Raw genomic sequence first — 52,819 nt, 5'->3', positions numbered from 1 at the left:
AGTTGGTCCAGCGTCACCATCTCCAGTTCGGTCTGAGCGGTGGCGGCGGCAGGCTTGAGCATGCCGAGATTATAAAAAAACCAAGCCCCCGACGGGTGGGGGCTTGGGGCTTTGTCAGCAGTCTGAAGGCCGCCCCTCGGGGCGGCCTTGTTGCTTCGTGGCGCCGGGCCGGGTGGCTCAGCGCTCGTCAAAGCTCACCAGCAGGCGCTTGCTGGTGGCGCGGGCCTGGCAGCTGAGCACGAAGCCCTGGGCGACCTCGGGGGCCTCGAGGGTGAAGTTCTTGTCCATCACCACGGTGCCGTCGAGCACCTTGGCGCGGCAGGTGCAGCACACACCGGCCTTGCACGAGAACGGCAGGTCGAGGCCGGCGTTGAGGGCCGCATCCAGCACGTGTTCGTCGGGGCCGATGGCGAGCTCGTGCTCCTTGCCGTCGAGCACCACCGTGAGGCTGATGTCCTTCTCGGCCTGGGCCGCAACGGCCGCGCTGGTGCCGGTGCCCACCGGGTTGGCGCCGGCCGGCAGGCCGACGGTGAAGCGCTCGGTGCGGATGCGGTCGGCGGGCACGCCGGCCTGCAGCAGGGCGTCCTCGGTGGCGCTGATCATGGCGTCGGGACCGCAGATGAAGACCTCGTCCATGCTCGCCACGGGCAGCAGGGCGTGGATGATCTCGCGCACCTTGTCGCCGTCGATGCGGCCCTGGAGCAGGTCCACTTCCTGGGCCTGGCGGGACAGCACGTGGATCAGCGTGAGGCGGTCGCGGTAGCGGTCCTTGAGGTCCTGCAGGGCTTCGTTGAACATCACCGTCGACATGCGGCGGTTGCCATAGACCAGGGTGAACTTGGACTCGGGCTGCTCCTCGAGGGTGGAGGCGGCGATCGACAAAATCGGCGTGATGCCCGACCCGGCGGCAAAGCCGACGCGGTGGATCGCGCGCTTCTTCTTGACGACGAAGCGACCGTCCGGCGGCATCACCTGGATGGTGTCGCCGGCCTTGATGGACTGGGCGGCCCAGTTGGAGAACAGGCCGTTCTCGACCGGGCGGATGCCGATCTCCAGCTCGCCCCGGGCGGCGAGGCGGCTGCGCGGGCTGCTGATGGAATAGCTGCGGCGCACGTCCTGGCCATTGACGGTGGCGCGCAAGGTGAGGAACTGGCCGGGCTCGAAGGCGAAGCTGTCCTTCGCCTCGTCGGGGATGGCCAGGGTGATCGCCACCGCGCCGGCCGCCTCGGGGCTGACGCGCTTGACGGTGAGATCGTGGAATCGGAGAGCTGACATGGGTGGGCTCCGGGTAAGCCTAGTAGGGCTTGAAGTAATCGAAGGGCTCCTGGCAGTCGAGGCACTTGTAGAGCGCCTTGCAGGCCGTCGAGCCGAACTGGGAGGTGACGACGGTGTTGGCCGATCCGCAGTGCGGGCAGCCCACCGGGTCGGCCACGGGGCGCTTGATGAAGCGCATCACCGAGACGTCCGGCGCCGGCCGGGTGTGGGGCGGAGCGATGCCGTAGGCGTGGAGCTTGGCCTTGGCCTCGTCGCTCATCCAGTCGGTGGTCCAGGGGGGCGACAGGCGGGTGGTGACCCGCGCCGCGACGCCCAGCTCGGCGAGCTTGGCGCGCACGTCGTCCTCGATCTGGCCCATGGCCGGACAGCCGCTGTAGGTGGGCGTGATGACCACCTCGAGGCCGTCCGGACCGTCGTTCACCTCCCGCAGGATGCCGAGTTCGCGCAGGGTGACCACCGGAATCTCCGGATCGGTCAGGGCTTCCATCGCGGCCCACACCCTTTCGGTGGTGGTGCTCATGGTGTCACCAGCGGCCGTCGGGGTGAGCCCGGGCGAGGCTCTGCATCTCGGCGAGGAGATAGCCCAGGTGCTCGGAGTGCAGGCCGATCTTGCCCTCGGTGACGTAGCCGTGGAAGTTCGGGCGGGTCAGCGTGGCTTCGGCCAGCGCGTCATTCACGATGGCATCCCAGGCCGGGCGCAGGGACCACACGTCGATCGCCACATGGGCCGCCACGGCGGCGCCTTCGGCCGGGCTGGTGGTCCAGAACTCCTCGGTGTAGGGCATCAGGTGATCCACCGCCGCCTGGACGCGGGCATGGGATTCCTCGGTGCCGTCGCCCAGCCGCACCAGCCAGTCGCGGGCGTGGTGCAGGTGGTAGCTGGCCTCCTTGACCGACTTGGCGGCGATGGCCGCCAGGCCGGCGTCGGCGGAGTTCTGCAGGCCGTCCCACACCAGCACCATCAGCGCGGAATACAGGAAGTTGCGCACGATGGTGGTGGCGTAGTCCCGGTCGGCCGCCGCGTAGCCCACCAGCGGGCCGTGGTGCGGGAGCTCCAGCAGCGTGTAGTTGCGAAACTCGTGGGCGTCGCGGAAGTAGGCGAGCCTGTCCTCGGTGGCGTCGCCGCCCTGCAGCTCGGCCACGCGCTGGTAGAGCAGCCGGGCTTGGCCGATGAGGTCGAGGCTGACGTTGGCCAGCGCCAGGTCTTCTTCGAGGATCGGGCCGTGGCCGCACCATTCGGCGTTGCGCTGGCCCAGCACCACGGCGTTGTCGGCCAGGTGCAGCAGGTAGTCGATGGGCGTGCTCATTACATGTGCCCCACTTCTTCCGGGATCTCGTAGAAGGTCGGGTGGCGGTAGATCTTGTCGGCCGCCGGGTCGAACAGCTCGCCCTTATCGTCGGGGTTGCTGGCGGTGATCGAGGCGGACGGCACGACCCAGATGCTCACGCCTTCCTGGCGGCGGGTGTAGACGTCGCGGGCCATGTGCAGAGCCTGGGAGGCGTCGGCGGCGTGCAGGCTGCCGCAGTGCTTGTGCTCGAGGCCCTGCTTGCTGCGGACGAAGACTTCCCAGAGGGGCCATTCCTTGAGTGCGGGGGTGTTCATGCTGCCTCCTTTTGTGCGCGTTGTTGTTGTTTGCGGGTGTAGGCCAGGGCGGCGTCACGAACCCACTGGCCGTCGTTGTGGGCCTTGACCCGGGTGGACAGGCGCTCCTTGTTGCAGGGGCCGTTGCCTTCGACGGTGTTCCAGAACTCGGCCCAGTCGATCTGGCCGTAGTCGTAGTGCTGGCGCGCCTCGTTCCACTTGAGGTCGGGGTCGGGCAGCGTCACGCCGAGCACCTGGGCCTGGGGCACGGTGGCGTCGACGAACTTCTGGCGCAGGTCGTCGTTGCTGATGCGCTTGATGCCCCAGCGCATGCCCTGGGCGCTGTTGGGGCTGTCGGCGTCCGGCGGCCCGAACATGGCCAGGCACTTCCACCACCAGCGGTTGACCGCGTCCTGCACCATGGCCTTCTGGGCCTCGGTGCCCTGCATCATCACCAGCAGGGCCTCGTAGCCCTGGCGCTGGTGGAAGGACTCCTCCTTGCAGACGCGCACCATGGCCCGGGCGTAGGGGCCGTAGGAGCAGCGGCACAGGGGGATCTGGTTCATGATCGCGGCGCCGTCCACCAGCCAGCCGATCACGCCCACGTCGGCCCAGGTGAGGGTCGGGTAGTTGAAGATCGAGCTGTACTTGGCGCGGCCGCTGTGCAGGCCTTCGAGCATCTGGTCGCGGCTGGTGCCGAGGGTCTCCGCGGCGGAATACAGGTAAAGCCCGTGGCCACCCTCGTCCTGCACCTTGGCGATCAGGATGGCCTTGCGCTTGAGGGTGGGCGCGCGGGAAATCCAGTTGCCCTCGGGCAGCATGCCGACGATCTCGCTGTGGGCGTGCTGGCTGATCTGGCGCACGAGGGTCTTGCGGTAGGCCTCGGGCATCCAGTCCTGGGGTTCGATGCGGCCATCGGCGTCGATGCGGGCATCGAAGCGGGCCATTTCCTCGGGGTTCTCGGTGGAAAGCGTCACGGCAGGCTTGCTGCCGGGGGCATCCGCTACGCTGAACGACTGGGTGTACATGGATCGTCTCCTCTGGGTTGAGTCTGCGGGGGCTCAGGCGAGCCAGGCAGGCGGGCGTTTGTCGAGAAAGGCGGCGATACCGTCCTTGGCTTCGGCGGTGGCCCGGCGGCGGGCGATGCGGCGGGCGGTCTCCTCGCTCACCGCGTCGTCGATGGGCCGGCCGTCGACGGCGGCGATGAGATCCTTGGCGGCCTTCTGGGCGTCGGGGGCACAGCTGACCAGCTGCTCCGTAAGACGGGCGACGGCGGCGTCGAGTTCGGCCGCCGGCACCACCTCGCCCACCAGGCCCATCGCCAGGGCGCGGGCGGCGTCGATGCGCTCGGCGCTCTGGAAGATGCGCAGCGCGTGGCGCGGGCCGACGGCGCGCAGCACGAAGGGGCTGATCACCGCCGGGATGATTCCGAACCTGACCTCGGAGGTGGAAAACTGCGCGTCGTCGGCGGCGATCGCCATGTCGCAGGCGGCGGTGAGGCCGGTGCCGCCACCGAGGGCGGCGCCCTGCACGCGGGCGATGGTCGGCTTGCTCATCTCCGACAGGGCCCGCAGCATGCCGGCGAAGCGGCGCGCGTCGGCGAGGTTCTCGGCTTCGCCGAAGGCGGCGGCGCGGCGCATCCAGTTGAGGTCGGCACCGGCCGAGAAGTGCTTGCCGCGGCCGGCCAGGACCACCACGCGGACGCTGCGGTCGGCGTCGAGTTCGCGGCAGGCGGCGTGCAGCTCGTCGATGAGCTGCTCGTCGAAGGCGTTGAAGACCGCCGGGCGGTTCATCCAGATCGTGGCGACCCGCCCGCTGCGTTCGATCTCGAGGGTTTCAAAGCTGTGTGCCATGGTGTGCTCCGGCGGGGGCGGGGCCTGACCGCGCCCGGCCCCGCGCCTGTGGGTCGCTTACTGGGTGATGGTCCAGTCGCCGCCCTTGACTTCGAGCATGCGGAAGGAACTGAGGTCGAGGCCCATGTGGTCGGTGGCCGACATGGTCACCTTGCCGCTGGTGCCGACGTAGCCCTTGGTGGCCTCGATGGCATCGCGGACCTTGGCCTTGTCGGTGCTGCCGGCGCGCTTGATGGCATCGACGGCGATCATCAGGCCATCGTAGGCATAGCCGCCGAAGGTGGACACGTCCTGCTTGTAGCGCTCCTTGTAGGCCTTGTCGTAGGCGGTCACGACGGGCTTCTGCGGGTCACTGGCGGGCAGCTTCTCAGGGATCAGCTGGGCGGGCGACGGCAGGCGGACGCCTTCGGCGGCCGGGCCGGCGAGCTTCAGGAACTCGTCGGAGGCCACGCCGTGGGACTGGTACAGCGGCAGGGTGATGCCGAGCTGCCGGTAGTTCTTGGTGACGATGGCCGGGCCCTGGCCGAGGCCGAACACGAAGACGGCCTGCACGCCGGCGGTGTTCTTGATCTTGGTGAGCTGCGGGCTCATGTCGGTGTCCTTGGGCCCGTAGGTCTCGTTGGCCACCAGGGTGATACCGTACTTGCCGGCGACGGCCTCGGTTTCCTTCTTGCCGGACTGGCCGAAACCGCTGGTCTCGGAGAACAGCGCCACCTTGGTGATGCCGCGCTTCTTCATGTCCTCGAACACCTTCTCGGCGGCCATGCGGTCGGTGTGGGGGGTCTTGAAGACCCACTTCTTGACCGGCTCGATGATCACCACGGCGCCGGCCAGGGAGATGAAGGGCACGCCGGCCCGCTCGACCAGCGGCACGGTGGACATCGTGGAGCCGGTGGTGGTGCCACCGACGATGAGGTCGACCTTGTCGTCGTCGATCAGGCGCTTGGCAAAGCCGTTGGCCTTGTTGGCGTCACTGCCGTCGTCGTAGTGCACCAGCTGGAGCTGGCGCCCGAGCACGCCGCCCTTCTTGTTGATGTCTTCCACGTAGAGCTGGAGGGTCTTGAGTTCCGGGTCGCCGAGGAAGGCGGCCGGGCCGGTGACCGACAGGATCGAGCCGATCTTGATCGGGTCGGCGGCGATGGCGGTGAGGCTGCTCAGGCTGCCGAGGGCCAGCGCGGCGCCGGCCAGGAGGGTCTTGAAGGTTTTTTTCATGGTCTCTTGTCTCCTTTGGTGGTGTTGCTCAAACGCGCTCGATGATCATCGCGATGCCCTGCCCCACGCCGATGCACATGGTGCACAGCGCGTAGCGGCCGCCGCGGCGGTGCAGCTCGTACATGGCCGTGGTGACCAGCCGGGCGCCGCTCATGCCCAGCGGGTGGCCCATGGCGATGGCGCCGCCGTTGGGATTCACCCGCGCCTCGTCGTCGGCCAGGCCGAGGTCGCGCAGCACCGCGAGGCCCTGGGCGGCGAAGGCTTCGTTGAGCTCGATGACGTCCATCTGGTCGAGGGTGAGGCCGGTCTTGGCGAGCACTTTCCTGACCGCCGGGGCCGGGCCGAAGCCCATGATCCGCGGCAGCAGGCCGGCGGTGGCCATCGCCACCACGCGGGCCTTGGGCGTCAGGCCGTAATGGCCGGCGACGGCTTCGGAGGCCAGCAGCAGCGCACAGGCGCCGTCATTCACCCCCGAGGCGTTGCCCGCGGTCACCGACAGCTCGGGGCCGTTGACGCCCTTCAGCTTGGCCAGCATCTCGAGGGTGGTCTCGGGGCGCGGGTGCTCGTCGGTATTGAAGACGATGGGGTCGCCCTTCTTGCGGGGGATCTCCACCGGCACCAGCTCGTCGGCGAAGCGGCCGGCGGCGTGGGCGGCGGCCCAGCGCTGCTGGGAACGCAGCGCGAAGGCGTCCTGGTCGGCGCGCGAGACGCTGAACTCCTCGGCCACGTTGTCGGCGGTCTGGGGCATCGAGTGGGTCTCGTAGAGCTTCTTCATCAGCGGGTTGACGAAGCGCCAGCCGATGGTGGTGTCGTAGATCGCCGCGCTGCGCGAGAAGGCGGATTCGGCCTTGCCCATCACGAACGGGGCGCGGGACATGCTCTCGACGCCACCGGCGATCATCAGCCCGGTCTCGCCGGACTTGATGGAGCGGGCGGCGAGGCCCACCGCGTCCATGCCCGAACCGCACAGGCGGTTGACGGTGGTGCCCGGCACGTCGACGGGCAGGCCGGCCAGCAGGCCCGACATGCGGGCGACGTTGCGGTTGTCCTCGCCGGCCTGGTTGGCGCAGCCGTAGACGATGTCCTCGACGGCCGCCCAGTCCACCTGCGGGTTGCGGGCCATCAGGGCCTTGAGGGGCACGGCGCCGAGGTCGTCGGCGCGCACGCTGGCGAGGGTACCGCCGTAGCGCCCGATGGGCGTGCGGATGGCGTCGCAGATAAACGCTTCGGTCATGGCGGGGTCCTCAGAGTTGCTTCGGGCGCTCGTCGATGACACGGCGGGCCTTGCCGGTCTGGGTGCGCGGAATGGTGTCGAAATCCATCACCTTGATCCGGGTGGAGATGCCGATGATGGTCTTGATGTGGTACTGCAGGCTGCGGCTGATCTCTTCGACGTTGGCGCGGCTGAGCTTGCCGGAGAGCTCGCGCTGGACTTCGCAGCGCACCTCGACATTGTCCAGGTGGCCCTCGCGGGTCAGCACGATCTGGTAGTTGCCGGTGAGGCGCGGGTCGCGCAGGATCTGCTCCTCGATCTGGGTCGGGAACACATTGACGCCACGCACGATCAGCATGTCGTCGGAGCGGCCGGTGATCTTGCCGAAGCGGCGGAACGACCGGGAGGTGGGCGGCAGCAGGCGCGTGAGGTCGCGGGTGCGGTAGCGGATGACCGGGAAGGCCTCCTTGGTGAGGGAGGTGAACACCAGCTCGCCGTCCTCGCCGTCGGGCAGCACCTCGCCGGTCTCGGGGTCGATGATCTCGGGGTAGAAGTGGTCTTCCCAGATCACCGGGCCGTCCTTGGATTCGATGCACTCGCAGGCCACGCCGGGGCCCATCACCTCGGTGAGGCCGTAGATGTCGATGGCGTCGATGCCGAGCTTCTTCTCGATCTCGGCGCGCATGCCCTCGCCCCATGGCTCGGCGCCGAAGATGCCGACCTTCAGCGAGATCTCGTCGGGCTTGATGCCCAGGCGCTCGAACTCCTCGGCGATCACCAGCGAGTAGGAGGGGGTGACCATGATGATCTCGGGCTTGAAGTCCATGATCTGCTGGACCTGCTTCTCGGTCTGGCCGCCGGACATCGGCACCACGGTGCAGCCCAGGCGCTCGGCGCCGCCGTGGGCGCCCAGGCCGCCGGTGAACATGCCGTAGCCGTAGGCGATGTGCACCATGTCGCCGGCGCGGCCGCCCGCGGCGCGGATCGAACGGGCCACCAGGTTGGCCCAGTTGTCGAGGTCGTTCCTGGTGTAACCGACCACCACCGGCTTGCCGGTGGTGCCGCTCGAGGCGTGCAGGCGGGCCACCTTGTTGCGCGGCACGGCGAACAGACCGAAGGGGTAGTGATCCCGCAGGTCGGTCTTGGTCATGAACGGGAACTTGGCCAGATCGGAGAGCTGCTGGAGGTCGTCCGGGTGGACGCCCTTCTCCTGGCAGCGCTTGCGGTAGGGCTCGACGTTGTCGTAGGTGTGGCGGACCGACCACTTGAGGCGTTCGAGCTGCAGGGCCGAGATTTCGTCGCGGCTGGCCGTCTCGATGGCTTCGAGGTCGCCGGGCTGGGGGCGCTTGACGGGCATGGGTGTCTCCTCTCTGATTTTTGTGGGGTTCAGGCAGCGGGCGCGGCGGCCAGGCCGGCGATGACCTCGCCGTTGATCCGGTAGCTCTTGCCGCGGAACAGGGCGATCGTCTTGCCGGTCTGCCGGCTCTTCACGGTGACGTCATAGACGCCGGTGCGGCCGGACTGGGAGCGCTCGACGGCTTCCGCGTCGAGGGTGTCGTTCTCCATGCCCGGGGCCAGGAAGTCGATGTGGCAGGCCGAGGCCACGGTGTTCCTGTTGTAGCTGTTGCAGGCGTAGGCGAAGGCGGTATCGGCCAGCGAGAAGATCAGGCCGCCGTGGCAGATGTGGTGGCCATTGACCATGTCGCCGCGCACCGGCATCGACAGGTGCGACACGCCGGGGCCGACGCTCTCGATCTTGATGCCCAGCGCGTTGGCGGCGCGGTCGCGGGCCCACATGGCGTCGGCGACGGCTTCGGCGAGGGCCTGGGCCTCGGCGGCGTTGGGATGCTTAGTGGACATGGATGCCCTTTCCGGCAAAGACTGCCTGCTGGATCAGCGGCGAGACGCGGTAGCGGTCTTCGCCGTAGAAGGCGCCGAGATGGCGCAGCACCTGGCAGATCACCCGGACGCCGACGGCGTCGGCCCAGGCGAGCGGCCCCTTGGGGTAATTGACGCCGAGCTGCATCGCCGCGTCGGCGCCCTTGGCGTCGCAGACGCCCTGGTTCACCGCGTCGGCGGCCTCGTTGGCGAGGGTGGCCAGGGTGCGCATCACCGCCAGCCCGGGCACGTCGGCAAAGCGCGAAACGGCAAAGCCGGCGGCCTGCAGCAGGCCCACCGCGGCGGCGGCGGCCGGCGCGAAGCAGGTGTGGGCGACGCTCACCGCCAGGCGGGTGGCCGTGGTGTAGTCGAGGGCGAGGTCGATCAGCACCATGTTGGCGATGCCGGTTTCGGCGGCGCGCTGGGTGGCGGTGCGGCCGTCGGTCTGGAAGACCACCGCGTCGCCGACCTCGGCGATCCGCCCGTCGGTGCTTTCGCCCCAGGTGTAGGCCACGCCCCGCTCGTAGAGCCGGTCGGCGATGGCCTCGACGGCCGGCGAATGGCCGTGCAGGACGATCGCCTCGGGCACCGGCTGGGCGACGGCCGACCTGGGCTGCGGGCGCTCGGCGCCCTCGCGGTAATCGTAAAAACCCCGCCCGCTCTTGCGGCCGTAGAAGCCGGCGTCCACCAGCTCCTGCTGGATCAGCGAGGGCAGGAAGCGCGGGTCGTTGAAGTAGGCGTTCCACACCGAGCGGCTGACGGCGAAGTTGACGTCGTGGCCGATCATGTCGGTGAGCTCGAAGGGGCCCATCTTGAAGCCGCCGGCCTCGCGCATCACCGCGTCGAGGGTGGCGACGTCAGCGGCGCCCTCGCCCAGCAGGCGCATCGCCTCGCCGTAGTACGAGCGGGCGACCCGGTTGACGATGAAGCCCGGCGTCGAGCGGGTATGCACCGGCGTCTTGCCCCAGGCGGCGGCGGTGTCGAAGAGGGTCGCGGCCACCGCCGGGTCAGTGGCGAGGCCGGACACCACCTCGACCAGCGCCATCAGCGGCGCCGGGTTGAAGAAGTGCAGGCCGGCCAGGCGCTCGGGGCGCTGCAGGGCCGAGCCGATGGCAGTGACGGAGATCGACGAGGTGTTGGTGCCGAAGATGCAGCCGGCGCCGACGATATCTTCGAGATCGCGGTAGAGCCTCTGCTTGGCCTCGAGGCTCTCGACGATGGCCTCGACGACGAGGGCCGCGTCGGCCAGGTCGGCGAGCTGCTCGACGGCCTGCAGGCGCTCGCTGGCCGCGGCGGCGGCCTCGGCGCCCATGCGCCCCTTGTCGGCCAGCTTGGCGAACTGGGCGCGGATGCCGGCGACGGCCTTGGCGGCGGCCTCGGGGCGGTTGTCGAGGAGCTTGACCACGTGGCCGGCCGCGGCGGCGACCTGGGCGATGCCGGCACCCATGGCGCCGGTACCGACCACCGCGACGATGGCGGAGGAGTTGAGGGCCTGGCTCACGCTCATTCTCCGGTGAACTTGGGGGCGCGCTTTTCCATGAAGGCCGCGACGCCTTCGGCGTAGTCGGCGCTCCAGCCCAGCTCGCGCATGAAGCTGCCCTCGAAGGAGAGCTGCTGCTCGAGGGTGTGGCCCGGCGCGGCGTGCATCGCCTGGCGGGTGCGCACCAGCGCCTTGGTGGGCATCGCGGCGAGCTGGGCGGCCAGCGCATCGATGCGGGCGCCAAAGGCGTCGTCGGCGACGGCTTCCCAGATCAGGCCCCACTCGGCGGCCTTCTCGGCGGGCAGCTTGTCGGCCAGCAGGGCCAGACCCATCGCCCGGGCCATGCCGACCCGCTGGGGCAGGAACCAGGTGCCGCCGGTGTCCGGGACGAGGCCGATCTTGCTGAAGGCCTGCAGGAAGGAGGCCGACTTGCTGGCCACCACCAGGTCACAGGCCAGCGCCACGCTGGCGCCCGCGCCGGCGGCGATGCCGTTGACCGCCGCGATGGTCGGCACGCGCAGGTTCTGCAGGCGCAGGATCAGCGGCTTGTAGTTGGCTTCGACCACGTTGCCGATGTCCGGCATCCTGCCGCCGACCTGCTGCATGTCCGGGTCGGCCAGATCCTGGCCGGCGCAGAAGGCGCGGCCCGCGCCGGTGAGCACCAGCACGCGGATGGTCTTGTCGGCCTGGACGGCGTCGAGGGCGGCGCGCAGCTCGGCGTGCATCTCGCCGGTGAAGCTGTTGAGCTTGTCCGGGCGGTTGAGGGTCAGGCGGGCGACGCCGTCGGCCACCGCAAAAAGGATGTTCTTGAATTCCATCTCAGTCTCCTGAACTCGTGCAGAAATCGTGGCGTGCCCGTCAGGCCGGCCCGGGCAGCGCCGCCGTACGGGCGTACGGGGCCCACCGCGGAGCCGGCCGGAGCCGGCGCCCTGGCTTCCTGCGCAGGTTCAAACGTGGTAGCGGCGCTGGACGACGCGGAAGCGGTTGGCGACGAAGGCCGAGTCGGCGTAGGAGGCGTTGGCCGCCGGGTTGCCGCCGGTGCCGTGGTAGTCGGAGTAGGCCGCCGACTGATTGACGAAGACGCCGCCGGTGAGGTTGATCGACAGGGCGACCTTGCTGCGCCAGGTGGCTTCGGTCATCGCGTCGATGACGTCCTGCCTGGTGGAATACACGCCCACGGTGAGCGCGCCGTGGGTGCTCACCACGCGCTCGGAGAGGGCAATGGCGGCGGCGCTGTCGGCCGTCTTGACGACGAAAGCGATCGGGCCGAAGCGCTCTTCCATGTAGAGCTTCTCGTCGGCGGCGTCGCAGGCGAGCAGCACCGGGGTGCGCACGGTGGCGGCCGGGAAGTCGGGGTTGTCGAGCCTGGTGGAGGCCAGCACGACCTTGCCCAGGGCGCCGCTGTTGGCAACGTCGATGCGCTCGGCGGTGTCGGCGGACTGGATCGCGCCGAGCACGGCGTGGGCAACCTCGGGCTTCGACAGGAAGCGCTGGACGGCGGCGGCCAGGTCGGCGCAGAACTCGTCGTAGCTCTTGTGGCCCTGGTCGGTCTCGATGCCGCCGGCCGGCATGAAGATCGCTTGGGAGGTGGTGCACATCTGGCCGGAGTACAGCGACAGCGTGAAGGCCAGGTTGCCGAGCATCGCCTTGTAGGCGTCGGTGGACTCGATGACGATGTTGTTGACACCGGCCAGCTCGGCGTACACCTGGGCCTGGCGGGCGTTGTCGATGAGCCACTGGCCGAACACGTTGCTGCCGGTGAAGTCGATGGACTTGACCGCCGGGTGGGTGGCCAGGGCCTGGGTGGTGGCGCGCTTGTCGGCGACGCACAGGCTGACCAGGTTGGGGTCGATGCCGTTTTCGGAGAGCACCGCGCGGATCGTGCGGACGGTGATCGCCGCCGGCAGGATGGCGTTGCTGTGGGGCTTGACGATCACCGGGTTGCCGGTGGCGAGCGCCGCAAACAGGCCCGGGTAGGTGTTCCAGGTCGGGAAGGTGCCGCAGCCGATCACCAGCGCGGTGCCGCGGCCGACGATCTGGAAGTGCTTCTTCATGACCAGCGGCGGGTTCTTGCCCTGGGGCTTCTCCCACACGGTTTCGGCGGGCACGAAGCTCTGCTCGCGCCAGGCGTAGGCGACGCTCTCGAGGCCACGGTCCTGGGCGTGGGGGGCACCGGCCTGGAAGGCCATCATCCAGCCCTGGCCGGTGGTCATCATCACCGCGTGGGCGAGCTCGAAGCTCTGCTTGTTGAGGCGGTCGAGGATCTCGAGACAGATGCCGGTGCGGCCATCCGCGCCCACCGCCTGCCAGCCGGCCATCGCCGCGTGGCCGGCGGCCACCAGGGCCTCCGGGTCGCACACCGGGTAGCTCACGCCGAGGGCGATGCCGTAGGGGGAAGACTCACCACCGTGCCAGCCGGTCAGGCCAGGCTGATCCAGCTCGAAACGCTTGCCCAGGTGGGCTTCGAAAGCACGCTTGCCGTCATCGGGCGCGGTCTCGCCATAGGCCTTGGGGCTGGGCATCTCGCTGAACGCCGACCAGTAAGCACGCGAGGCGATCGCCGCGACGGCGCCATCCAGGCGGGCGCGATGCTTTTCGAAGAGGGGGTGCGTCATTCCGATGTCTCCTGTTGGTGTTGGGTTCTTGACTCAAACAGTACAAACGAACCTGATTAATGTCAATGTTCAGTATCGTATTTTTCTGATAGAAAGCCTCGAGATTACATAGTTCAAAACCACTTACACAAAAGAAAACTATTTTTATATCAAAAACTTAAAACGTTATTTTGGTCAAAAAAACCCAAAAAACGGCGGTATACGGAAAACGTCGGTTTTTCGCACGACCTCCAATGCGATACATTTTGTTGACGGAAATTATTTTTTTGTATCATTATTAACCCCACAGCTCGAATGGGCTTGAAGGGCAAGACCCACACCAACGCAGCATCCGATACGAGGAGACAAAATCATGAGCGTCAGCAAGGAACGGTTCGCCGACAAGATGGAATTTCCGCCCGAAATCCAGCAGCCCAACGTCTATCCGCTGTCGTGGAACAGCAAGACCAAGAAGCTGCAGGAGGTCTGGCAGGCCGCCCTGCGCGAGAACTGGGACCCGGAGAAGCTGCCGTGGGACACCCTGGACGTGGACAGCTACACCTGGGAAGAACGCGAATCGATCGCCTACTGGTGGAGCCTGCTGTCGGTGTTCGACGCCTCGGCGCCCCCGGTGTTTGCCGAAGCGCTGATCAAGACCTATGAGGTCCACGAGGAAGACCCGGTCCGCAAGTGCTTCTTCTCGGTCACCCGCGACGAGCAGAACCACGAGATCATGTGCGGCCTGGCCATCACCAGGATGCTCGGCCACCCGGACCCGATCACCTACCAGCCCAAGACCGAGCTCGGCAAGCGCCTGCAGAAGAACGTGCAGTGGCTGTACTTCAATGGCTCGCGCTACTGGAACGGCTACAAGCAGGCCGTGCCCAAGTACGACCTGGCGGTGCTGTTCAGCTCCTTCCTGATGGGCGAGATCGCCGCCGCCACCATCTTCAAGCAGATGTTCGACAACTCCCGCGAGCCGGTCTTCAAGGAAGGCTTCAAGAACATCGGCCGCGACGAGGGACGCCACATGGCGATCTGCATGGCGGTGATGGAGCGCGACTACCCGGGCCTCAAGGAAGAGACCAAGTCCGTGGTCACCAAGCAGATCCGCGCCGGCTACCTGTTCCTGTCGGCGGTGCTGTTCGAGCCGCCGATGGAGTTCTGGGACCTCCCCGCCGACTTCATCGCCAACCAGCGCGAGGCCGAGGAAGTCGCCCGCGGCGCCGGCTTCGGCATTCCCACCTACGAGATGAAGCTGCAGAACTGGAAGAACGCCATGATCAACCTGAAGGGCGTGCTCGACCGCTACAACATCCCCTTCCCGGCGATCCCCGAAGTGGGCATCACCGGCCAGGAGATCAGCGACATCGAGATGGAAGACATCATTCCCGTCTTCTGATTGAAGCGTCAGGCGCCAGGAGGAAGGCGTGGGGAGAAACAGCGCCCCCTCCTCCCGCGCCTTACCCATCCCCCTCACCGAGAACAAACCATGTCCCGCATCATCATGCACCCCTCGGGCAAGTCGGTGGAATGCGCCTACGGCGACACCGTGCTGATGGCCCTCGAAAAGGCAGGCTACGCGCTGCCCAACAACTGCCGCGCCGGCGCCTGCGGCGAATGCAAGGTCAAGGTCACGGCGGGCCAGTTCGACCAGGGCATGGTGCTCGACATGGCCCTGTCCCAGGAGGAGCGCCGCCAGGGCTACGGCCTGATGTGCATGGCCAAGCCGATCTCCGACGAGCTGACCATCGAATGGGGCACCGAGGACGCCCGGCCCAAGCTCTTTCCGCCCCGGGAGGACGCGCTCTTCGTCGTCACCGACAAGCGCGCGGTGGCCGAGCGCGTGGTCGAGTTGCGCCTGCGCCCGGTCGGCCAGCCGATCCGCTACTGGTCGGGGCAGTACGTGACCCTCGGCAACCCGCGCGCCGACATCCCGCCCCGCGCCTACTCGATCTCCAACGCCCCGCGGCCCGACGGCGAACTCGTGCTGCAGGTGGCCCGCGCCGACGACGGCGTGACCAGCCAGTGGATCCACGACCGCCTTGCCATCGGCGAGAGCGTCAAGCTGTCGGGCGCCTACGGCACCTTCATCGGCGACCCGGGCGTCGACACGCCGGTGCTGTGCCTTGCCGCCGGCACGGGCCTGGCGCCCATCCTCGCGCTCACCGAGGCGGCGCTGCGCCGCGGCTTCCGCAAGCCGGTCACGCTGCTGTTCTCGGCGCGCACGGAGGCCGACGTCTACGCCCGGGGCCTGATGGCCTGGTGGCGCACCAAGCACCGGGCCTTCGACTACAGGATCACCCTCACCCGCGAGGAGGCCGAAGGCTGCCTCTCCGGCCGCGTCGATGCGGTGCTGCCGGGGCTGTTCCCCGACCTGTCGAAGCACACCATCTTTGCCGCCGGCAGCCCGGCCTTCGTGGACAGCTGCGTGGCCACCGTGAAGGCCCTGGGCGCGCGCCCCGAGCTGATCCACACCGAAGGCTTCTTTGCCCGGCAACAGCCCGAGATCCCCGACGCGGCCCACCTGCTGAACCTCTGAGCCCGCCGGAAAAGCGTCGTTTTCCTATCCAGAGCCGGGGGGAGTGGCATAAAATCGACGGTTTTACGCCTGCCCTCCGGCAACACCGTGCTCCCCGAAGCCCACAAACGTCTCGATGACTTCCGCCAGCAAGGCCGCGTCCAGGCGGGCTCGCTCATCATCTCGGTCTTCGGCGATGCGGTGCTCCCGCGGGGCAGCCGCATCTGGCTCGGCAGCCTGATCCGGCTGCTCGAACCCCTCGACCTCAACGAGCGGCTGGTGCGCACCTCGGTCTTCCGGCTCGCCAAGGAAGAATGGCTGCGCACCGAGCCCGTCGGCCGGCGCACCGACTACCTGCTCACCCCCTCCGGCCAGCGACGCTTCGAGGAAGCCTCGCGGCACATCTACGCCTCCAGCGCGCCCCTGTGGGACCGCCGCTGGCGCCTCATCGTCACCGTCGGCGAGCTCACCCACAAGGAACGCGAGGCCCTGCGCCGCGCCCTGTTCTGGCAGGGCTTCGGCACCCTGGGGGGCGACTGCTTCGTGCACCCCAGCGCCGACCTCAGCGCCGCCTTCGACGCGCTGCTGGCCGAGGGCCTGGCCGACCTGCTGGGCCGGCTCAAGCCGCTGCTGGCCGCCGATGCCCAGTTCGCCAACGCGGCGAGCGACGTGGACATGGTCAATGGCGCCTGGAACCTCGAGCACCTCGCCGGCATGTACGACGGCTTCGTCGCCTGCTACCAGCCGGTGCTGGACGCGCTGCGCTCCGAGGCCGGCGGCGAGGTGGACGACGAGACCGCCTTCCTGCTGCGCGTGCTGCTGATCCACGACTACCGGCGCCTGCTACTGCGCGACCCGGAACTCCCCGACGTGCTGCTCCCCACCGACTGGCCCGGGCAGAAGGCCCGCCTGCTCTGCAAGGAGCTCTACCGCCGCCTCCTCGCGCCCTCCGAGCGCCACCTGGACAGCCATCTCCAGCTCGCCACCGGCGAGATCCCCCCGGCCAGCAGCCTCATCCACGAACGCTTCCGCGAAGACGACCCCCTCGGCGACGGGCGGAGCTGACACCCTCCGGGCCCCACGGAGGCGCCGACGGACGCAACGCTTGCAGCCCGGCTGCGGTGACATCGCCGCAGCCGGCCGCCTGAACCGCCCCGCCGGCTCTGCCGGCCCGATCCTTCCCCCCACCCATCGGCCGCAGGGCCAGACCGCACCGGCCCGTGCCCCCGCACCCCTCCCGGAGCGGGCCGGCCGCCCTCCCCGCCGCATCCTCGCCACTTCCCCGCGCAGACGCACCCGACGGCAACAGCCTCCTCCCCGGCAACCGGATCCTCCTTTCCGCCGATTACCTTCGGTTATCGGCAGCGGCAATGTTTTGCATTGGACGCATGGAAACGTGAATTTTATTATCCGTAACTAATTCCTCTAAAAACAAACACCATCCAGACAAGGCCGAGGAGACACGCCGTGACCCGATCCCGTTTTCCAAACCCGCGAACCGCCGCATTCACCGCCGCCCTCGGGGCCCTGCTGCTGACCGTGGCACCACCCGCCGCGGCCCGTACGCCCCAGGGCGCCCCCGCAGCCCAGGCCGTCGCCCCCATGGAGAGCGTCGAGATCCGGCGCGACGGCTACGGCATGCCCCATGTCCATGCCAGCACCCCCTTCGGGCTGTTCTACGGCTACGGCTACGTGGTCGCCCAGGATCGCCTGTTCCAGATGGAAATGGCGCGGCGCAGCACCCAGGGCCGGGTGGCGGAAGTGCTCGGGCGCAAGTTCGTCGCCTTCGACAAGGGCATCCGCGCCAACTATTGGCCGCAATCCATCCACGACCAGATCGCCGCGCTGCCCAAGGCCGACCGGGACATCCTCGAAGGCTACGCCGCGGGCATGAACGCCTGGCTCGACCGGGTGCACGCCGAGCCGGGCAAGCTGATGCCCAAGCAGTTCATCGACCTCGGCTTCAAGCCCGAACCGTGGACGGCCTTCGACGTGGTGATGATCTTCGTCGGCACGATGGCCAACCGCTTCTCCGACTTCAACACCGAGATCGACAACCTCGGCCTCCTCACCGCCCTCAAGGACAAGCACGGCGCGGCGGGCGGCCAGGCGATCTTCGACGACCTCAAGTGGGTGGTCGACCCCGACGCGCCGACCACCGTGCCCGCCAGCGCCGGCCGCTACAGCGTGCCGGTGAGCGCCGAGGGCCGCGTCGCCTACACCCTGCCGGACTACCGCGACACGCCGCCGAGCCTCGCCCGCCTGGCCCGGAACGCCGACGGCGCGTTGCTCGATGGCCCCCAGAACGCCCACCAGGACGCGCTGCTGGCCCAACTCGAAGCCTTCGGGATGACCGGCCAGGCGGGGTTTCCCGCCGCCAGCAACATGTGGATCGTCGGAAAGAAGCGGGCCGCCGGCGCCAACGCAATCCTCCTCAACGGCCCCCAGTTCGGCTGGTTCGCGCCGGCCTACACCTTCGGTATCGGCCTCCACGGCGCCGGCTTCGACGTCGTCGGCAACACGCCCTTCGCCTACCCCTGCATCCTGTTCGGCCACAACGGCAGGATCGGCTGGGGCGCCACCGCGGGCTTCGGCGACGGGGTGGACATCTTCGCCGAAAAGCTCGACCCCGCCGATCCGACCCACTACTTCCACCAGGGCGAGTGGAAGCGGATGGAGCAGCGCAGCGAGACGATCGGCGTGAAGGACGCGCCCGCCGAGACCCTCGACGTGTACCGCACCGTGCATGGCCTGGTGGTCAAGCGCGACGAGGCGGCCGGCGTGGCCTACGCCAAGGCGCGCACCTGGAGCGGCCGCGAGCTGGACTCCCTGTTCGGCTGGGTGCGCCAGGCCCAGGCCACCGACTGGAAAGGCTGGCTGGGCCAGGCCGAGCGCAACGCGCTCACCATCAACTGGTACTACACGGACCGGCGCGGCAACATCGGCTACGTGCACACCGGCAAGTACCCCGAGCGCCGGGCCGGCCACGACCTGCGCCTGCCGGTGCCGGGCACCGGCGAGATGGACTGGAAGGGGCTGCTGCCCTTCCGCAGCAACCCGCAGGTCTACAACCCCGACACCGGCTATCTGGTGAACTGGAACAACTCGCCGATGAAGGGCTACCCCAACCCCGACATGCTGTGGCTGTCGTGGGGCGCGGCGGACCGCCTCAACGAACTCGAGAGGCGCCTCGCCGCCCACCCGCGCCTCGACGCCGACGCCATGTGGGCCCTGCTCAAGCCGACCAGCCTGGCCGACGTGAATGTGCGCTACTTCCTGCCGGCCCTCGAGAAAGCCGTCGCCGGCCTGCCCGACGACGACCGCCGCCGCCAGATGGTCGGGCTGCTGGCGGGCTGGGACGGCCTGCACGACGACGCCAACCGGGACGGCCGCTACGACAGCCCGGCCTCGGCGATCCTGCCGGCGTGGTTTGCGGCGATCCTGCGCGACACCGTCGCTGCCGACCTGCCGGTCGATTTCGCCAGGTTCTACCTCAGCGCCGGCTACCCCACCGCCGAAGCGCCCCCGGCCGGCTCGGTGAACGTCCAGCCGGGCGTCAAGGTGCTCTACCGCATCCTGCGTGCCGGGCAAGCCGGCGAGGCGATGCGCCACGACTTCCTGAAGGGGCGCACTTTCGGCGAGGCGGCGCTGAAGGCCCTCGCCGAGGCCGACACCGCCCTCACCCAGCGCTTCGGCCCCGACATGGCGGGCTGGCTGGCGCCGGTGGCGAAGAACAAGTTCTTCACCAGCAACTTCTTCGGCGTGCCCCAGGCCGGCGAGGCGGAAGTCCAGTTCTCCCACGTGGCGATGAACCGGGGCACCGAGAACAACCTGACGGTGCTGGGCAGGCGTGGCGTGCGGAGCTGGGACGTGGCGGCGCCCGGGCAGGACGGCTTCGTGGCGCCGGACGGCAGCACCGGCCCCCACTACCTGGACCAGATGGCGCTCTACGACCAGTACAGGAACAAGCCGGTGCTGGGCACGCGGAGCGAGATCGTGAAGGGCACGACGCGCATCGAACGACTGACCGTGGCGCCGCGCCAGGGGCGCTGAAGGCGGGCGGCCGGCTCGGCGGGCGCCGGCTGCAACCACGCCGCCGGGGTGCTGCTCCACCAAAGAGAACCGGCCTCCACGGGGAGGCCGGTCGCATATCGTCCTGCCGTGAACGCCGCAGCAGCGTGCGGGATACGCCGCTCGTGAGAGTGAAGGGCGATCCACCCGGACGGTGGCCTCCGCCGGCTCCGGCCGCGCGGTGTCGCGCCCGGACAGGCCGACGCGGGCCGCCGGCGGGCGTCGCGGCGGCCGTCTCCGGGCTCAGTCCCGCTTCTTCAGCGCCACCAGCGGCACCACGTCGGGCATGTGGATGCGCTTGCGATCGGGCTCGATGGCGGTGAGCGGATCGGTCTCGGTCATCGTGGCGAGGCAGCGCAGGGTAAGATCCTGGTAGGTGCGGGTGCCGTCGGTCTTCCAGCGGATCTCCTCGTCGGAGAGCTCGCGCACCACCTTGGCGGGCATCCCGGCGACCAGCACGCGCGGCGGGATCTCCATCCCGGCCTTCACGAAGGCCGCCGCCGCCACGATGGACGCCTCGCCCACCACCGCGTTGTCCATGATCACCGCGTTCATCCCGACCAGGGCGTTGCGGCCGATGCGGCAGCCGTGGAGCACCGCCCCGTGGCCGATGTGGCCGTCCTCCTCGATCACCGTGTCGGTGCCTGGGAAGCCGTGCATCACGCAGGTATCCTGCACGTTCACGCCGCGCTCGAGGATCAGGCGGCCGAAGTCCCCGCGCAGGCTCGCGCAGGGGCCCACGTAGCAGTCGGGGCCGACGATCACGTCGCCGATCAGCACGGCGCTGGGGTGCACATAGGCACTGGGGTCGACCACCGGAACGATGCCATCGATGGCATACACGCGCAGCTTGCTCATGAAAAGTGTCTCCTCGGGTTTTGATTTCTTATACTAAAATCAATTTACCATTGCGTAATCACTTCCGTCACCCCCTTTGAACACTCATTCAACCCAACAACCGGATTCCCAACCATGAGCGAAGAGCTGGAAGGAAAACACGGCGTCCAGTCCCTCGAGGTGGGCATGGGCATTCTCAAGGCGATGGTCTTCGGCCAGCGCTCGATGATGCTCAAGGACATCGCCGCCGCCGCCGACATGCCCCCGTCCAAGGCCCACCGCTATCTCGTCAGCCTGATCCGCAGCGGCTTGGTCGAACAGGACCCGCTCACCTCGCGCTACAACCTCGGGCCCTTCGCCCTCAACATCGGCCTGGTCGCCATCGACCGCCTCGACCGCATCCGCCTCGGGCTGGCGGCGATCTCCGAGCTGCGGGACGAGATCAACGAGACCACGGCGCTGGCGGTGTGGGGCGACAACGGCCCGGTCATCGTGCGCTGGGAGCGCCCGCGCCGGCCGATCACCGTCAACGTGGTCACCGGCACCACCCTCGGCGTGCTCAGCTCGGCCGCCGGCCGGGTGTTCGCCGCGTGGCTGCCCAACGCCACCCGCGCCATCGTCAGGCGCGAGGTGGAGCAGCGCAAGAACCTGCCCCCCGGCGTCACCACCATGGACGACGCCGAGGCCCTGCTGGCCGGCGTGCGCGAACGGGGCATCGCGGTGATCACCGGCGACGAATACCTCTTCCGCGGCGTCGAGGCCGCCGCCGCGCCGGTCTTCAACTTCAAGAACGACCTCACGATGGCGCTGGTGATCGTGGGCGTCGAAGGCGCCATCGACATGGGCCCCGACAGCGCCACCCTGGCCCGCCTGCGGGCCGCCGCCGACGCCCTCTCGCTGCGCCTCGGCTCCACCCGCGACGCCAACGCCCCCTCCTGAGGGGTCGCCACCCGATACGCCGCCGGCGCCTCCCCGGCGGGCGGCGTATCGCGCCCCCGCGCCTGTCCGGCCGCCCTCCCCGGCCCGGCATCCCCCGTGCTTCAGCGCCCTCCACGCCCTCCCCCGGGCGCCGGCCGAGGGTTCGCTAAAACCCGCAATTCGATACACAAGATTGTCTTGACTAGATTTTTTGTATCATTTCTAATTGCGGAATAAATTACAAAATACAGAACTCCCTCCGCCATGCCCCGGCGCTGCGGCGGGAGTTCTTCTGGGGCCGGCGCCGCCCGTCCCTCCCATCCGATCGCTCAATCGACAGGAGACACGATGAACCATCGCACCCCTTACGTCCGAACGGGAGCCGCGTGATGCTGGCCCAACTGCTGCAGTTCCTGTTCTCCGGCGTCACCGTCGGCGCCACCTACGCGCTGGCCGCGCTCGGCTTCACGCTGATCTACAACGCCAGCAACGTCATCAACTTCGCCCAGGGCGAGTTCATCATGCTCGGCGGCATGCTGGCGGTGATGTTCACCCAGGCCGGGCTGCCGCTGCCGGCGGCGCTGCTGCTGGCGGTGCTGGTGCCGGCGGTGGTCGGCGTGCTGATCGAGAAGCTCGCCATCGAGCCGGTCAAGGGCGCCGAGACGGTGACCCTGATCATCATCACCATCGGCGCCTCGCTGGTGATCCGCGGCCTGGTCCAGGTCTTCCTCGGCAAGGGCACCCACAGCCTGCCGGCCTTCTCCGGCGATGCGCCGATCGAGATCCTCGGCGCCACCCTGATGCCCCAGAGCCTGTGGGTGCTGGGTGTCACCGCGGTGGTCGTGGTGCTGCTGTGGTACTTCTTCAACCGCACCCTCACCGGCAAGGCGATGCTGGCCACCTCCTTCAACCGCACGGCGGCCGAGCTGGTGGGCATCAACACCAACGGCGTGCTGTTCATGAGCTTCGCGATGTCGGCGGCCCTGGGCGCCCTGGGGGGCATCCTGATCACCCCGATCACCCTCACCTCCTACGACGTGGGGATCATGCTCGGCCTGAAGGGCTTCGTCGCGGCGGTGCTCGGCGGGCTCGGCAACGGCCTCGGCGCGGTGGTGGGCGGCCTGCTGGTGGGCGTGCTCGAGGCGATGGGCGCCGGCTACCTGTCGTCGGCCTACAAGGACGCCATCCCCTTCGTGCTGATCCTCTTCATTCTCTTCTTCATGCCGCGCGGCCTGTTCGGCGCGAAGGTGACGGACCGGGTGTGACCATGCACAAGCGCGCTTATTTCGGCCTCTACATCGTCATCGCAGTGCTGGCCGTGCTGCCCTTCGTGCTGCCCAACAGCTTCTACGTCGACCTGGCGATCCGCATGGCGATCAACGCGGTCATCGTCCTCGGCCTCAACCTGCTGATCGGCTTCGCCGGCCAGATCAGCCTCGGCCACGCCGGCTTCCTCGGCATTGGCGCCTACGCCTCGGCGGTGCTGCCCACCCACTTCGGCTGGAACCCGGTGCTGGCGATGCTGGCTGGCGCCGTCGCCACCGGCGTGCTGGCGGCCGTGGTGGCCCGACCGATCTTCAAGCTGAAGGGCAACTACCTGGCGATGGCCACCCTCGGCCTCGGCATCATCATCAGCATCGCGGTGCGCAACGAGGCCCAATGGACGGGCGGCCCCGACGGCATGCCGGTACCGGCCTTCGGCCTGTTCGGCTTCGAGCTGACCAGCGACAAGCAGTGGTACTGGGTGGTCGCCGCGCTGCTCACGGTGAGCGTGTGGGCCTCCCTCAACCTCATCGACTCGCCCTTCGGCCGCGCCCTGCGCGCGCTGCACGGCTCCGAGGTCGCCTCGCGGGTGGTGGGCGTCGACGTGGTCCGCTACAAGGTCGCGATCTTCGTGATGTCGGCGGTGTTCGCCAGCCTGATGGGCAGCGTCACCGCCCACTACGTCGGCTTCGTGACCCCCAACCTGGCCGATTTCTTCCACTCCATCGAGCTCGTCACGATGGTCGTCATCGGCGGCATGGCCTCGGTGTATGGCTCGCTGATCGGCGCGGTGCTGCTCACCGCCCTGCCCCAGGCACTGGCCACCTTCGAGGGCTGGGAGACGGTCGCCTTCGGCGGCATCCTGATGGTGTGCATGATCTTCCTGCCCAAGGGCCTCGTCCCGACGCTGGCAGCCAAGTTTGGAAAGGCTGAATAACATGTCGCTGCTCGACGTCAGCAATCTCTCCATCCACTTCGGCGGCGTGAAGGCCGTGCAGGAAGTGAGCTTCTCCATCGACCCGGGCATCGTCTATTCGGTGATCGGCCCCAACGGCGCCGGCAAGACCACGCTGTTCAACCTCATCACCGGGGTTTACAAGCCCACCAGCGGCGAGATCCGCCTCGACGGCGAATCCATCGGCGGCAAGTCGCCCGACGAGCTGGCCCGCCGCGGCATGGCGCGTACCTTCCAGAACCTGCAGATCTGCATGAACATGAGCGCCATCGAGAACGTCATGGTGGGCGCCCACCTGCGCCTCGACCGCAACCTCATCAAGGCCGCGCTGCGCCTGCCCTCCCTCACCCGCCGCGACGCCGAGCTGCGCGCCGAGGCCGCCGAGCTGATGGACTTCGTCGGCCTCGACAAGTATGTCGAAGCCCGCGCCGACTCGATGCCCTACGGCGCCCTCAAGCGCCTCGAGATCGCCCGCGCGCTGGCCATGAAGCCCCGCGTGATCTTCCTCGACGAGCCGGCCGCCGGCCTCAACCCCAAGGAGACCATCGAGGTGGACCACCTCGTCCGCAAGGTAGCCGACTCGGGCATCACCGTCGTGCTCGTCGAGCACGACATGAAGATGGTGATGAACCTTTCCGACCGCATCCTGGTGCTCGACTACGGCAAGAAGCTCGCCGAGGGCACCGGCGAAGAGATCCGCCGCAACCCGGACGTGATCGCCGCCTACCTGGGCGCCCACGCCTGAGACCGAGGACAACAAGATGGAAGCACTCCGCATCATCAAGGACGAGCACCGCAACCTCTGGCGCGTGGCCACCACCGTCGAGCGCGTCATCGGCGACATGGAGGCCGCCGGCAAGGCCGACGCGGCCTTCCTCGGCTCGGTGTTCGACTACTTCGAGCAGTTCGTCGACAACTTCCACCACCCCAAGGAAGACGACTACCTGTTCCGCCTGCTGCGCCAGCGCAGCCCCGAGGCCGCCGCCGTGCTCGACCGCCTGCAGGCCGACCACCGCAACGCCCCGGGCAACCTCAAGGCCCTGCGCGACCTGCTCGCCGCGGGCGCCCCGGTGGCCCAGCTGGCGAAGGGCCTGCGCGCCTACATCAAGGCCGCCGAGGAGCACATCCGCGTCGAGGAAACCGAGGTCTTCCCCCTCGCCAGGGCAGCCCTCACCGCCGCCGACTGGCAGGAGATCGACGCCGCCTTCCTCGACAACGCCGACCCGGTGTTCGGGGCCCAGGCCCAGGCCGGCTTCCGCGAGCTATTCCACCGGGTCGCCAGCCTGGCGCCGGACTCCGTAGGCCTCGGCGCCCACAGCGCCGGCGCCCTGCCCAGCTCCACCGTCGGCGAGGTGCTGCTGAAGGTGGAGGGGCTGGAGAGCAGCTACGGCCGCATCAAGGCCCTCAAGGGCATCTCCCTCGAGGTGCGGCGCGGCGAGACGGTGGCCCTGGTGGGCGCCAACGGCGCCGGCAAGACCACCTTCCTGCGCAGCCTCTCCGGCGTGCAGCCGATGGGCGGGCGGATCACCTTCGACGGCGAGGACTTCTCCAGGCTCCGCGCCGACATGCGCATGCGCCGTGGCATCTGCCAGTCACCCGAAGGCCGCCAGGTGTTCGGCCCGCTGTCCATCGAGGACAACCTGCGCCTGGGCGCCTACACCCAGCCCAAGGGCCAGGTGGAAGGCGACCTCGAAAAAATCTACGCGATGTTCCCCATCCTCAAGGAGAAGCGCAAGCTCCCCGCCGGCACCCTCTCCGGCGGCCAGCAGCAGATGCTCGCCATCGGCCGCGCGCTGATGGGCCGCCCCAAGCTGCTGCTGCTCGACGAGCCGTCGATGGGCCTCGCCCCGCTGCTGGTGGAGGAAGTCTTCAACGTGGTCAAGGCCCTCAAGGCCCAGGGCATGTCGATCATCCTCGCCGAACAGAACGCCTTCTCCGCGCTGGCCATCGCCGACCGGGGCTATGTGCTCGAGACGGGCAGCATCACCCTCACCGGCACCGGCCGCGAGCTGATCGAGGACGAGCAGGTGCGGGCGGCGTATCTGGGCATGTGATGCGGGGCGCTGGCCGGATCGATGGTCAGGGCCCACCAGGCGCCCGCCTCGCCTTGGGCAGCGGAGGCTGTCGGGGGCGAGGCGCTATGGCGATTGACCGATGTCCGGCGCCGGAGGTGGCTCGGTCGAAACCCGCTCGAGCTGCGCAAGAAGCTCCTGGCGCTCGAGACGGGCCGCCTCGGCACCGGCAGGATTGCCCATCTCGGCTTCCACATCGCCGAGCCGGTCGAGACTGATGGAGAGATCGCGCAGCGTCTGGGGGGTATCGCCGAGGCTCGCCCGCAGTTGTCGACGGAGTTCCAGACTCTCCCGATAAGCCGCCGCGGCGGCCGGGAAATTACCCGCCTCGCGCTCGAAGTCGCCGAGCGTGTTTAGATTTATTGAGAGATAGCGCAGCACGTGGGGCAAATCACCCAGACTGGCCCGCAATTGTCTGTCGAGTTGGAGACTCTCCCGATAAGCCGCTGCGGCTGACGATAAATTACCCACATCACGCTCGACATTACCGAGTTTGTTGAGGCTGACGGAAACATCGCGTAGAACCTGGGGCGTATCACCCAGACTCGCTCGTAATTGCCTGCTAAGTTCCAGACTCTCACAGTAAGCCACCGTGGCTGACGGGAGATGGTGCGCCTGACGCTCGACGTCGCCGAGCCGGTCGAGACTGACGGAGAGATCGCGCAGCGTCTGGGGGGTATCGCCGAGGCTCGCCCGCAGTTGTCGACGGAGTTCCAGACTCTCCCGATAAGCCGCCGCGGCGGCCGGGAAATTACCCGCCTCGCGCTCGACATCGCCAAACATGTCGAGACTGATGGAGAGGTCGCGCAGCGCCTGGGGCGTGTCACCCAGGCTTACTCGCAGTTGCCTAATGAGCTCCAGACTCTCTCGATAAGCCGCCCTAGCCGCCGGGAGATTGCCCACCTCACGCTCGACATCGCCGAACTTGTGGAGACTGATGGAGAGATCGCGCAGCGCCTGGGGGATCTCGCCCAGGCTTGTCCGCAGTCGTCTGCAGAGTTCCAGGCTTTCACGATAAGCCTCTGTCGCTACTGAAAGGTTGCCCGCTTCGCACTGGACATCACCGAGCTTTTGAAGGCTAATCGAAAGATCTCGCAAAACCTGGGGCGTATCACCCTGCCTCATCCGCCGCAGCCTGTCGAGTTCCAGACATTCACGGTAGGCCGCGGTCGCGGCCAGAAGATTACCCGCATCGAGTTCAACATCGCCGAGCCTTTCAAGGCTCACGGAAAGATCGCGCAGCGTCTGGGGCGTATCGCCAACACTTGCGCGCAGCACCCGAAAACGTTCGACCACCTCTCGTGCCGACTCTAGCGCGGACAGTAGTGCCCCCTCCTGATGGAAACGCTCCGCCTTCAGCGAACTTTCCACCGCTTCTTCGCGAAAGGTCTTCACATCGATTGCCTCGGCCGGCACATAAATCCGATCATCATGAGGCAGCACCGCCACGAACTGCCTGATACTCCACAGATCAGGGGCCCAGGTGACCACGGCCGGGGCCATAGCCTCCGGCAACTGCAGGAAGAGTGGCCGGGGGCAACCCCTCTCGAGGGCGCTGCGACTGCGGTTGAGGGCAGCGAGGGTCTGCTGGCGTGCCGCCTCCCAGGCCTGATCGTCGGGCCCAGTGGTCAGATCGATCCACAGGGGCGCACGCCAGTCGTGAAAGCGGCGGTCCTCCCCCTCGGGGAAAGCCGCCTTGAGCACTACCTCCACCGCCGCCTCGGCGGCCTCGGGGCGGACCCGCTGCAAGAGGTGGCTGCGCAGGCGGGTGGCGTCCTCGATACGCTGCTGAAGGCGTCGGGACACCCGATGGTCGTCGCCAAAAACGAGGTAAAAGCCGAAACCCTGGTTCCAGTCCAGCAGCAGCTTGATCTCGCTCCAGATGCTCTCGAAATCAGCCTGGACGGGGCTTTCAGACATGTTGACGCACCAGCGGCGGCACCTGATACCAGGGGCTGCCGTTCTGGTAGTCGAGCACCAGGGAGTGATCGAAGAGGCGGATGATGGGCGGCAGATCGGCGGCCAGGTCCTTGATATGGCCGGACGGATTGTCACCGTTGTCCATGAAACGCTTGAGCCATTCCCGATCGGGGCCGGTGAGCCATTGCAGCGGCTGGGCGGCTTCGGCCAGGGCATGAATGACGCTCGGGGCGTCCACCGCCGTGATCGGCAAGGCCACCCTGCTCAAGGCTGCCTTGCGGGCCAGGGTGCGCAGCAGGTTGAAGAAACGCCGCACATTGCCCCCCGACATCCAGGCCAGATGGTTCATCACGGTCTCGTCGAGGATCTGCGGCCATTGCGGAAAGCGACGGTCAACAATCTCGCGCATCCTGCCGATGCCGTCCTCGTTGCGGCTACCGTCGCGCTGGATCACCTTGAAATTGGGCAGGGCCACTGCCTGCGAGAAGCCATTGCTGACCCCCGGCAACACCGCATGGAGATAAGGCGGCGCGGAGTACACCACGAACAGCGACGCGAACTGCAGGCGGGTGGGCTCGTTGAAGAACACCTCCTTCAGGCTGTTGAACAGCTTGGCCTCGTCGCCGGAGGGCGCGGAAATACGCTCCAGGGAGTCCACCACCAGCACGATCTTTTCGCGTCGAGTGTGGCGACGGATAGTGGCTGCGACCTCGTCCGCAAACTTTGCCGCCTCATCGAAGAATGCCGACGAGGACTGGGCAAAGCTGATCAGCTCCTTGCGAAAATCCGGGTTTTCCTGAAGCGTGGCCTCGACTTCGAGCGAGGCCCCCGAGTCGCCGAGGGGAGCGATGAGCTTGGGTTTGAGCTCCACCTTCGATTGGAAGAGGCGCTTCGTGCGCTGCCAGATGGAATCGTTCAGCTTGTCCTGGCCCAGTTCCTGCCGCACGGCGTCGGCCAGCCCGGCCAGTGCCGTCATTAACAACTCCGCCAGGCTCAGCTGGGGGTCGTTGAGGTTGAGGTAGGTGCTTGCATCGCAGTAATAGGCCGCGATGCCGTCCTGCCGCAACTCGGCGACCAGGCGATTGAGTTCGGTGGTCTTGCCCGCACCGCGCAGGCCGCTGAACAGATAACAGCCCCCCGTCCGCGGCTCCCACTGGATGTATTGCTTGAGGTTGGCAACGGGGTCGTGCTCGTCGTCGGGAGAACGATTTACATAAACGCCGCTGACGTCGGCACCCCCTTGGGCGCTCTCGGGCAGGGCATTGAAGAAATCCTTGAGCAGGTCGGCTGCGGACATGGCGGGTCACGGCAAGGTTGGTCAGAGCATGATTTTAGGGGCAAGAGGCCGATAGGCAAACAACTCGTAGCGGGCAGCCCGCCCGCAGAAGCTGCCACCCGCCTCCCCCCGTTCAAGTCTGCGGCCCGCGAACCGTTAGCACAGGGAACGAAATGTACCAAATCCAAGGAATGACATCGTGAGCGTATTCGGCAAGTGGTTTGGCGGCTCGGCGGCGACCGACGGCGACGAGGTTGCGATCAGCGCCCTGGAACTGGCCAACCTCAAGGGCCAGCTGGCCGCCATCGACAAGACCCAGGCGGTGATCGAGTTCGACCTCGACGGCAACATCCTGACCGCCAACCAGAACTTCCTGAAGGCGGTGGGCTACGAGCTGGGCGAGATCGTCGGCCGCCATCACTCGATCTTCATGCCGCCGGCCGACGTGGGTGGCGAAGCCTACCGCGACTTCTGGCGCAAGCTGGCGGGCGGCACGCCGCAGGCCGGGCAGTTCAAGCGCCTCGGCAAGCACGGCCGGGAGGTGTGGCTGCAGGCCGCCTACAACCCCATCATCGACACCGCCGGCACGCCCTTCAAGGTGGTCAAGTACGCCACCGACATCACCACCGACAAGCAGCGCACCGCCGACTTCGAGGGCCAGATGGCGGCCATCGGCAAGTCCCAGGCGATCATCGAGTTCGGGCTCGACGGCAAGGTGCTGACCGCCAACGACAACTTCCTGAAGGTGCTGGGTTACAGCCTGGCCGAGGTGGTCGGGCGCCATCATTCGATCTTCATCGCCCCGGCCGACGTGGCGAGCGCCGACTACCAGGTCTTCTGGGACAAGCTGGGGCGCGGCGAGTACGACACCGGGCGCTACCGGCGCATCGCCAGGGACGGCCGCGAGGTGTGGATCCAGGCCAGCTACAACCCCATCCTCGACCTGAACGGGCGCCCCTGCAAGATCGTCAAGTACGCCGCCGACATCACGCGTCAGGTCGAGGAGGAAGAAGCCCTGCGCCAGACCGTCGAGGAAACCCTGTCGGTGGTGAGCGCCGCCGTCGCCGGCGACCTGACCCGCCAGATCTCCCTTGCCGGCAAGTCGGGCATGCTCGAATCCCTCTCGGAAGGCGTCAATTCGCTGCTCGATTCGATGGTGCAGATCGTGCGCCAGATCAAGGCCTCGTCCAACGAGGTGCTGCTGGGCGCCCAGGAGATCGCCAAGGGGAACGCCGATCTGTCGGCGCGCACCGAGGAGCAGGCCAGCAGCCTCGAAGAGACCGCCAGCTCGATGGAGCAGCTCAACGCCACCGTGCGCCAGAACGCCGACAACGCGCGCCAGGCCAACGCGCTGGCCACCCGCTCCCACGAAGACGTGATGCGCGGCAGCACCGTGGTGCGGCAGGTGGTCGCCACGATGAACGAGATCCAGGAGCGCTCCAGCAAGATCAGCGACATCATCGGGGTGATCGACTCGATCGCCTTCCAGACCAACATCCTGGCCCTCAACGCGGCGGTCGAGGCCGCCCGGGCCGGCGAGCAGGGGCGCGGCTTCGCGGTGGTCGCCACCGAGGTGCGCAACCTCGCCCAGCGCTCGGCCCAGGCCGCCCAGGAGATCAAGGCCCTCATCGGCAGCTCGGTGCGCACCATCGAGGCCGGCGCCTCCCAGGTGAACGAGGCCGGCACCACGATGGAGACCCTGGTGGCCAGTTTCCAGGAGGTCTCCAGCCTGGTCAGCGAGATCTCCGGCGCCAGCCGCGAGCAGTCCCAGGGCATCGAGCAGATCACCACCGCCGTCGGCCAGATGGACGAGGTCACGCAGCAGAACGCGGCCCTCGTCGAAGAGGCCGCCGCCGCCGCGGAATCCCTCGAGGAACAGGCCAGCGCCCTGGTGCGGGTGGTGAGCCGGTTCCGGGTGGACGGGGGCACGCCGGTGGGCGTGGTCAGGCCGCACCTGGTGGCCGGCACCGCGCGCTGAGGCGTCGGCAGCGGGCACGCCGGGCGCCTGCCATCCGGTTTGACCCGGCCGTCTTCGTTCGTGGAGAATCCCCGCAGCCAGGGCGTTGCGGGCAGGGGGCCAGGCAAGCGGGGCGACGGGCGGCACAGCCGCCGCGCCCGGGGCTGGATCGGACGAATTTCACAGGGAGCACGAGATGGGTTTTGCTTACGTGGTCGGGCAGGTCAGCGTCAAAGACGCCGAAAAATGGGCGGAATACCAGCAGCGGGTTCCGGAGACCTTCGGCCCCTGGGGGTGCGAGCCGGTGCTGCGGGGCAAGCAGATCGCCGCCCTCTCCGGAAGCTGCCCCCACCCCGCGGTGGTGGTGCTGCGCTTTCCGGGCCCCGAGGCGCTCAAGGGATGGTTTGAGTCGCCCGCCTATCAGGCCCTGATCCCCCTGCGGGACGCCGCGGCCGACGTGGTGCTGACGGCCTACGAAGGCTGACGCTTCCCGGGCGGCGGCGTCCGTCGCGCGGCGACACTCCGCCCTGAAACACGAAACCGCCCGCCCCCAGCCCTCTCGTCGCCGGGCGGGTCGCACGCCCAGCCATCCGCGCCGTCACGCCACGCGATACACCCGCGCTTCGTAGGGCCGCAACAGCAGGCTGTCCCGCGGGGGATGGGGCTCGACCTTCAGGTTGGCGAGCAGCAGGGCATCATGGGCCAGCATCAGCCCCGCGTGGCAGTAGCGCGCGGGCCGGGCGCCGAGGTTGGCGATCACCACCAGCCGCCCCGGGCCCTCGCCGCGGCAGTAGGCGTAGATCTGCCGGTGGCTGCCCATCAGCGGGTGATAGCCCCCTTCGATGAGCACCCGCTCGGCCCGGCGCAGGGCGATCAGGCGGCGGTAATGGCTGAGCACCGAGTCCGGGTCGGCCTGCTGGGCTTCGACGTTGATGCGCGTATGGTTGGGGTTGGGCTTCAGCCACGGCCGGCCGGTGGTGAAGCCGGCGCCGGGGGCGGCGCTCCACTGCATCGGGGTGCGGGCGTTGTCGCGGGCGGTGATGGCGAGGTCGGCGAGCACGTCGGCCTCCTCCTCCCCGGTGGCGAGGCGCTCGTGCCAGCGGTTACGGGCCAGCACGTCGTCGAAGTCGGCGATGCCTTCGAACACCGTGTTGGTCATCCCGATCTCCTGCCCCTGGTAGATGAAGGGCGTGCCCTGCAGCAAAAAGTAAACGGTGGCCAGCGCCGTGGCGCTCTCGCGCCAGTGGTGTTCCACGTCGCCCCATAGCGACACCGCCCGCGGGATGTCGTGGTTCTCGATGAACAGCGCGTTCCAGCCGCGCCCGGCGAGGGCCTTCTGCCAGGCGCCGAAGACGCGCTTGAGGCCCGGCACGTCGAGCCCGCCGCGGGGGTTGCGCGACCACAGGGCGAGGTGCTCGAACTGGAAGATCATGTCGAGCCGCCCGCGCCCCTCGCCCACCCATTCCACGGCCTCCTCGGGGCCGACGCCGTTGGCCTCACCGACAGTCATCACGTCGTAGTGGCGGAAGGTGTGCTCGCACAACTCGTCCAGGTGGCCGAGCACGCCGTCCACGTTCATGTGCAGCGGGAAGCATGGCACCTGGGCCAGGCCCTTCGGGTTGGGCATGTCGGGCAGGCCGGGGGCCTTGCGGATGTGGCTCACCGCGTCGAGGCGGAAGCCGTCGATGCCCTTGTCGAGCCACCAGCGCACCATCTCGAAGAGCGCCGCGCGCATCGGCGCGCATTCCCAGTTTAGATCCGGCTGGCGACGGGAAAAAAGGTGCAGGAAGTATTGCCCGCTGGCCGCGTCGAGCTCCCAGGCCGGGCCGCCGAAGATGCTCTCCCAGTTGTTGGGCGGGCCGCCGTCCTTGCCATCCCTCCAGATGTACCAGTCACGCCGGGGGCCATCGGGGCCGGTGCGGGACTCGATGAACCAGGCGTGCTCGTCGCTGGTGTGGTTGAGCACCAGGTCGAGGATCACCCGCAGGCCGCGGCGGTGCGCCTCGGCGAGCAGGCGGTCGAAATCGGCCATGGCGCCGAACTCGGCCATGATCTCCCGGTAATCGCTCACGTCGTAGCCGTTGTCGTCGTTGGGCGAGCGGTAGATGGGGCAGATCCAGATCACGTCGACGCCCAGCCATTGCAGGTAGTCGAGCCGCGCCAGGATGCCCGGCAGGTCGCCGATCCCGTCGCCGTTGGAATCCATGAAGCTGCGCGGATAGATCTGGTAGGCCACCACCTCCTTCCACCAGGCGTGACGGAAGCGCTGGACAGAATCGGTCGAGGTGCTCATCATCTTTGCTGTTACCGTTGTCGTTTGACAACACCATACACCAAGCCGCAGCGCAGCCCGCAGGCCAGCGCCGCGCGGCTACCGATCATGCAGAGCACTGCGTCCGCAAACTTTCCGCGCCTGGTGGGCGACATCGGCGGGACCCACATCCGGTTCGCCGTGGTCGCCGCGCCGGGAGCGGCACCGGCGCGGATCCGCCGCCATGCCTGCGCCGACTTCCCCGGGCCCGAGGCGGCGATCCGCCACTACCTCGCCGCCGAGGGGCTGGCCCTTCCGCCGGTGGCCGCCTTCGGCATCGCGACCCCCCTCGACGGCGACGCCGTGCGCATGACCAACCACCCCTGGGCCTTCTCCATCGAGGCCCTGCGGCAGGCCCTGGGGCTGGAACGCCTCGTCTTCATCAACGACTTCACCGCGCTGGCGCTGGCCCTGCCGGGGCTGCGGGGCGACGACCTCGAGCCCATCGGCGGCGGCCTCGCCCAGGCCGGCCAGCCGATCGCGCTGCTCGGCCCCGGCACCGGCCTCGGCGTGTCGGGGCTGATCCCCTGCGGCGGCGGCTGGCAGCCCCTCGCCGGCGAAGGCGGCCATGTCACCCTCGCCGCCAGCACCGCCCGCGAGGCGGCGATCATCGCGGTGCTGGCCGCCCGCTTCGGCCATGTGTCCGCCGAGCGGGCCCTGTCGGGGCCGGGCCTCGCCGCCCTCCACGACGCGATCCGCCAGCTCGACGGCGCCCCGCCCGCGCCGCTCCCCAGCCACGCGGTCAGCGCCCGCGCGCTGGCCGGCGCCTGCCCCCACTGCGTCGAGGCGCTGGCGGTGTTCTGTGCGCTCCTTGGCACCGTGGCGGCCGACCTCGCCCTCACCCTGGGCGCCCGCGGCGGCGTTTATGTGGGCGGCGGCATCGTGCCGGCGCTGGGGGCGTTCTTTGCCCGCTCGGGTTTCCGGCAACGCTTCGAAGCCAAGGGACGTTTCTCGGGCTGGCTGGCGACGATTCCCACCCATGTCATCCGGGCACCCTATGCTGCCCTCAGCGGCGCCAGCGAAGCCCTCGATCGCGCCCCCCCGGCGCCGGCCGCGCATCCACCGAGGCCCCTCCCGTGACCCACGCCAAGCCAGACCACGACGCCACCCCCGCCGAAAGCGGCCGGATCGCCCCCGCCGAACTCGCTGCGCTGATGCGCGCCGAGCACGGCGACCCCTTCGCGGTGCTCGGCCCGCATCAGGTCGGCGAGCGGCTGGTGCTGCGGGCCCTGCTGCCCGACGCGCGGGCCGTCACCGTGGTCGATGCCGCCGGAGCGCCGCTGGCCGACCTCGCCCGGCAGGACGACAGCGCCCTGTTCACCGGCGTCCTGCCCCCCGGCACCCCGCGCACGGCCCATCGCATGCGGGTGAGTTGGAGCGATGGCCATCAATCCGAGCTCATCGACCCCTACGCCTTCCCGCCTCTCATCCACGAACTCGACGTGTGGCTGCTCGCCGAGGGCCGCCATCACCGCCCCTACGAATGGCTGGGCGCCCACCCGGTCATCGTCGATGGCGTCGCCGGCACGCGCTTTGCGGTGTGGGCGCCGGCGGCCCACCGGGTGTCGGTGGTGGGCAGCTTCAACAACTGGGACGGGCGCCGCCACATGATGCGCCGGCGGGTCGAATGCGGCACCTGGGAGATCTTCATCCCCCAGGTGGGCGAAGGCGACCTCTACAAGTTCGAGATCCTCGGCGCCGACGGGCAGCTGCGCCTCAAGGCCGACCCCTTCGCGTTCCGCGCCGAGGTGCGCCCGCACACCGCCTCGGTGGTGCAGCGCCTGCTGCCCGGCGTCGCCATCGACGACGCCCGCCGCCGCGCCAACGCCCTCGACGCGCCGGTCAGCATCTACGAGGTGCACCTGGGCTCGTGGCAGCGCAACGAGCGGGGCGAATGGCTGAGCTACGCCGAACTCGCCGCGCGGCTGATCCCCTACGCGGTCGCCATGGGCTTCACCCACCTCGAGCTGCTGCCGGTGCACGAGCACCCCTTCGACGGCTCCTGGGGCTACCAGCCCACCGGCCTTTACGCGCCCACCTCGCGCTTCGGCCGGCCGGAGGATTTCCGCGCCTTCGTCGAGGCGGCCCGGGCCGCCGGCCTCGGGGTGATCCTCGACTGGGTGCCGGCCCATTTCCCCACCGACGCCCACGGCCTGGCCGAGTTCGATGGCACCCACCTCTACGAGCACGCCGACCCCCGCGAGGGCTTCCATCAAGACTGGAACACCTTGATCTACAACTACGGCCGCAACGAGGTGCGCAGCTACCTGGCCAGCAACGCCCTCTACTGGATCGAGCGCTACGCCGTCGACGGGCTGCGGGTGGACGCCGTCGCCTCGATGCTCTACCGCGACTACAGCCGCCAGAGCGGCGAGTGGATTCCCAACATTCACGGCGGCCGCGAGAACCTCGAGGCCATCGAGTTCCTGCGCCGCACCAACCACCTGGTCGGCACCCAGCGCCCCGAGGCGGTGATGCTGGCCGAAGAATCCACCGCCTTTCCGCTGGTCACCCGGCCGCCCTCCGACGACCTGCAGGGTGGCGGGCTGGGCTTCCATTACAAGTGGAACATGGGCTGGATGAACGACGTGCTGGCCTACATGGCCCGCGACCCCATCCATCGCCGCCACCACCACGACCAGATCCGCTTTTCGCTGATGTACGCCTTCAGCGAAAATTTCGTGCTGCCCCTGTCCCACGACGAGGTGGTGCACGGCAAGGGCGCACTGCTCGCCAAGATGCCCGGCGACGCCTGGCAGCAATTCGCCAACCTGCGCCTGCTGTACGGCTTCATGTGGGGGCATCCGGGCAAGAAGCTGCTCTTCATGGGCTGCGAGTTCGCCCCCCGCGAAGAATGGAACGCCGACCGTGCCCTGCCCTGGCAGTGCCTCGACCACGCCCCCCACGCCGGCGTGCAGCGCCTCGTGCGCGACCTCAACCACGCCCTCCGGGCCCACCCGGCGCTGCACGCGCTGGACGCCTCGCCCGACGGCTTCGCCTGGATCGACCACAGCGACGCGGCCCATTCGGTGCTCGTCTTCGAGCGCCGCGCGCCGGGCGGCGAGCGGGTCGTGGTGCTGTGCAACTTCACCCCGGTGGTGCGCGAGAGCTGGCGCATCGGCGTACCTCAGGCGGGCACCTGGGTCGAGCTCATCAACACCGATGCCGCCGGGTATGGCGGCTCGGACGTGGTCAACGGGCCGCTGGCGAGCGAAGCCGTGCCCTGGCAGGGCCAGGCCCAGTCGGTGCTGCTCACGCTGCCGCCCCTCGCCACCCTGATGCTGGTGCGCCGTGACTGACTCCGCCCACGCCCCGCTGCAGGCCGGCCGGCCCTGGCCCCTGGGGGCCGACTGCGGCGCGGCGGGCGTCAACTTTGCCGTGTGGGCGCCGGACGCCACCGCCGTCGAGCTGTGCCTGTTCGACGCCACCGGCACTACCGAAAAAGCCCGGCTACGCCTCCCCGCCTGCACCGACGGTGTCTGGCACGGCCTGCTGCCGGGCATGAGGCTGGAAGCGGGGGCCAGCCTGGTGTATGGCCTGCGCGCCCATGGCCCGTGGGCACCCCGGCAGGGCCACCGCTTCAACCCGGCCAAGCTGCTCCTCGACCCCTGGGCCCGGGAAGTCGTCGGCCGCTACGGGCGGCAGGGGCCCGGCCCCGCGGACGACCCGCGGCTGGCCGCCGAACTCGCCCGCCACCAGGGCAGCAGCCCCGACGCCCCCGACTGGCCCGACCCCCACGACAACGCCGCCACCGCCCTGAAAGCCCGGCTGAGCATCCCCACCTCGCCCCGGCCACGCCCCCCGCGCCCCCACGTTGCAGCGGACCTCACGGTGCTTTACGAGGCCCACGTGCGCGGCCTCACGATGGCGCATCCGGACATCCCGGCCGATCTTCGCGGCAGCTACGCCGCGCTGGCCCACCCGGCAATGCTTGCCCACTACCGGGCGCTCGGCATCACCACCCTGGCGCTGCTGCCGATCCACTTCCGCGCAGACGAGGCGGCGCTGCAGCGGCGCGGGCTCGCCAACCACTGGGGCTATTCCCCCATCGCCTGGCTCGCTCCCGAGCCCCGCTATGGGAGCGGCCGGCCCGGCACCACGCCCGAGGGCGAGCTGATCGAGGCCATCGACCAGCTCCACGCGGCCGGGCTGGAGGTGATCCTCGACGTGGTCTTCAACCACAGCGCCGAGCTCGACCACACCGGCCCGACCCTCTCCCTGCGGGGCCTCGCCAACGCCCGTGCCTACCGGCTGGGGCCCGACGGGGTCTACCTCGACTGGACCGGCTGCGGCAACGCCCTCAACCTCGGCGAACCACGGATCGTCGAACTGGTGCTGGGCGCCCTGCGCCACTGGGCCACCCATTACCGGGTGGACGGCTTCCGCTTCGACCTCGCCACCACCCTGGCCCGCAACCGCCACGGCGAGTTCGACCCGGGCGCCCCCTTCCTTGCCGCGCTGCAGGCCGATCCGCAGCTGTCCCGCCTCAAGTGGATCGCCGAACCCTGGGACCTCGGCCCCGGCGGCTACCGGCTCGGCAGCTTCCCCGCCGGCTGGCTCGAATGGAACGACCAGTACCGCGACACCCTGCGCCGCTGGTGGCTGCTCGGCCACGGCGACCGGGGCGGCTTCGCCCACCGTTTCGCGGCCTCCAGCGGGCAGTTCCACCACGACGGGCGCGGGCCGCTGGCGAGCGTCAACTTCATCTGCGCCCACGACGGCTTCACGCTGCGCGACCTCGTCAGCCACGACCACCGCCACAACGCCGCCAACGGCGAGCACAACCGCGACGGCCACCCGCACAACGCCTCGTGGAACTGCGGCGTCGAGGGCGACACCGCCGACCCGGTCGTGCTCGCGCTGCGCCACCGCCTGCAGCGCGCCCTGCTGGCCACGCTGCTGCTGTCCCAGGGCACGCCGATGCTGCTGGCCGGCGACGAGATCGGCCACAGCCAGCGCGGCAACAACAACGCCTACTGCCAGGACAACGCCACCACCCGCCTCGCCTGGGCCGGCGCCGACACGGCCCTGCTGGCCTGCGCCGCCCGCCTGCTCGCCCTGCGCCGGCGCCATCCGGCCCTGCGCCAGGCCCACTGGCTGCAGGGCCCCACCGACGACGCGGCGCCGACGGTGCGCTGGCTGGAGCCCGACGGCCGCCCGCTTGCCGCCGACGCCTGGCAGGCCGACCGCGGCGCGCTGGCGATCTGGCTGCAGGCCGCCCCGGCGACACCCGCGGACGACTCCGCGCCGGTGCTGCTGCTGGTCAACCGCGACCCTGCTCCCTGCCGCTTCACCCCGCCCGCCGGCGCCTGGCGCCTGGCGTTCGACAGCGACCAGCCCGACGGCCTTCCCGGCGACGGCGACGCCTTCGACTGCCCGGGGCGGACGCTGCGGGTGCTGGTGGGCGCCCCCGCGCCCGGCGCGGTTTCGTGAGCAAGGCTACGGGCGAACCGATACCGACCGCGTGAAAATCACCCTGACATGAGCCCGGACCGCCGGCGGCGGCCCCTCCAGCATTCCACTCAAGCCATCGAAAGCGAGCACATCATGGACACCGGCAAGATGATCGACCGAAGGAACGCCCGACGAACCGTGGCCCTGGTGCTGGCCGGCGGGCGGGGCTCGCGGCTGCGCGACCTGACCAACGTGCGCGCCAAGCCCGCGGTGCACTTTGGCGGCAAGTTCCGCATCATCGACTTCGCGCTTTCCAACTGCATCAACTCGGGCATCCGCAGCATCGGGGTGATCACCCAGTACAAGTCCCACTCCCTGCTGCGCCACCTGCAGCGGGGCTGGAGCTTCCTGCGCAAGGAGCTCAACGAGTTCGTCGAGCTGCTGCCCGCCCAGCAGCGGGTGGACGAGGAGCACTGGTACCAGGGCACCGCCGACGCGGTCTACCAGAACCTCGACATCATCCGTGACGACTCCCGCCCGCCCGAGTACGTCCTCATCCTCGCCGGCGACCACGTGTACAAGATGGACTACTGGGTGATGCTGCGCGACCACGTGCAAGGCGGGCGCAACGTCACCGTGGGCTGCATCGAGGTGCCCCGGCGCGACGCCCACGCCTTCGGCGTGATGGCCATCGACGGCGAGCGCCACATCACCGAGTTCATCGAGAAGCCCGCCGACCCGCCCGCCATGCCCGGCAATCCGGAGCTGTCGCTGGCCAGCATGGGCATCTACATCTTCAACGCCGCCTACCTCTACCAGCTCCTCGAGGAAGACGCCCGCAACCCGCACTCCAGCCACGACTTCGGCAAGGACCTGATCCCCCGCGCGGTGGCCGAGGGCCAGGCCCTGGCCCACCCCTTCGGCCTGTCGGCGATCACCAACCCACCCTTCTCCGGCCCCTACTGGCGCGACGTGGGCACCATCGACGCCTACTGGGCGGCCAACCTCGACCTGGCCTCCACCACCCCCGCCCTCAACATGTACGACAAGGACTGGCCGATCTGGACCTACCAGGAGCAGCTCGCGCCGGCCAAGTTCGTGCACGACCAGGACGGCCGCCGCGGCATGGCCATCGACTCGCTGGTCTCCGGCGGCTGCATCGTGTCGGGCTCCGTGATCCGCAACTCGGTGCTGTTCTCCAGCATCCTGGTACGCTCCTACAGCGAGATCAACGAAGCCGTCGTGCTGCCCGACGTCCAGATCAACCGCCACTGCCGGCTGCGCAAGGTGGTCATCGACCGGGGCTGCGTGCTGCCCGAGGGGCTGGTCATCGGCGAGGACCCGGAACTCGACGCCCGCCGCTTCCACCGCACCGAATGCGGCGTGGTGCTGGTCACCCAGCAGATGCTCGACGCCCTCCAGGAATGACTGCCATGCGCGTACTTCAAGTCTGTGCCGAGATCTTTCCGCTCCTCAAGACCGGCGGCCTCGCCGACGTGGCCGGCGCCCTGCCGGCCGCCCTCGCCGCCCAAGGAGCCCGGGTGCGCGTGCTGCTGCCGGGCTTTCCGGCGATCCTGGCGGGGCTCGAAGGCGCCAGGCCCCTGGCCCGCCTCGCCGCGCCGGCGGCGCTGGCCCCGGTCGAGGCACGCCTGCTGTTCGGCCGGCTGCCCGCCTGCGGCGTCGAGGCCTACGTGATCGACGCGCCAGCCTTCTATCGGCGGGCCGGCGGCCCCTACGCCGACGCCCATCACCAGCCCTACGCCGACAACCACCTGCGCTTCGCCCTGCTCGGCTGGGCCGCCGCCCGGCTGGCCGACGGGCTCGACACCAGCTGGGCGCCCGACGTGGTGCACTGCCACGACTGGCACGCCGGCCTCGCCCCGGCCTGCCTGCACGCCGAGGCCGAGCGACGCGGGCGGGCCATGCCGCCCAGCCTGTTCACCATCCACAACCTGGCCTACCAGGGCGCCTTCGACGCCGCCCGCTTCGGCGAGCTGGGCCTGCCGGCACACTTCTTTTCGATGCACGGGGTCGAGTTCCACGGCCAGCTCAACTTCATGAAGGCCGGCCTCTACTACGCCGACCGGATCAGCACCGTGAGCCCCAGCTACGCCCGCGAGATCCAGTCCTACGAGCAGGGCTGCGGCTTCGACGGCCTGCTGCGCAGCCGCGCCCACGACCTGGAGGGGATCCTCAACGGCGTCGATGCCGGAGTCTGGAGCCCGGTCGCCGACCCGCTGCTGCCCGCCACCTACAGCGCCGACGACACCACCGGCAAGGCCGCCTGCAAGGCGGCGCTGCAGAGGGCGCTCGGCTTGAAGCGCGCAGCGAGCGCCCCGCTGTTCTGCGTCGTCAGCCGGCTCACCGAGCAGAAGGGCCTGCATCTGGTGCTCGACGCCTTGCCCCGTCTCGTCGGGCAGGGCGCCCAGTTCGCGCTGCTGGGGAGCGGCGACACCAGTCTGGAGGCGGCCTTCCACGCCGCCGCCGAGGCCAGCCCCGCTGCGGTCGCGGTGCGCATCGGCTACGACGAGCCCTTCGCCCACCGCCTGATCGCCGGCAGCGACGTGATCATGGTGCCCTCCCACTTCGAGCCCTGCGGGCTGACCCAGCTCTACGGCCTCGCCTACGGCACGCTGCCGCTGGTGCGGCGGGTCGGCGGGCTGGCCGACACGGTGGCCGACGCCCGCCTCGAGACCCTCGACACCGACGCCACCGGCTTCGTCTTCGAGCCCTTCACCGCCGACGCGCTGCTCGGCGCCGTGGCGCGCGCCCTGGCCCTCTACCGCCGCCGCGCCGACTGGAAGCGGGTGCGCCAGCGCGGGATGCGCCAGCACTTCGGCTGGGACGCCGCCGCGGCCCGCTACCTGGCCCTTTACGGCATACTCGCGCCCCATTCCGCTGCATAACCCACCACCGCGGCCGCCCCGGATCTCCCATGGACCTGAAGCAGTTCTCCCGCCACTACGACCACCTGCTGCACGACGTCTCGGCGCTCAAACGGGCGATCTGCAACAAGCTCGTCTACCAGATCGCCAAGAACCCGGCCTCCGCCCGCGCCGAGGACTGGCTGCACGCCGTGTCCTACGCGGTGCGCGACCACCTCGTCGAACGCTGGATGGAGACCATCGGCAACGACTACGAGCAGGACGTGAAGCGGGTGTTCTACCTGTCGATGGAGTTCCTCATCGGCCGCACCTTCAGCAACGCCATGCTGGCCCTCGACCTGATGCCCACCGTGCGCCAGGCCCTGCGCGAGCTGGAGGTTGACCTCGACGAGCTGCTCAACCTGGAGCCCGACGCGGCCCTCGGCAACGGCGGCCTCGGCCGGCTGGCGGCCTGCTTCCTCGACTCCATGGCGACCCAGGGCATCGCCGGCTTCGGCTACGGCATCCGCTACGACTACGGCATGTTCCGCCAGCGCATCGTGGATGGCCAGCAGGTGGAGGTGCCCGACTACTGGCTGACCCACGGCAACCCGTGGGAATTCCAGCGCCCCGAGATCCGCGTGCTGGTGCGCTACGGCGGCCGCCTCGAGGAAGAGGGCAAGCGGGTGCGCTGGGTGGACACCGAGGACGTGCTGGCCATGGCCTACGACCAGATCATCCCCGGCTACGGCACCAAGGTCACCAACACCCTGCGCCTGTGGTCGGCAAAGGCCACCGAAGAGATCGACCTGTCGGCCTTCAACCAGGGCAATTACTTCGGCGCCGTCGAGATCAAGAACCACTCCGAGAACGTCTCGCGGGTGCTCTACCCGGACGACTCCACCCTGCTCGGCCGCGAGCTGCGCCTGCGCCAGGAGTATTTCTTCGTCTCGGCCAGCCTGCAGGACATCGTGCGGCGCTACCTGGTCAACCACCAGAGCTTCGACGCCCTGCCCGACAAGGTCAGCATCCACCTCAACGACACCCACCCGGTGCTGGCGATCCCCGAGCTGATGCGCATCCTGCTCGACGAGCACGGGCTCGACTGGAAGCACGCCTGGGGCCTGTGCCGGCGCGTGTTCTCGTACACCAACCACACCCTGATGCACGAGGCCCTCGAGACCTGGCCGGTGTCCATGCTCGGGCGGGTGCTGCCGCGCCACCTGCGCATCATCTTCGACATCAACGCCGACTTCCTCGAGAGCATCACCGCCGTGCATGGCCACGACACCGAGCTGATGCGCCGGGTGTCGCTGGTGGACGAGGCCGGCGAACGCTACGTGCGGATGGCCTACCTGGCGGTGGTGGCCTCCCACTCGGTGAATGGCGTGTCGGCGCTGCACTCCGAGCTGATGAAGACCTCCATCTTCCGCGACTTCGCGCGCCTGTGGCCAGAGCGCTTCAACAACAAGACCAACGGCGTCACCCCGCGGCGCTGGCTGGCCCAGGCCAACCCCGGCCTCGCCGCGCTGATCGACCAGCGCCTCGGCCCCGACTGGCGCCGCGAGCTGGAGCGCCTCGAGGGCCTGCGCGACTACGCGCACGACAGCTGCTTCATGGCCAGCTTCCGCGCCATCAAGCGCACCAACAAGGAGCGACTGGCCGCCTACGTGCAGAAGCAGCTGTGCATCGCCCTCGACCCCGACGCCATGTTCGACGTGCACGTCAAGCGCATGCACGAATACAAGCGCCAGCTCCTCAACGTGCTCCACGTGGTCACCCGCTACCAGGCCATCCTGGCCAACCCGGGTGCCGACTGGGTGCCGCGGGTGGTGATCTTCGCCGGCAAGTCGGCCTCGGCCTACCACTTCGCCAAGCTGGTGATCCGCCTGATCAACGACGTCGCCGCGGTGGTCAATGACGACCCGCGCATCGGCGGCCGGCTCAAGGTGGTCTTCATCCCCAACTACCGGGTGAGCCTGGCAGAGCTGATCATCCCCGCCGCCGACCTCTCCGAGCAGATCTCCACCGCCGGCACCGAGGCCTCCGGCACCGGCAACATGAAGCTGGCCCTCAACGGCGCGCTGACCATCGGCACCCTCGACGGCGCCAACGTGGAGATCCGCGAGCAGGTGGGCGCCGACAACATCTTCATCTTCGGCAACACCGCCGCCCAGGTGGCCGAGATCCGCGCCGGCGCCTACCGCCCGCGGGACATCTACGAGGCCGACCCGCTGCTGCGACAGGCCCTCGACGCGATCCGCGACGGGGTCTTCAGCCCCCAGCAGCCCGACCGCTACCGCAACATCTTCGATGCGCTGGTGAACCATGGCGACCACTACCTGCTGCTGGCCGACTACGCCAGCTACGTGGCCACCCAGCGGCAGGTGGACGCGGTCTTCCGCCAGCCCGACGAATGGAGCCGCCGCGCCCTGCTCAACGTGGCGGGCATGGGCGTGTTCTCGTCCGACCGCACCATCCTGGAGTACGCCCGCACCATCTGGAACACGCCGCCGGCGCCATCGGCCTGAACGCCCCGGGCCGGGAGCCGCCCACCGCCGGCCGCGCCGGGCCCGGGTACAATGCCGACTGGCCTCGATGTCTATTTAAAGTGGATCTTCAAGTCATGCCGATCACCCAAAGTGCCGCCTGGCAGGAACTCACCGCCCGCCGCGAGGCGCTCTCCTCCCGTCACCTGCGTGACCTGTTCGCCGAAGACCCCAACCGCTTCGCGCGCTTCTCCCTCGGCGTCGACGGCCTGCTGGCCGACTTTTCCAAGCAGCGCATCGACGCCCGCACCCTCGACCTGCTGATCGAGCTGGCCCGCTCGGCGGACATCACCGGCTGGCGCGAGCGCCTGTTTGCCGGCGACAAGATCAACACCAGCGAGAACCGCGCCGTGATGCACCCGGCGCTGCGCCACCTCAAGCTCGGCCCCTTCCCCACCGCCGACAACGACGTGATGCCCGAGGTCCGCACCGTGCGCGCCCAGATGCGGGCCTTCTCCGAGCGGGTGCGCGGCGGCCTGTGGCGCGGCTTCTCGGGCGAAGCCATCCGCGACGTGGTGAACATCGGCATCGGCGGCTCCGACCTCGGCCCCAAGATGGTCGTCCGCGCCCTGTCGTCCTACCAGCGGGCCGGGCTGCGCATGCACTTCGTGTCGAATCTGGACAGCGCCCACCTGGCGCCCCTGCTCGACACCCTCGACCCGCGCTCGACGCTGTTCATCGTCGCCAGCAAGACCTTCACCACCCAGGAGACCATGCTCAACGCCGTCACCGCGCGCCAGTGGCTGTGCGCCGCGGCCGGCGAGCAGGCGGCCCGGGCGCTGCCGCTGCACTTCGTGGCGGTCAGCTCGGCCGTCGACAAGGTGCAGGAGTTCGGCCTGCCGCCCGAGAACATCTTCCGCATGTGGGACTGGGTCGGCGGGCGCTACTCGCTGTGGTCGGCGGTCGGCCTGCCCATCGCGCTGGCGATCGGCATGACCGGCTTCGAGCGCCTGCTGGCCGGCGCCCAGGCCATGGACCGGCATTTCCAGGACGCACCGCTGGCGCGCAACCTGCCGGTGCTGATGGCCATGATCGGCATCTGGAACACCAACTTCCTCGGCGCCGAGACCTGCGCGGTGCTGCCCTACAACGAATCCCTGCGCTTCCTGCCGTCCTTCCTGCAGCAGCTCGAGATGGAGTCCAATGGCAAGACGGTCGGCCGCGACGGCCTGCCCCTGAGCTGCCACGCCAACCCCATCGTGTGGGGCGAGATCGGTTCCAACGGCCAGCACGCCTTCTTCCAGCTGCTCCACCAGGGCGGCTGGCTGATCCCCAGCGACTTCATCGCCAGCGCCCACAGCGACTACCCGCTGCCCGGCCACCAGGCGCCGCTGATGGCCAACTTCCTGGCCCAGAGCGCCGCGCTGGCCTTCGGCAAGACCGAGGCCGAGGCCCGGGCCGAGCTGCAGGCCGCCGGCATCCCGCCCGAAAAGATCACCGCCCTGCTGCCGCACAAGGTGTTCGCCGGCAACCAGCCGTCCACCACCATCCTGCTGTCGCGCCTCAGCCCCTACCTGCTGGGCATGCTGCTGGCCCTCTACGAGCACAAGGTGTTCGTGCAGGGCGTGGTGTGGGGGATCAACTCCTTCGACCAGTGGGGGGTGGAGCTCGGCAAGCAGCTCGCCGGCCGCCTGCTGCCGGCCCTGTGCGGCGAGGTCGGCACCGAGGGGCTCGACCCGTCGACCCGCGAGCTGATCGGCTGGTGCCGAGAGTACGGCAACTTTTGAGCGCCCCCGGGGCCGGGCTTCGCCCAGCCCGCCCCCCGTGGAGGTCAAGGAAACCCGGGGCTTCCCTGCGCGTGCTCAAGAGCCCGGCGGACTCGCCGACGCCCCATCGACAGGCCGGCGGCGATCTCCGGCCCCGGCGGAACCGTGACGCCGGGGAGCGAGCCCAGACCTGCCGCAGTGTTCAGAAATCGTAGCCGGGGTCTTCACCGATGTCGGGGATGCGCTCGGCGCCCCCCGCGTCCTCGCCCCAGCCCCGGGGGAGCGCCTCGAAGCCGGGCACGCCCACCTCGTGGCGCAGGGCGTTGAGGCGGTTCAGCCAGCCCTTGAGGAAGACGGCGGTGTCGGGATTTCGGCGCGCCAGCTCACGGTAATAGGCCTCGCGGGTGGCGCAGTAGCCGGCGATGAGATCGCCTGGCGTGCAGGCCCGCACGGCCTTCTCGGTCTGGGCACCAAAATCGCCATCCACGCCGCAGCCGGCAGCTTTTTGCAGGAAGCGCACGGCGCGCCCGGGGCCCATGTTGACGGCGGTGTCGAACTGCACCAGATCGAGCCCCCTGCCGAGCAGCTCGCAGCGGGGCGGAATCCAGTAGCCGGATTCGTAGATGCGGTGCAGCTCGGTGTCTTCGAGGCCCTTGACGTCGCGCACGGGGAGCCCCTGCCGGCGGCGCCAGGCGTCATAGACCCTCTGGGTGACCCCCTTGTTGGTGCGCCCACCGGGGTCTTTGGGATGATCCACGAAGCCGCCCTCCCAGCGCAGGACGAACGGCAGGGAAGCTAGAAAGCCGGCACTGGCCATGATGGTCTCCTCGGACTTGCTGCCGCAGGCAGCGGGGCCGCTGCCGCCGTGCGGATCGGGCAACGACGGGGCGCGAGGCCCTGACGTCATGATTTCATGCTAGCAGACGCCCCCCGGTAGTCCAGCGGGCGGACGCTATTCGAACGTCACCACCACCTCGTCGGCCTGCACCGTGTCGCCCGCCTTGACCCGGATCGCCGCCACCTTGCCGGCCACCGGGGCGGTGATGTTGGTCTCCATCTTCATGGCCTCCAGCACCATCAGGCTGTCGCCCACCTGCAGGCTCTGGCCGGGCTGGGCGATGAGCTTGACGACAATGCCCGACACCGGGCTGCGGCAGACCTTGGCCTCGTCCTCCACCGGCGCGGCGCTGGGGGCGGCAGCGGGTTCCGGCCTGCCGACGACGCTGCCGGCGAGCCGCGCCGAACCGATCGGATAGGCCGGCGGCAGCCCGGCGTGGTCGGCCTCGGCCACCTCCACGTCCACTTCGTATGTCTTGCCGTCGATGGTGATGTTGAGCTTCACGATGATGTCCTGTGGGTGAGCGTTTCAGCGGCGTCTCTGGTGGGAGGCGTGCACGTTGAGGCGGCCGACCTGGCCCCAGGCGGCGGACTGGATCAGGCGCACCTGGCGGATGTGGGCGCGCACCCCCAGGTAGGCCGCCACCGCCGCCGAGATGGCGAGGAGTTCTTCTTCGGTGATCCCGGTGTCCGGCACCGGCGCGGGTTCGGCTGCCGGCGCCGGCACGGCCGGCGGGCGGATGCCTGCGTCGGCGAGGCAGCCTTCGAGCTGGGCAACACGGGCGCCGAGGCCCCGCACCTCGTCGCGGAGTTCGCGCAGCATGGCGAGCAGCTCACCCTCGGAGACGGCGGGCGGGAGTTCTTTGCCTTCCATCGCGGCTCTCCTAGAGGGGCATCAGGCCGTGCTTCTTGTGGGGGCGCGGCTGGCGCTTGATGCGCAGGTATTCGAGGGCCTGGGCCACGTGCCGGCGGGTCAGCGCCGGCTCGATGACCGCGTCCACCAGCCGATGCTCTGCCGCCACGTAGGGATTGGAGAAGGCCTCGCGGTACTCGGCGATGAGCTCCTTGCGTTTCTCCTCGGGGTTGTCGGCCTCGTCGATCTCCTTGCGGAAGACGATCTCGGCGGCCCCCTCGGCGCCCATCACCGCCACCTCGGCGGTCGGCCAGGCGAACACCCGGTCGGCACCGAGATCCTTGCCGCACATGGCCAGGTAGGCGCCGCCGTAGCTCTTGCGCAGGATCACGGTGATCTTGGGCACCGTCGCCGAGGCGTAGGAAAACAGCAGCTTGGCCCCGTGGCGGATGATGCCGCCGTACTCCTGCCTGACGCCGGGCAGGAAGCCCGGCACGTCGACGAAGGTGACGATGGGGATGTTGAAGGCGTTGCAGAAGCGGATGAACCTCGAGGCCTTGTTGGAGGCGTCGATGTCGAGCACCCCGGCCTGCACCGACGGCTGGTTGGCGACGATGCCGACGCTGTTGCCGCCGATGCGCCCGAAGCCGACGACGATGTTGGGCGCGTGGCCGGCCTGGACCTCGAGAAAATCGCCGAAATCCACCACCGCGCTAATCACCTTGACCACGTCGTAGCCCTGCTTGGTATCCACCGGCACCAGGGTCTCGAGCAGCGGGTTGGGGTCGACGGTGCTGTCGCCCTCCACCTGGGGCGGATCCTCGAGATTGTTGGGGGGCAGGAAGCTGAGCAGCTTCTGGCACAGCAGGATCGCGTGGCGGTCGTCCTCGGCGATGAAGTGGATCACCCCCGAGTGGATCATGTGGGCATCGGGCCCGCCGAGCTGCTCGGCGGTCACCGACTCGCCGGTGACCTGCTTGATGACCTGGGGCCCGGTGATGAAGAGCTGGGCCTGGCGGGTCTGGATGATGAAGTCGGTGAGCGCCGGGCTGTAAGCCGCCCCGCCGGCGCAGGGCCCGCAGATCAGCGAGATCTGCGGCACCACCCCCGACAGCAGCACGTTGGCGTTGAACACCTTGCCGTAGCCCGACAGCGAATCGACGCCCTCCTGCACCCGCGCGCCGCCCGAGTCGTTGATGAAGACGAAGGGCGAGCCGGTCTTGAGCGACTGGTACATGATCTCGGCGACCTTGATCGAATGCACCTCGCCCGCCGAGCCGCCGGCCACGGTGAAATCCTGGCTCGCCAGGTGCACCAGCCGGCCACCCACGGCGCCCGCCCCGGTCACCACCCCGTCGGCGGGCAGGCGCTTGCCCTCCATCCCGAACAGCGTGGCGCGGTGGGTGGCGAAGAGGCCGATCTCCTCGAAACTGCCCTCGTCCACCAGCGCCGCGACCCGCTCCCGGGCGGTGAGCTTGCCAGCCTCGCGCTGTTTCTCCTGACGCTCGGCGCCGCCGCCCAGGTGGGCCTCGGCCTGGCGGCGGCGCAGCTCGTCGATCTTGTCCTGCATCGTGCTCATGGATGGATCCTCGTTATTCGGCCGGCGCCACCGACACCCGGTGGGAGCGGCCATTGAGCGTGACGTCGTAAACCACCTGGGTGCGCACCGGCCCCTTGCGGCGGTCCACCGGCGGGACGGTCGGCTTGCCAGCGTCGGATACGTCCGGCTCGTGGCCCAGGTTGCGCGGCCCGGCGGCGCGGGTCTCGAAGAACTTGGCGCCCACCTGGGGGAACATCGCGTAGGTGAGCACATCCTCGTCGCTGCCGTCGCAGCCCGGCAGCGCCACCGCGGTATCGCGCAGGTGCTGCCACTCGGGCTGCAGCAGGTCGGCCGGCCGCGCGGTGATGGGCGGCTTGCCGGCGTGGCGGGCGGCGTGCTCCGTCACCTCCGGGTCGCGCTCGCCGGGGGGGCTCCCGTAGTAGCCGAGCATGAGGTCGGCGAACTCGCCGGACATGGCCTTGTAGCGGCCCATCATCACGTTGAAGACGGCCTGGGTGCCGACGATCTGGCTCGACGGCGTGACCAGCGGCGGGTAGCCCGCGTCGCGGCGTACGTGGGGCACCTCGGCGAGCACCTCCTTGAGCCGGTGGGCGGCCTTCTGCTGCTTGAGCTGGCTCTCCATGTTGGAGATCATCCCGCCCGGGATCTGGCTGTCGAAGATGTCGGTTTCGACGCCGATGATGTTCGACATGAACTCCCGGTAGCGCGGCCGCACCAGGTTGAAGTGGTCCTTGATCCGGTGCAGGCGGGCCTTGTCGACCCGCGTGGTGAAGCCGGTGCCTTCGAGCATCTCGACGAGGCTCTCGGTGGGGTTGTGGCCGGGGCCCAGACTGAGCGAGCTGATCGCGGTATCCACGCAGTCGGCGCCCGCCTCGATGGCCTTCATGAGGCTCACCATCGTCACGCCGGTGGTGGCGTGGGTGTGCACATGCACCCGCACCGCCTCACCGCAGGCCTCCTTGATGCCGCGCACGATGTCGTAGGCCGGCTGGGGCTTGAGCAGCGCCGCCATGTCCTTGATGCACAGGGAGTCGCAGCCCATGTCGACCAGGCCCCGGGCCATGTCGACAAAACCCTGCACGGTGTGCAGCGGGCTCACGGTATAGCAGATGGTGCCCTGGGCGTGCTTGCCGTTGCGGCGCACGGCCTGCACCGAGTGGCGGAGGTTGCGCAGGTCGTTGAGGGCGTCGAAGACGCGGAAGACGTCCATGCCGTTCTCGGCCGCCTTGTCGACGAAGCGGTCCACCACGCCGTCTTCATAGTGGCGGTAGCCGAGCAGGTTCTGCCCCCGCAGCAGCATCTGCAGCCGCGAATTGGGCAGCAGGCGGCGGAAGGTTCGCAGACGCTCCCAGGGGTCTTCGTTGAGGAAACGGATGCAGGCGTCGAAGGTGGCCCCGCCCCAGCACTCCACCGACCAGTAGCCGGCCTGGTCGATGTCCTCGCAGGCGGGCAGCATGTCTTCAAGGGCCATGCGGGTGGCCAGCAGGCTCTGGTGGGCATCCCGCAGGGCAAGCTCGGTGATTTCGATGGTCTTGGCCATGGATGCAATCCTCGTCTGAAGCGCGCGGATGCTTAGCGTACATCCAAACCCGTTTTGCGGCGGCGCAGCAGCGAGGGTTTCTGAGCATGATCAAAGCCCACGTGAAAATGCGGTTTCCACGGATGTGGCGATCGTCGTTTTGTGTGCTGCCGCAGGGTCTCGCGCCGGCCGTCGGGGCGGGTGCGAAAAATACGACGGCGGCACACTGCCACCCCGCCAATCTGCCATTCGGTGCACTGCCAGCTGCCATCAACCCGCCTTCAACGGCAGATGCCATTCCGCATGCAATTGATATCTTTGAGGATTATCAAATCAAACAGACTGGCACGGATATTGATTACACCTCCGGGAGATCTCCAACAAAAAAGGACCCGCCCCATGACCCGTCTCCCCTCTTCCGCCCCCTGTTGCGCCGGTGACGGCCCCTCCAACCGGTCCCGCCGCATGCTGCTCATCGCCACGGCCGGTGCCGGCGGGGCCCTGGCGGTGGGCGCCGCGGTACCCTTCGTGGCCAGCCTCACGCCGTCCGAGCGCGCGCTGGCCGCCGGCGCGCCGGTGGAGGTGGATATCGACAAGCTGGCGCCGGGCGAGATGATGGTGGTCGAGTGGCGCGGCAAGCCGGTGTGGATCCTCCACCGCACGCCGGAGATGCTCGCCACCCTCGCCAAGGCCGAGCCTAACCTGGCCGACCCCGGCTCCGCGGTGGAATCCCAGCAGCCCGACTACGCCCGCAACGCCCACCGCTCGATCAAGCCGCAATACCTCGTCGCGGTCGGCATCTGCACCCATCTGGGCTGCTCCCCGTCCAGCGCCTTCGATGCGGGCAACCCAGCGCTGGGAGCCGACTGGCCCGGCGGCTTCCTGTGCCCCTGCCACGGCTCCACCTTCGACCTTGCCGGCCGGGTGTTCAAGAGCAAGCCGGCGCCGACCAACCTCGAAGTGCCGCCCCACAAGTATCTGAGCGACGCCCGCCTCCTGATCGGCGCCGACGATTCGGCCGGCGCCTGAGGCCCGCCCACCGGCGCCCTCCGCCATGCGCCTCGAACCGCCCGCAGCTGCCGACCGCGGCATGCGCATCCTGTCCCTCGTCACCGGCGCGCTACTGGCCTTCCTGCTCGTCGCCCGCCCCGAGGTCGCCCTCGACCGCTGGGGGGGCGCCGACCCGCTGGCCGCCTTGTGGCTGCTGTGGTCGATGGTGGCCGGCTTCGCCAGCGGGACGGGCGTGACGCCACGCCCGCCGGCCCTCCGTCATCTGTTCTCGAGCGAGGCCTGCCTGCTCAGCCTGGTGCTGGCCTTCCTGCGCCTGGCCACCCACTGAGGCCGGGCGGCCTCGCCCCGGCTCAGGCCTTGAAACTGTCGGGCATCTGCACCGCCACCACCTCGCCGCGGGCGGTGACCACCCCGTCGGCCGACACCTCGGCCTCGACGATCACCTTGCGGCCCCGAATCTCCTTGATCCGGCCGCGAATCTGCAGCTCAGGCCCGAGGGGCGTCGGCTTGAGATAATCCACGTGCAGCGACCCGGTCACGAAACGGAAGGCCGGCAGGCTGTCCATCGGGCGGTTTTCGGCGCGGTACATGGCCGCCGCCGCGGTGCCGGTGCAATGGCAGTCGATCAGCGACGCAAGCAGCCCACCATATACGAAGCCGGGAATCGCCGTGTGCTCCGGCCCCGGCTGGAAACGCGTCAGCGTCTCGTCGCCGTCCCAGTAGGTCTTGATCTGGTGGCCGGCGTGGTTGAGGCGCCCGCAGCCATAGCAATGGGCCACGTTTTCCGGGTAGTACTCCTGAAAGGCTTTCATCGGGTCTCCTGGGCAGCTTGCGTGAATGAGAGCAGCATTGTCCCCGTCCGGCACAGGCAAGGCCAGCGCGGGTTGCGGGCCTTTATAGTGCCAGACAATAAACCATATCCGACTAATCAATTGGATCAATCGGGCGACGTTTCCTATCATGCGCTTCATTGCTTCCAACGAAGCCGCCATCACGGGAGAACACCATGCTCGACGCCACCATCAAGGCTCAACTCGCGGCCTACCTCGAACGCCTGCAGCGCCCCATCGAACTCGTCGCCTCCCTGGACGACAGCGCCAAGGGCCAGGAACTCCACGCCCTGCTCGCCGACATCGCCAGCCTCTCCGCCAAGGTCGCCCTGCGCACCGACGGCCAGCACGCCCTGCGCCCGTCCTTCGGCGTCGCCGAGCCGGGCGAGGCCCCGCGCATCCACTTCGCAGGCATCCCGATGGGCCACGAGTTCACCTCCCTGGTGCTGGCCCTGCTGCAGACCGGCGGCCACCCGCCCAAGGTCGACGCGGCGGTGATCGAGCAGA

General features: G+C 69.0%; 44 protein-coding genes and 2 pseudogenes. 23 read left to right on the top strand and 23 right to left on the bottom strand.

Going from position 1 to position 52,819, the window contains the following annotated elements; all coding sequences use genetic code 11:
- Positions 1–177: 177 nt before the first annotated feature.
- From ACE3OU_RS13410 to paaN, 13 genes are all read right to left on the bottom strand, one after another.
- Positions 178–1,275 (bottom strand): 2Fe-2S iron-sulfur cluster-binding protein, encoded by a 1,098-nt coding sequence (locus tag ACE3OU_RS13410; protein WP_374242054.1) that lies wholly within the window; start codon positions 1,273–1,275, stop codon positions 178–180.
- Positions 1,276–1,294: 19 nt separating this feature from the next.
- Positions 1,295–1,795: a 1,2-phenylacetyl-CoA epoxidase subunit PaaD gene (paaD, locus tag ACE3OU_RS13405; protein ID WP_374242053.1), complete on the bottom strand. Its 501-nt coding sequence runs from the start codon at positions 1,793–1,795 to the stop codon at positions 1,295–1,297.
- A 4-nt stretch (positions 1,796–1,799) separates the two neighbouring features.
- The gene (gene paaC, locus ACE3OU_RS13400) at positions 1,800–2,582 is read right to left on the bottom strand and encodes a 1,2-phenylacetyl-CoA epoxidase subunit PaaC (RefSeq protein ID WP_374242052.1); all 783 of its coding nucleotides are present in this window, start codon (positions 2,580–2,582) and stop codon (positions 1,800–1,802) included.
- Positions 2,582–2,878 carry a 1,2-phenylacetyl-CoA epoxidase subunit PaaB gene (paaB, locus tag ACE3OU_RS13395; RefSeq protein WP_141353985.1) on the bottom strand — a complete coding sequence of 99 codons (297 nt, stop codon included), beginning with the start codon at positions 2,876–2,878 and terminating at the stop codon, positions 2,582–2,584. Before paaB ends, paaC begins: the two co-directional genes overlap by 1 nt.
- Positions 2,875–3,885, bottom strand: a complete 1,011-nt coding sequence (paaA, locus tag ACE3OU_RS13390; protein WP_374242051.1) for a 1,2-phenylacetyl-CoA epoxidase subunit PaaA — start codon at positions 3,883–3,885, stop codon at positions 2,875–2,877. Before paaA ends, paaB begins: the two co-directional genes overlap by 4 nt.
- 33 nt (positions 3,886–3,918) lie before the next feature.
- Positions 3,919–4,710 carry an enoyl-CoA hydratase/isomerase family protein gene (locus ACE3OU_RS13385; RefSeq protein WP_374242050.1) on the bottom strand — a complete coding sequence of 264 codons (792 nt, stop codon included), beginning with the start codon at positions 4,708–4,710 and terminating at the stop codon, positions 3,919–3,921.
- 57 nt (positions 4,711–4,767) lie between these two features.
- Positions 4,768–5,922 (bottom strand): ABC transporter substrate-binding protein, encoded by a 1,155-nt coding sequence (locus tag ACE3OU_RS13380; protein WP_374242049.1) that lies wholly within the window; start codon positions 5,920–5,922, stop codon positions 4,768–4,770.
- Between the two features lie 28 nt (positions 5,923–5,950).
- Entirely contained in the window at positions 5,951–7,156 is a 1,206-nt protein-coding gene (gene pcaF, locus ACE3OU_RS13375) for a 3-oxoadipyl-CoA thiolase (protein ID WP_374242048.1), read from the bottom strand.
- A 10-nt stretch (positions 7,157–7,166) separates the two neighbouring features.
- Positions 7,167–8,492, bottom strand: a complete 1,326-nt coding sequence (paaK, locus tag ACE3OU_RS13370) for a phenylacetate--CoA ligase PaaK (RefSeq protein ID WP_374242047.1) — start codon at positions 8,490–8,492, stop codon at positions 7,167–7,169.
- Between the two features lie 29 nt (positions 8,493–8,521).
- On the bottom strand, positions 8,522–8,995 hold the full coding sequence (gene paaI, locus ACE3OU_RS13365) for a hydroxyphenylacetyl-CoA thioesterase PaaI (RefSeq protein ID WP_374242046.1): 474 nt from the start codon (positions 8,993–8,995) through the stop codon (positions 8,522–8,524).
- On the bottom strand, positions 8,985–10,520 hold the full coding sequence (locus ACE3OU_RS13360; protein WP_374242045.1) for a 3-hydroxyacyl-CoA dehydrogenase: 1,536 nt from the start codon (positions 10,518–10,520) through the stop codon (positions 8,985–8,987). The genes paaI and ACE3OU_RS13360 overlap by 11 nt, the downstream gene beginning before the upstream one ends.
- Positions 10,517–11,311, bottom strand: coding sequence for a 2-(1,2-epoxy-1,2-dihydrophenyl)acetyl-CoA isomerase PaaG (gene paaG, locus ACE3OU_RS13355; protein ID WP_374242044.1), 795 nt, complete (start codon positions 11,309–11,311; stop codon positions 10,517–10,519). The genes ACE3OU_RS13360 and paaG overlap by 4 nt, the downstream gene beginning before the upstream one ends.
- Before the next feature lie 129 nt (positions 11,312–11,440).
- On the bottom strand, positions 11,441–13,108 hold the full coding sequence (gene paaN, locus ACE3OU_RS13350; protein ID WP_374242043.1) for a phenylacetic acid degradation protein PaaN: 1,668 nt from the start codon (positions 13,106–13,108) through the stop codon (positions 11,441–11,443).
- Positions 13,109–13,460: 352 nt separating this feature from the next.
- Here paaN and ACE3OU_RS13345 point away from each other — a divergent pair, with 352 nt between their 5' ends.
- The 4 genes from ACE3OU_RS13345 to ACE3OU_RS13330 all read left to right on the top strand — a co-directional run bounded on the left by ACE3OU_RS13345 (position 13,461) and on the right by ACE3OU_RS13330 (position 19,661).
- Positions 13,461–14,489, top strand: a complete 1,029-nt coding sequence (locus tag ACE3OU_RS13345) for a hypothetical protein (RefSeq protein WP_374242042.1) — start codon at positions 13,461–13,463, stop codon at positions 14,487–14,489.
- Between the two features lie 90 nt (positions 14,490–14,579).
- Positions 14,580–15,629 carry a 2Fe-2S iron-sulfur cluster-binding protein gene (locus tag ACE3OU_RS13340; protein WP_374242041.1) on the top strand — a complete coding sequence of 350 codons (1,050 nt, stop codon included), beginning with the start codon at positions 14,580–14,582 and terminating at the stop codon, positions 15,627–15,629.
- Between the two features lie 87 nt (positions 15,630–15,716).
- Positions 15,717–16,673 carry a phenylacetic acid degradation operon negative regulatory protein PaaX gene (gene paaX / locus ACE3OU_RS13335; RefSeq protein ID WP_374242040.1) on the top strand — a complete coding sequence of 319 codons (957 nt, stop codon included), beginning with the start codon at positions 15,717–15,719 and terminating at the stop codon, positions 16,671–16,673.
- A 402-nt stretch (positions 16,674–17,075) separates the two neighbouring features.
- Complete coding sequence (locus ACE3OU_RS13330) at positions 17,076–19,661, top strand: penicillin acylase family protein (protein WP_374242039.1); 2,586 nt, start codon at positions 17,076–17,078, stop codon at positions 19,659–19,661.
- 261 nt (positions 19,662–19,922) lie between these two features.
- On the opposite strand, the gene paaY is transcribed toward ACE3OU_RS13330, so the two are convergent.
- Positions 19,923–20,537 carry a phenylacetic acid degradation protein PaaY gene (paaY, locus tag ACE3OU_RS13325; protein WP_374242038.1) on the bottom strand — a complete coding sequence of 205 codons (615 nt, stop codon included), beginning with the start codon at positions 20,535–20,537 and terminating at the stop codon, positions 19,923–19,925.
- A gap of 114 nt (positions 20,538–20,651) precedes the next feature.
- Between paaY and ACE3OU_RS13320 the strand changes: the two genes are divergently transcribed.
- The 6 genes and pseudogenes from ACE3OU_RS13320 (at position 20,652) to ACE3OU_RS13295 (ending at position 25,706) form a co-directional block, all read left to right on the top strand.
- Positions 20,652–21,455, top strand: coding sequence for an IclR family transcriptional regulator (locus ACE3OU_RS13320; RefSeq protein ID WP_374242037.1), 804 nt, complete (start codon positions 20,652–20,654; stop codon positions 21,453–21,455).
- A 368-nt stretch (positions 21,456–21,823) separates the two neighbouring features.
- Positions 21,824–22,699, top strand: coding sequence for a branched-chain amino acid ABC transporter permease (locus ACE3OU_RS13315; protein ID WP_374242036.1), 876 nt, complete (start codon positions 21,824–21,826; stop codon positions 22,697–22,699).
- A gap of 2 nt (positions 22,700–22,701) precedes the next feature.
- A complete protein-coding gene (locus ACE3OU_RS13310) occupies positions 22,702–23,634 on the top strand; it encodes a branched-chain amino acid ABC transporter permease (protein WP_374242035.1) in 933 nt (310 codons plus the stop codon).
- A 1-nt stretch (position 23,635) separates the two neighbouring features.
- Positions 23,636–24,397 (top strand): ABC transporter ATP-binding protein, encoded by a 762-nt coding sequence (locus ACE3OU_RS13305; protein WP_374242034.1) that lies wholly within the window; start codon positions 23,636–23,638, stop codon positions 24,395–24,397.
- Positions 24,398–24,413: 16 nt separating this feature from the next.
- A pseudogene (locus tag ACE3OU_RS13300) lies at positions 24,414–24,800 on the top strand (hemerythrin domain-containing protein); the annotation flags it as partial.
- 204 nt (positions 24,801–25,004) lie between these two features.
- Complete coding sequence (locus tag ACE3OU_RS13295) at positions 25,005–25,706, top strand: ABC transporter ATP-binding protein (protein WP_374242058.1); 702 nt, start codon at positions 25,005–25,007, stop codon at positions 25,704–25,706.
- 84 nt (positions 25,707–25,790) lie between these two features.
- Here ACE3OU_RS13295 and ACE3OU_RS13290 read toward each other — a convergent pair whose 3' ends face one another.
- Both ACE3OU_RS13290 and ACE3OU_RS13285 read right to left on the bottom strand, forming a co-directional pair.
- Positions 25,791–27,644, bottom strand: a complete 1,854-nt coding sequence (locus ACE3OU_RS13290; RefSeq protein ID WP_374242033.1) for a tetratricopeptide repeat protein — start codon at positions 27,642–27,644, stop codon at positions 25,791–25,793.
- Positions 27,637–28,941, bottom strand: a complete 1,305-nt coding sequence (locus ACE3OU_RS13285; RefSeq protein ID WP_374242032.1) for a hypothetical protein — start codon at positions 28,939–28,941, stop codon at positions 27,637–27,639. Before ACE3OU_RS13285 ends, ACE3OU_RS13290 begins: the two co-directional genes overlap by 8 nt.
- Positions 28,942–29,119: 178 nt before the next feature.
- Here ACE3OU_RS13285 and ACE3OU_RS13280 point away from each other — a divergent pair, with 178 nt between their 5' ends.
- Complete coding sequence (locus tag ACE3OU_RS13280; RefSeq protein WP_374242031.1) at positions 29,120–30,898, top strand: methyl-accepting chemotaxis protein; 1,779 nt, start codon at positions 29,120–29,122, stop codon at positions 30,896–30,898.
- 175 nt (positions 30,899–31,073) lie between these two features.
- Complete coding sequence (locus ACE3OU_RS13275) at positions 31,074–31,361, top strand: DUF1330 domain-containing protein (protein WP_374242030.1); 288 nt, start codon at positions 31,074–31,076, stop codon at positions 31,359–31,361.
- A gap of 114 nt (positions 31,362–31,475) precedes the next feature.
- Here ACE3OU_RS13275 and ACE3OU_RS13270 read toward each other — a convergent pair whose 3' ends face one another.
- Positions 31,476–33,083: an alpha-glucosidase gene (locus tag ACE3OU_RS13270; RefSeq protein WP_374242057.1), complete on the bottom strand. Its 1,608-nt coding sequence runs from the start codon at positions 33,081–33,083 to the stop codon at positions 31,476–31,478.
- Between the two features lie 174 nt (positions 33,084–33,257).
- Between ACE3OU_RS13270 and ACE3OU_RS13265 the strand changes: the two genes are divergently transcribed.
- From ACE3OU_RS13265 to pgi, 7 genes are all read left to right on the top strand, one after another.
- The gene (locus tag ACE3OU_RS13265) at positions 33,258–34,268 is read left to right on the top strand and encodes a glucokinase (protein ID WP_374242029.1); all 1,011 of its coding nucleotides are present in this window, start codon (positions 33,258–33,260) and stop codon (positions 34,266–34,268) included.
- Between the two features lie 74 nt (positions 34,269–34,342).
- Complete coding sequence (gene glgB / locus ACE3OU_RS13260) at positions 34,343–36,487, top strand: 1,4-alpha-glucan branching protein GlgB (RefSeq protein WP_374242056.1); 2,145 nt, start codon at positions 34,343–34,345, stop codon at positions 36,485–36,487.
- The gene (gene glgX / locus ACE3OU_RS13255; RefSeq protein ID WP_374242028.1) at positions 36,480–38,621 is read left to right on the top strand and encodes a glycogen debranching protein GlgX; all 2,142 of its coding nucleotides are present in this window, start codon (positions 36,480–36,482) and stop codon (positions 38,619–38,621) included. Before glgB ends, glgX begins: the two co-directional genes overlap by 8 nt.
- Before the next feature lie 48 nt (positions 38,622–38,669).
- Positions 38,670–40,010 carry a glucose-1-phosphate adenylyltransferase gene (gene glgC / locus ACE3OU_RS13250; protein WP_374242027.1) on the top strand — a complete coding sequence of 447 codons (1,341 nt, stop codon included), beginning with the start codon at positions 38,670–38,672 and terminating at the stop codon, positions 40,008–40,010.
- A gap of 5 nt (positions 40,011–40,015) precedes the next feature.
- Positions 40,016–41,488: a glycogen synthase GlgA gene (gene glgA, locus ACE3OU_RS13245; RefSeq protein WP_374242026.1), complete on the top strand. Its 1,473-nt coding sequence runs from the start codon at positions 40,016–40,018 to the stop codon at positions 41,486–41,488.
- Positions 41,489–41,517: 29 nt separating this feature from the next.
- Positions 41,518–43,977: a glycogen/starch/alpha-glucan phosphorylase gene (locus ACE3OU_RS13240; RefSeq protein ID WP_374242025.1), complete on the top strand. Its 2,460-nt coding sequence runs from the start codon at positions 41,518–41,520 to the stop codon at positions 43,975–43,977.
- Positions 43,978–44,072: 95 nt separating this feature from the next.
- On the top strand, positions 44,073–45,722 hold the full coding sequence (gene pgi / locus ACE3OU_RS13235; protein ID WP_374242024.1) for a glucose-6-phosphate isomerase: 1,650 nt from the start codon (positions 44,073–44,075) through the stop codon (positions 45,720–45,722).
- 181 nt (positions 45,723–45,903) lie between these two features.
- On the opposite strand, the gene ACE3OU_RS13230 is transcribed toward pgi, so the two are convergent.
- The 5 genes from ACE3OU_RS13230 to ACE3OU_RS13210 form a co-directional block, all read right to left on the bottom strand.
- Complete coding sequence (locus ACE3OU_RS13230; RefSeq protein ID WP_374242023.1) at positions 45,904–46,581, bottom strand: glycoside hydrolase family 108 protein; 678 nt, start codon at positions 46,579–46,581, stop codon at positions 45,904–45,906.
- Between the two features lie 72 nt (positions 46,582–46,653).
- Positions 46,654–47,043: a biotin/lipoyl-containing protein gene (locus tag ACE3OU_RS13225; RefSeq protein WP_374242022.1), complete on the bottom strand. Its 390-nt coding sequence runs from the start codon at positions 47,041–47,043 to the stop codon at positions 46,654–46,656.
- Positions 47,044–47,067: 24 nt separating this feature from the next.
- Positions 47,068–47,412, bottom strand: a complete 345-nt coding sequence (locus tag ACE3OU_RS13220) for a hypothetical protein (RefSeq protein WP_374242021.1) — start codon at positions 47,410–47,412, stop codon at positions 47,068–47,070.
- Positions 47,413–47,422: 10 nt separating this feature from the next.
- A complete protein-coding gene (locus ACE3OU_RS13215; protein WP_374242055.1) occupies positions 47,423–48,961 on the bottom strand; it encodes an acyl-CoA carboxylase subunit beta in 1,539 nt (512 codons plus the stop codon).
- A gap of 22 nt (positions 48,962–48,983) precedes the next feature.
- Complete coding sequence (locus ACE3OU_RS13210; RefSeq protein WP_374242020.1) at positions 48,984–50,492, bottom strand: methylmalonyl-CoA carboxytransferase subunit 5S; 1,509 nt, start codon at positions 50,490–50,492, stop codon at positions 48,984–48,986.
- An 86-nt stretch (positions 50,493–50,578) separates the two neighbouring features.
- On the opposite strand from ACE3OU_RS13210, the gene ACE3OU_RS13205 reads away from it, so the two are divergent.
- From ACE3OU_RS13205 to ACE3OU_RS13195, 3 genes are read left to right on the top strand one after another with little or no spacing between them, the layout of a single operon-like run.
- On the top strand, positions 50,579–50,911 hold the full coding sequence (locus ACE3OU_RS13205) for a hypothetical protein (RefSeq protein WP_374242019.1): 333 nt from the start codon (positions 50,579–50,581) through the stop codon (positions 50,909–50,911).
- A gap of 25 nt (positions 50,912–50,936) precedes the next feature.
- On the top strand, positions 50,937–51,500 hold the full coding sequence (gene petA, locus ACE3OU_RS13200) for a ubiquinol-cytochrome c reductase iron-sulfur subunit (RefSeq protein ID WP_374242018.1): 564 nt from the start codon (positions 50,937–50,939) through the stop codon (positions 51,498–51,500).
- A 25-nt stretch (positions 51,501–51,525) separates the two neighbouring features.
- A complete protein-coding gene (locus ACE3OU_RS13195; protein WP_374242017.1) occupies positions 51,526–51,810 on the top strand; it encodes a cyd operon YbgE family protein in 285 nt (94 codons plus the stop codon).
- A gap of 22 nt (positions 51,811–51,832) precedes the next feature.
- Here the strand turns inward: ACE3OU_RS13195 and ACE3OU_RS13190 are convergent, their stop codons facing one another.
- Positions 51,833–52,294, bottom strand: coding sequence for a PaaI family thioesterase (locus ACE3OU_RS13190; RefSeq protein ID WP_374242016.1), 462 nt, complete (start codon positions 52,292–52,294; stop codon positions 51,833–51,835).
- 194 nt (positions 52,295–52,488) lie between these two features.
- On the opposite strand from ACE3OU_RS13190, the pseudogene ACE3OU_RS13185 reads away from it, so the two are divergent.
- Positions 52,489–52,819: pseudogene (locus ACE3OU_RS13185) on the top strand (alkyl hydroperoxide reductase subunit F); the annotation flags it as partial.

Source organism: Zoogloea sp. (assembly GCF_041908905.1).
Lineage (GTDB): Bacteria > Pseudomonadota > Gammaproteobacteria > Burkholderiales > Rhodocyclaceae > Zoogloea.
This window is presented reverse-complemented; position numbering and strand designations above follow the sequence as displayed.

Excerpts from the sequence above, each read along its gene's own strand:
- ACE3OU_RS13410 (WP_374242054.1), bottom strand. The coding sequence starts at position 1,275 with ATGTCAGCTCTCCGATTCCACGATCTCACCGTCAAGCGCGTCAGCCCC.
- paaD (WP_374242053.1), bottom strand. The coding sequence starts at position 1,795 with ATGAGCACCACCACCGAAAGGGTGTGGGCCGCGATGGAAGCCCTGACC.
- paaC (WP_374242052.1), bottom strand. The coding sequence starts at position 2,582 with ATGAGCACGCCCATCGACTACCTGCTGCACCTGGCCGACAACGCCGTG.
- paaB (WP_141353985.1), bottom strand. The coding sequence starts at position 2,878 with ATGAACACCCCCGCACTCAAGGAATGGCCCCTCTGGGAAGTCTTCGTC.
- paaA (WP_374242051.1), bottom strand. The coding sequence starts at position 3,885 with ATGTACACCCAGTCGTTCAGCGTAGCGGATGCCCCCGGCAGCAAGCCT.
- ACE3OU_RS13385 (WP_374242050.1), bottom strand. The coding sequence starts at position 4,710 with ATGGCACACAGCTTTGAAACCCTCGAGATCGAACGCAGCGGGCGGGTC.
- ACE3OU_RS13380 (WP_374242049.1), bottom strand. The coding sequence starts at position 5,922 with ATGAAAAAAACCTTCAAGACCCTCCTGGCCGGCGCCGCGCTGGCCCTC.
- pcaF (WP_374242048.1), bottom strand. The coding sequence starts at position 7,156 with ATGACCGAAGCGTTTATCTGCGACGCCATCCGCACGCCCATCGGGCGC.
- paaK (WP_374242047.1), bottom strand. The coding sequence starts at position 8,492 with ATGCCCGTCAAGCGCCCCCAGCCCGGCGACCTCGAAGCCATCGAGACG.
- paaI (WP_374242046.1), bottom strand. The coding sequence starts at position 8,995 with ATGTCCACTAAGCATCCCAACGCCGCCGAGGCCCAGGCCCTCGCCGAA.
- ACE3OU_RS13360 (WP_374242045.1), bottom strand. The coding sequence starts at position 10,520 with ATGAGCGTGAGCCAGGCCCTCAACTCCTCCGCCATCGTCGCGGTGGTC.
- paaG (WP_374242044.1), bottom strand. The coding sequence starts at position 11,311 with ATGGAATTCAAGAACATCCTTTTTGCGGTGGCCGACGGCGTCGCCCGC.
- paaN (WP_374242043.1), bottom strand. The coding sequence starts at position 13,108 with ATGACGCACCCCCTCTTCGAAAAGCATCGCGCCCGCCTGGATGGCGCC.
- ACE3OU_RS13345 (WP_374242042.1), top strand. The coding sequence starts at position 13,461 with ATGAGCGTCAGCAAGGAACGGTTCGCCGACAAGATGGAATTTCCGCCC.
- ACE3OU_RS13340 (WP_374242041.1), top strand. The coding sequence starts at position 14,580 with ATGTCCCGCATCATCATGCACCCCTCGGGCAAGTCGGTGGAATGCGCC.
- paaY (WP_374242038.1), bottom strand. The coding sequence starts at position 20,537 with ATGAGCAAGCTGCGCGTGTATGCCATCGATGGCATCGTTCCGGTGGTC.
- ACE3OU_RS13320 (WP_374242037.1), top strand. The coding sequence starts at position 20,652 with ATGAGCGAAGAGCTGGAAGGAAAACACGGCGTCCAGTCCCTCGAGGTG.
- ACE3OU_RS13315 (WP_374242036.1), top strand. The coding sequence starts at position 21,824 with ATGCTGGCCCAACTGCTGCAGTTCCTGTTCTCCGGCGTCACCGTCGGC.
- ACE3OU_RS13310 (WP_374242035.1), top strand. The coding sequence starts at position 22,702 with ATGCACAAGCGCGCTTATTTCGGCCTCTACATCGTCATCGCAGTGCTG.
- ACE3OU_RS13305 (WP_374242034.1), top strand. The coding sequence starts at position 23,636 with ATGTCGCTGCTCGACGTCAGCAATCTCTCCATCCACTTCGGCGGCGTG.
- ACE3OU_RS13290 (WP_374242033.1), bottom strand. The coding sequence starts at position 27,644 with ATGTCTGAAAGCCCCGTCCAGGCTGATTTCGAGAGCATCTGGAGCGAG.
- ACE3OU_RS13285 (WP_374242032.1), bottom strand. The coding sequence starts at position 28,941 with ATGTCCGCAGCCGACCTGCTCAAGGATTTCTTCAATGCCCTGCCCGAG.
- ACE3OU_RS13275 (WP_374242030.1), top strand. The coding sequence starts at position 31,074 with ATGGGTTTTGCTTACGTGGTCGGGCAGGTCAGCGTCAAAGACGCCGAA.
- ACE3OU_RS13270 (WP_374242057.1), bottom strand. The coding sequence starts at position 33,083 with ATGGATTCCAACGGCGACGGGATCGGCGACCTGCCGGGCATCCTGGCG.
- ACE3OU_RS13265 (WP_374242029.1), top strand. The coding sequence starts at position 33,258 with ATGCAGAGCACTGCGTCCGCAAACTTTCCGCGCCTGGTGGGCGACATC.
- glgB (WP_374242056.1), top strand. The coding sequence starts at position 34,343 with ATGCGCGCCGAGCACGGCGACCCCTTCGCGGTGCTCGGCCCGCATCAG.
- glgC (WP_374242027.1), top strand. The coding sequence starts at position 38,670 with ATGAGCCCGGACCGCCGGCGGCGGCCCCTCCAGCATTCCACTCAAGCC.
- glgA (WP_374242026.1), top strand. The coding sequence starts at position 40,016 with ATGCGCGTACTTCAAGTCTGTGCCGAGATCTTTCCGCTCCTCAAGACC.
- ACE3OU_RS13240 (WP_374242025.1), top strand. The coding sequence starts at position 41,518 with ATGGACCTGAAGCAGTTCTCCCGCCACTACGACCACCTGCTGCACGAC.
- pgi (WP_374242024.1), top strand. The coding sequence starts at position 44,073 with ATGCCGATCACCCAAAGTGCCGCCTGGCAGGAACTCACCGCCCGCCGC.
- ACE3OU_RS13220 (WP_374242021.1), bottom strand. The coding sequence starts at position 47,412 with ATGGAAGGCAAAGAACTCCCGCCCGCCGTCTCCGAGGGTGAGCTGCTC.
- ACE3OU_RS13215 (WP_374242055.1), bottom strand. The coding sequence starts at position 48,961 with ATGCAGGACAAGATCGACGAGCTGCGCCGCCGCCAGGCCGAGGCCCAC.
- ACE3OU_RS13210 (WP_374242020.1), bottom strand. The coding sequence starts at position 50,492 with ATGGCCAAGACCATCGAAATCACCGAGCTTGCCCTGCGGGATGCCCAC.
- ACE3OU_RS13205 (WP_374242019.1), top strand. The coding sequence starts at position 50,579 with ATGATCAAAGCCCACGTGAAAATGCGGTTTCCACGGATGTGGCGATCG.
- petA (WP_374242018.1), top strand. The coding sequence starts at position 50,937 with ATGCTGCTCATCGCCACGGCCGGTGCCGGCGGGGCCCTGGCGGTGGGC.
- ACE3OU_RS13195 (WP_374242017.1), top strand. The coding sequence starts at position 51,526 with ATGCGCCTCGAACCGCCCGCAGCTGCCGACCGCGGCATGCGCATCCTG.
- ACE3OU_RS13190 (WP_374242016.1), bottom strand. The coding sequence starts at position 52,294 with ATGAAAGCCTTTCAGGAGTACTACCCGGAAAACGTGGCCCATTGCTAT.